49 protein-coding genes, 8 tRNA genes and 1 pseudogene are annotated in these 45,280 nt (G+C 39.0%); 42 read left to right on the forward strand and 16 right to left on the reverse strand.

From position 1 onward, the window contains the following. The first annotated feature begins 147 nt into the window (after positions 1-147). The 9 genes and pseudogenes from Q8N22_03165 (at position 148) to Q8N22_03205 (ending at position 4,241) form a co-directional block, all read left to right on the forward strand. A complete protein-coding gene (locus tag Q8N22_03165) occupies positions 148-465 on the forward strand; it encodes a nucleotide pyrophosphohydrolase (protein MDP3052924.1) in 318 nt (105 codons plus the stop codon). Between the two features lie 5 nt (positions 466-470). Beyond that, on the forward strand, positions 471-986 hold the full coding sequence (locus Q8N22_03170) for a GatB/YqeY domain-containing protein (protein ID MDP3052925.1): 516 nt from the start codon (positions 471-473) through the stop codon (positions 984-986). A gap of 111 nt (positions 987-1,097) precedes the next feature. Beyond that, positions 1,098-1,298: pseudogene (locus Q8N22_03175) on the forward strand (GIY-YIG nuclease family protein). Between the two features lie 76 nt (positions 1,299-1,374). Next, positions 1,375-1,461: transfer RNA gene (locus Q8N22_03180), tRNA-Ser, on the forward strand. An 86-nt stretch (positions 1,462-1,547) separates the two neighbouring features. Then, positions 1,548-1,787, forward strand: coding sequence for a GIY-YIG nuclease family protein (locus Q8N22_03185; GenBank protein ID MDP3052926.1), 240 nt, complete (start codon positions 1,548-1,550; stop codon positions 1,785-1,787). Between the two features lie 104 nt (positions 1,788-1,891). Further along, the gene (locus tag Q8N22_03190) at positions 1,892-2,674 is read left to right on the forward strand and encodes a hypothetical protein (GenBank protein MDP3052927.1); all 783 of its coding nucleotides are present in this window, start codon (positions 1,892-1,894) and stop codon (positions 2,672-2,674) included. Between the two features lie 175 nt (positions 2,675-2,849). Beyond that, on the forward strand, positions 2,850-3,068 hold the full coding sequence (locus tag Q8N22_03195) for a ferredoxin (protein ID MDP3052928.1): 219 nt from the start codon (positions 2,850-2,852) through the stop codon (positions 3,066-3,068). A gap of 22 nt (positions 3,069-3,090) precedes the next feature. After that, a complete protein-coding gene (locus tag Q8N22_03200) occupies positions 3,091-3,609 on the forward strand; it encodes a hypothetical protein (GenBank protein MDP3052929.1) in 519 nt (172 codons plus the stop codon). Positions 3,610-3,716: 107 nt separating this feature from the next. Next, positions 3,717-4,241 (forward strand): hypothetical protein, encoded by a 525-nt coding sequence (locus Q8N22_03205; GenBank protein ID MDP3052930.1) that lies wholly within the window; start codon positions 3,717-3,719, stop codon positions 4,239-4,241. 24 nt (positions 4,242-4,265) lie between these two features. On the opposite strand, the gene Q8N22_03210 is transcribed toward Q8N22_03205, so the two are convergent. Further along, the gene (locus Q8N22_03210; GenBank protein ID MDP3052931.1) at positions 4,266-4,991 is read right to left on the reverse strand and encodes a ComF family protein; all 726 of its coding nucleotides are present in this window, start codon (positions 4,989-4,991) and stop codon (positions 4,266-4,268) included. A gap of 38 nt (positions 4,992-5,029) precedes the next feature. On the opposite strand from Q8N22_03210, the gene pilM reads away from it, so the two are divergent. The 13 genes from pilM to Q8N22_03275 all read left to right on the forward strand — a co-directional run bounded on the left by pilM (position 5,030) and on the right by Q8N22_03275 (position 15,542). Continuing rightward, positions 5,030-6,094, forward strand: a complete 1,065-nt coding sequence (gene pilM / locus Q8N22_03215) for a type IV pilus assembly protein PilM (GenBank protein ID MDP3052932.1) — start codon at positions 5,030-5,032, stop codon at positions 6,092-6,094. Positions 6,095-6,100: 6 nt separating this feature from the next. After that, positions 6,101-6,646, forward strand: coding sequence for a hypothetical protein (locus tag Q8N22_03220; GenBank protein MDP3052933.1), 546 nt, complete (start codon positions 6,101-6,103; stop codon positions 6,644-6,646). Between the two features lie 9 nt (positions 6,647-6,655). Beyond that, a complete protein-coding gene (locus tag Q8N22_03225) occupies positions 6,656-7,231 on the forward strand; it encodes a hypothetical protein (GenBank protein MDP3052934.1) in 576 nt (191 codons plus the stop codon). Positions 7,232-7,268: 37 nt separating this feature from the next. Then, a complete protein-coding gene (locus tag Q8N22_03230; protein MDP3052935.1) occupies positions 7,269-7,559 on the forward strand; it encodes a hypothetical protein in 291 nt (96 codons plus the stop codon). A 3-nt stretch (positions 7,560-7,562) separates the two neighbouring features. Then, positions 7,563-9,296 carry a GspE/PulE family protein gene (locus tag Q8N22_03235; protein ID MDP3052936.1) on the forward strand — a complete coding sequence of 578 codons (1,734 nt, stop codon included), beginning with the start codon at positions 7,563-7,565 and terminating at the stop codon, positions 9,294-9,296. A gap of 59 nt (positions 9,297-9,355) precedes the next feature. Further along, on the forward strand, positions 9,356-10,429 hold the full coding sequence (locus tag Q8N22_03240) for a PilT/PilU family type 4a pilus ATPase (GenBank protein MDP3052937.1): 1,074 nt from the start codon (positions 9,356-9,358) through the stop codon (positions 10,427-10,429). A gap of 51 nt (positions 10,430-10,480) precedes the next feature. Further along, positions 10,481-11,686, forward strand: a complete 1,206-nt coding sequence (locus Q8N22_03245; protein MDP3052938.1) for a type II secretion system F family protein — start codon at positions 10,481-10,483, stop codon at positions 11,684-11,686. Between the two features lie 34 nt (positions 11,687-11,720). Then, the gene (locus tag Q8N22_03250; GenBank protein ID MDP3052939.1) at positions 11,721-12,200 is read left to right on the forward strand and encodes a type II secretion system protein; all 480 of its coding nucleotides are present in this window, start codon (positions 11,721-11,723) and stop codon (positions 12,198-12,200) included. 61 nt (positions 12,201-12,261) lie between these two features. Beyond that, the gene (locus Q8N22_03255) at positions 12,262-13,191 is read left to right on the forward strand and encodes a prepilin peptidase (protein MDP3052940.1); all 930 of its coding nucleotides are present in this window, start codon (positions 12,262-12,264) and stop codon (positions 13,189-13,191) included. A 6-nt stretch (positions 13,192-13,197) separates the two neighbouring features. Then, the gene (locus Q8N22_03260) at positions 13,198-13,707 is read left to right on the forward strand and encodes a prepilin-type N-terminal cleavage/methylation domain-containing protein (GenBank protein MDP3052941.1); all 510 of its coding nucleotides are present in this window, start codon (positions 13,198-13,200) and stop codon (positions 13,705-13,707) included. Then, complete coding sequence (locus Q8N22_03265; GenBank protein ID MDP3052942.1) at positions 13,704-14,174, forward strand: hypothetical protein; 471 nt, start codon at positions 13,704-13,706, stop codon at positions 14,172-14,174. The genes Q8N22_03260 and Q8N22_03265 overlap by 4 nt, the downstream gene beginning before the upstream one ends. A 26-nt stretch (positions 14,175-14,200) precedes the next feature. After that, positions 14,201-14,767: a prepilin-type N-terminal cleavage/methylation domain-containing protein gene (locus Q8N22_03270; GenBank protein ID MDP3052943.1), complete on the forward strand. Its 567-nt coding sequence runs from the start codon at positions 14,201-14,203 to the stop codon at positions 14,765-14,767. 88 nt (positions 14,768-14,855) lie between these two features. Next, the gene (locus Q8N22_03275; GenBank protein ID MDP3052944.1) at positions 14,856-15,542 is read left to right on the forward strand and encodes an SUMF1/EgtB/PvdO family nonheme iron enzyme; all 687 of its coding nucleotides are present in this window, start codon (positions 14,856-14,858) and stop codon (positions 15,540-15,542) included. A 31-nt stretch (positions 15,543-15,573) separates the two neighbouring features. Here Q8N22_03275 and Q8N22_03280 read toward each other — a convergent pair whose 3' ends face one another. Both Q8N22_03280 and Q8N22_03285 read right to left on the reverse strand, forming a co-directional pair. Continuing rightward, positions 15,574-16,419, reverse strand: coding sequence for a UDP-3-O-acyl-N-acetylglucosamine deacetylase (locus Q8N22_03280; GenBank protein ID MDP3052945.1), 846 nt, complete (start codon positions 16,417-16,419; stop codon positions 15,574-15,576). Between the two features lie 13 nt (positions 16,420-16,432). After that, complete coding sequence (locus Q8N22_03285; protein MDP3052946.1) at positions 16,433-17,596, reverse strand: hypothetical protein; 1,164 nt, start codon at positions 17,594-17,596, stop codon at positions 16,433-16,435. Positions 17,597-17,910: 314 nt separating this feature from the next. Here Q8N22_03285 and Q8N22_03290 point away from each other — a divergent pair, with 314 nt between their 5' ends. The 6 genes from Q8N22_03290 (at position 17,911) to Q8N22_03315 (ending at position 22,725) form a co-directional block, all read left to right on the forward strand. Continuing rightward, the gene (locus Q8N22_03290; protein ID MDP3052947.1) at positions 17,911-18,315 is read left to right on the forward strand and encodes a PEGA domain-containing protein; all 405 of its coding nucleotides are present in this window, start codon (positions 17,911-17,913) and stop codon (positions 18,313-18,315) included. A gap of 150 nt (positions 18,316-18,465) precedes the next feature. Then, positions 18,466-19,299, forward strand: a complete 834-nt coding sequence (locus Q8N22_03295; protein MDP3052948.1) for a hypothetical protein — start codon at positions 18,466-18,468, stop codon at positions 19,297-19,299. 59 nt (positions 19,300-19,358) lie between these two features. Continuing rightward, on the forward strand, positions 19,359-19,610 hold the full coding sequence (locus tag Q8N22_03300; GenBank protein ID MDP3052949.1) for a hypothetical protein: 252 nt from the start codon (positions 19,359-19,361) through the stop codon (positions 19,608-19,610). 58 nt (positions 19,611-19,668) lie between these two features. Next, positions 19,669-19,872 carry a hypothetical protein gene (locus Q8N22_03305; GenBank protein MDP3052950.1) on the forward strand — a complete coding sequence of 68 codons (204 nt, stop codon included), beginning with the start codon at positions 19,669-19,671 and terminating at the stop codon, positions 19,870-19,872. Between the two features lie 7 nt (positions 19,873-19,879). Continuing rightward, positions 19,880-21,136, forward strand: a complete 1,257-nt coding sequence (locus Q8N22_03310; GenBank protein MDP3052951.1) for a hypothetical protein — start codon at positions 19,880-19,882, stop codon at positions 21,134-21,136. Continuing rightward, positions 21,133-22,725, forward strand: a complete 1,593-nt coding sequence (locus Q8N22_03315; protein ID MDP3052952.1) for a nitrilase-related carbon-nitrogen hydrolase — start codon at positions 21,133-21,135, stop codon at positions 22,723-22,725. The genes Q8N22_03310 and Q8N22_03315 overlap by 4 nt, the downstream gene beginning before the upstream one ends. Before the next feature lie 9 nt (positions 22,726-22,734). Here the strand turns inward: Q8N22_03315 and Q8N22_03320 are convergent, their stop codons facing one another. Genes Q8N22_03320 through Q8N22_03340 form a run of 5 tightly spaced genes read right to left on the reverse strand, consistent with a single transcriptional unit; the run spans position 22,735 to position 28,168 of the window. Then, the gene (locus tag Q8N22_03320; GenBank protein MDP3052953.1) at positions 22,735-23,778 is read right to left on the reverse strand and encodes a polyprenyl synthetase family protein; all 1,044 of its coding nucleotides are present in this window, start codon (positions 23,776-23,778) and stop codon (positions 22,735-22,737) included. A gap of 4 nt (positions 23,779-23,782) precedes the next feature. Then, positions 23,783-24,691 carry a UbiA family prenyltransferase gene (locus Q8N22_03325; protein ID MDP3052954.1) on the reverse strand — a complete coding sequence of 303 codons (909 nt, stop codon included), beginning with the start codon at positions 24,689-24,691 and terminating at the stop codon, positions 23,783-23,785. A 34-nt stretch (positions 24,692-24,725) separates the two neighbouring features. Next, a complete protein-coding gene (locus tag Q8N22_03330) occupies positions 24,726-25,877 on the reverse strand; it encodes a glycosyltransferase (GenBank protein MDP3052955.1) in 1,152 nt (383 codons plus the stop codon). Between the two features lie 3 nt (positions 25,878-25,880). Next, the gene (locus tag Q8N22_03335; protein ID MDP3052956.1) at positions 25,881-27,413 is read right to left on the reverse strand and encodes an aromatic amino acid ammonia-lyase; all 1,533 of its coding nucleotides are present in this window, start codon (positions 27,411-27,413) and stop codon (positions 25,881-25,883) included. Next, positions 27,410-28,168, reverse strand: a complete 759-nt coding sequence (locus tag Q8N22_03340) for a hypothetical protein (GenBank protein ID MDP3052957.1) — start codon at positions 28,166-28,168, stop codon at positions 27,410-27,412. Before Q8N22_03340 ends, Q8N22_03335 begins: the two co-directional genes overlap by 4 nt. A 216-nt stretch (positions 28,169-28,384) precedes the next feature. On the opposite strand from Q8N22_03340, the gene Q8N22_03345 reads away from it, so the two are divergent. From Q8N22_03345 to Q8N22_03370, 6 genes are all read left to right on the forward strand, one after another. Continuing rightward, positions 28,385-28,705, forward strand: coding sequence for a hypothetical protein (locus Q8N22_03345; GenBank protein MDP3052958.1), 321 nt, complete (start codon positions 28,385-28,387; stop codon positions 28,703-28,705). 177 nt (positions 28,706-28,882) lie between these two features. Next, on the forward strand, positions 28,883-29,323 hold the full coding sequence (locus Q8N22_03350; protein MDP3052959.1) for a glycine zipper domain-containing protein: 441 nt from the start codon (positions 28,883-28,885) through the stop codon (positions 29,321-29,323). A gap of 75 nt (positions 29,324-29,398) precedes the next feature. Further along, entirely contained in the window at positions 29,399-31,537 is a 2,139-nt protein-coding gene (gene ligA / locus Q8N22_03355) for an NAD-dependent DNA ligase LigA (GenBank protein ID MDP3052960.1), read from the forward strand. 6 nt (positions 31,538-31,543) lie between these two features. Continuing rightward, positions 31,544-31,861 carry an Asp-tRNA(Asn)/Glu-tRNA(Gln) amidotransferase subunit GatC gene (gene gatC / locus Q8N22_03360; protein MDP3052961.1) on the forward strand — a complete coding sequence of 106 codons (318 nt, stop codon included), beginning with the start codon at positions 31,544-31,546 and terminating at the stop codon, positions 31,859-31,861. A 4-nt stretch (positions 31,862-31,865) separates the two neighbouring features. Beyond that, complete coding sequence (gene gatA / locus Q8N22_03365) at positions 31,866-33,365, forward strand: Asp-tRNA(Asn)/Glu-tRNA(Gln) amidotransferase subunit GatA (protein MDP3052962.1); 1,500 nt, start codon at positions 31,866-31,868, stop codon at positions 33,363-33,365. A 12-nt stretch (positions 33,366-33,377) separates the two neighbouring features. Beyond that, positions 33,378-33,905 carry a hypothetical protein gene (locus tag Q8N22_03370; protein MDP3052963.1) on the forward strand — a complete coding sequence of 176 codons (528 nt, stop codon included), beginning with the start codon at positions 33,378-33,380 and terminating at the stop codon, positions 33,903-33,905. 198 nt (positions 33,906-34,103) lie between these two features. On the opposite strand, the gene Q8N22_03375 is transcribed toward Q8N22_03370, so the two are convergent. The 4 genes from Q8N22_03375 to Q8N22_03390 all read right to left on the reverse strand — a co-directional run bounded on the left by Q8N22_03375 (position 34,104) and on the right by Q8N22_03390 (position 35,035). Next, positions 34,104-34,181: transfer RNA gene (locus Q8N22_03375), tRNA-Asp, on the reverse strand. A 21-nt stretch (positions 34,182-34,202) separates the two neighbouring features. Further along, the gene (locus Q8N22_03380) at positions 34,203-34,871 is read right to left on the reverse strand and encodes an LAGLIDADG family homing endonuclease (GenBank protein MDP3052964.1); all 669 of its coding nucleotides are present in this window, start codon (positions 34,869-34,871) and stop codon (positions 34,203-34,205) included. A gap of 9 nt (positions 34,872-34,880) precedes the next feature. After that, positions 34,881-34,954: transfer RNA gene (locus Q8N22_03385), tRNA-Met, on the reverse strand. 9 nt (positions 34,955-34,963) lie between these two features. Beyond that, positions 34,964-35,035: transfer RNA gene (locus tag Q8N22_03390), tRNA-Met, on the reverse strand. Positions 35,036-35,062: 27 nt separating this feature from the next. Here Q8N22_03390 and Q8N22_03395 point away from each other — a divergent pair. Both Q8N22_03395 and Q8N22_03400 read left to right on the forward strand, forming a co-directional pair. Beyond that, complete coding sequence (locus Q8N22_03395) at positions 35,063-36,220, forward strand: hypothetical protein (protein ID MDP3052965.1); 1,158 nt, start codon at positions 35,063-35,065, stop codon at positions 36,218-36,220. A 23-nt stretch (positions 36,221-36,243) separates the two neighbouring features. Continuing rightward, positions 36,244-37,296 carry an AIR synthase family protein gene (locus tag Q8N22_03400; protein ID MDP3052966.1) on the forward strand — a complete coding sequence of 351 codons (1,053 nt, stop codon included), beginning with the start codon at positions 36,244-36,246 and terminating at the stop codon, positions 37,294-37,296. Between the two features lie 8 nt (positions 37,297-37,304). Here the strand turns inward: Q8N22_03400 and recG are convergent, their stop codons facing one another. Both recG and Q8N22_03410 read right to left on the reverse strand, forming a co-directional pair. Continuing rightward, positions 37,305-39,452 carry an ATP-dependent DNA helicase RecG gene (gene recG / locus Q8N22_03405; protein MDP3052967.1) on the reverse strand — a complete coding sequence of 716 codons (2,148 nt, stop codon included), beginning with the start codon at positions 39,450-39,452 and terminating at the stop codon, positions 37,305-37,307. A 5-nt stretch (positions 39,453-39,457) separates the two neighbouring features. Continuing rightward, positions 39,458-39,530, reverse strand: a tRNA-Lys gene (locus Q8N22_03410). A 130-nt stretch (positions 39,531-39,660) separates the two neighbouring features. Here Q8N22_03410 and Q8N22_03415 point away from each other — a divergent pair. Further along, positions 39,661-40,629 carry a D-glycerate dehydrogenase gene (locus Q8N22_03415; GenBank protein MDP3052968.1) on the forward strand — a complete coding sequence of 323 codons (969 nt, stop codon included), beginning with the start codon at positions 39,661-39,663 and terminating at the stop codon, positions 40,627-40,629. Between the two features lie 61 nt (positions 40,630-40,690). Here the strand turns inward: Q8N22_03415 and Q8N22_03420 are convergent, their stop codons facing one another. Both Q8N22_03420 and Q8N22_03425 read right to left on the reverse strand, forming a co-directional pair. Then, positions 40,691-41,110, reverse strand: a complete 420-nt coding sequence (locus Q8N22_03420) for a hypothetical protein (GenBank protein MDP3052969.1) — start codon at positions 41,108-41,110, stop codon at positions 40,691-40,693. A 40-nt stretch (positions 41,111-41,150) separates the two neighbouring features. After that, positions 41,151-41,222: transfer RNA gene (locus Q8N22_03425), tRNA-Arg, on the reverse strand. A gap of 102 nt (positions 41,223-41,324) precedes the next feature. Here Q8N22_03425 and Q8N22_03430 point away from each other — a divergent pair. The 5 genes from Q8N22_03430 (at position 41,325) to Q8N22_03450 (ending at position 45,013) form a co-directional block, all read left to right on the forward strand. Further along, positions 41,325-42,812, forward strand: coding sequence for an HDIG domain-containing protein (locus Q8N22_03430; protein ID MDP3052970.1), 1,488 nt, complete (start codon positions 41,325-41,327; stop codon positions 42,810-42,812). Between the two features lie 170 nt (positions 42,813-42,982). Beyond that, a tRNA-Pro gene (locus Q8N22_03435) sits at positions 42,983-43,056 on the forward strand. Between the two features lie 70 nt (positions 43,057-43,126). After that, entirely contained in the window at positions 43,127-43,744 is a 618-nt protein-coding gene (locus Q8N22_03440) for a hypothetical protein (GenBank protein MDP3052971.1), read from the forward strand. Between the two features lie 78 nt (positions 43,745-43,822). Then, a complete protein-coding gene (locus tag Q8N22_03445; protein ID MDP3052972.1) occupies positions 43,823-44,791 on the forward strand; it encodes a DUF5671 domain-containing protein in 969 nt (322 codons plus the stop codon). Positions 44,792-44,942: 151 nt separating this feature from the next. Continuing rightward, positions 44,943-45,013 (forward strand) — tRNA-Ala (locus Q8N22_03450). Positions 45,014-45,280 lie beyond the last annotated feature (267 nt).

Raw genomic sequence — 45,280 nt, forward strand, 5'->3', positions numbered from 1 at the left:
TTCGTGAAGATGATATATGGAGAGCATTAGGCATGCTTTAATTTTGGTAATCTAACAAGCAGACGCTATTTCGCCTTGTAATGCCTGCCAAGCCCTTAATTCCTGTATAATTTGGTTCCAACTGGTTCGCACGAAGTCCACACTTTAATGAAAAAATATCAAAAAGAATTAGATAAATGGTTTAAGGAAAACGATTGGAAATATTGGTCGCCGTTGTCAATTTTGGCGCGGCTTTACGAAGAATGCGGCGAGTTCGCTCGTTTAGTGAATCATCTTTACGGCGAAAAACTCAAAAAAAGCAATGAGAAGGGACAGGAACTTGAAGAAGAAATCGGAGATATAATTTACACGCTGATTTGCTTCGCTAATTCAAACAAAATAGATTTAGATAAAGCCATAAGAAAAAGTTTAGATAAAGTTATAAAAAGAGACAAAAATAGATTTAATAATATTAAGAAAAAATAAATGATATGTCCCTGAAAACAAAAATTGAAGAAAATTTTATAAATGCTCTTAGAAATCAGGAAGAGCTGGCGCTTTCCACTTTGCGGCTTATTAAAGCCGCTATTTCAAACAAGGAGAAAGAAAAAAGATACAAAATTACCAAAACCGAAAAGGATATTAAAGAAAAAGATTTAGTTGAAAAAAGCAATTTAACCGATGAAGAAATAGTTGATTTGATTTTTTCCGAAATTAAAAAAAGGAAAGAAGCCATTATTTTATACCGGCAAGGCAAAAGAGAGGAATTAGCCAAAAAAGAAGAAAACGAAATTGAAATTTTAAAAAAATATCTGCCGGAGCAGATTTCCGAACAAGAAATTGAAAATCTTGCCAAAGAAGCGATAAAAAATACCGGCGCGAAAGCCATATCCGACATTGGCAAAGTGATGAAAGAATTGATGCCGAAATTAAAAGGCAAAGCTGAACCACAAATTATAACCGCCATTATCAAAAAACTTATTGAATCTTCGGATAGGAACGGCTAGTATTTATCTAAACTCAATAATATAAAAAGGAGGCGTGCCAGAGCGGTTGAAGGCGCGGCTCTCTGCGCCCTAGGCGCACCCGCCTTGGGCGGGGAAATGCGGAATAAAGTTATGTATTACGTATATCTGATATATAGTAAAAAATTAAATAAGTTTTATACTGGTTCAACCGATGATTTGAAAAAGCGAATCAAAGACCATAACGCAGGAACAACACCCTTTACGTCAAGAGGTATTCCGTGGAAACTTGTTTATTGCGAAGCTTTTATTGAGAAATTAGATGCATTGCGAGAAGAAAGGTTTCTAAAATCAGGCAAAGGAAGAGAAAGGAGAAATTTTCTGCTCGCGACTTTTTTAGGCAAAATCAAAATTGATATATTTAAATTGAGGAGGGTTGGCAGAGTGGTCGAATGCGCCGCACTCGAAATGCGGTTGGGGAGAAATCCCCTCACAGGTTCAAATCCTGTACCCTCCGCCTTCGCTCGCCGAAGCGAGCTACGGCGGACAAAGTCCGCCAGTAGATCGCGAAGGAGAGCTTTGCCCACTATAAAGGGATTTATTATGAGTTATACAGTTTACATATTGAATTGTTCCGACGGTCATCCATATGTTGGCTGTACCGATAATTTAGAAGAACGATTAGAAAGACATAATAAAGGTTATGTTCCTGCGACTAAAAACAGATTACCAGTTGAGTTAATGACTTCTGTTAATTTTCAGGATAAATACAAAGCTTTTAAATTTGAAAAATACTTAAAATCCGGCTCGGGCAGAGCATTTACAAACAAACATTTGATATAATTATTTAGTCAGACGCCCATCTAATTAATATGAAAGTTATTATAGCAAAAATTGCCAAAACCTTGGGCGTTTCAATCGAGGAGTTAATAAAATAATCATAAGATATGGAAATAAAAGAAGCTAAAAAAATTTATGATGAGTATTCTTCCGCGTGGGAAAATTCAATTAAGGCTGGCTATACTATTGTTGCGCCGCAGTCTTATTTAAAAACTTCTAAAGAAGATATTAAAAAAGCATTAAAAATTATATGGGTGCACACTAAGAAGACTAAAAACCTTAGTGATGATAAATTGAATATATTAAAGATTGGTTATAGTAATCTTGCTACATTCATTAACGATACTGATGCCGAAAAAGTGTCGGAATTTCAAAAATGGTTAGACGAATTTAGAATAGATCCGAACAATGAACATATTCGTGAAATGCTTGCGGATAAAAATCAATCCATTGAGAAATTAGAAAATTTTATTGAGATTCAAAAGAAAGTAAATCAGGAGATGCTTAAATTAAACGAGGAATTTACAAATTATATCAATAACTATGGTGAATTTACGGCCAAGCTTATTGCATATGCCGATGTAGAAGGAAAGGCATGTTGGGCACGATTCAGAATGCCCAACAACGATCCTTGCTGGCTCAGTGTTGCACAAGGCGGCATCGTTGTTAAAAAATCCATTATTGGCCTATTTGGAGCTGAACTATATAAAGAAACTAATGTATATTATGTAGGGAACACAGCAAAAGCTCTTTCAGAAAGATACTCCGATAATTTAACTCCTACCAATATGAGAAATCCGGTCCTAAAGGCGTTTAGCAATACAATTTTACACTGTTCAGACTTACCAGAAGTCGTACATATACTTAATAGTGCTTTTCCAAAAACTTGAAATCGTCCTTTCCGCTCCGGTTCCCGCCTTCACTCAAGAGTTTCGGTCGGGCAGGCAAGGCGAGGCGGGCGGAAGGGGGGTGTGGGAGGAATTCCGCCCGCCGAGCCCAGTCAGTTCAGTTCGGATATTTTCAAACAGACACCGCGTAAATTTGTTATAATTATAAAATCAATTTATGAAAATTATTCAAGAAAGAAAAAAATGCATCGGGTGTGGCGCTTGCGCGGTCGTTTGCTCGAATTACTGGGAAATGGCCGAAGACGGACTCGCTAAACTAAAAGGCGGAAAAACCGATTCCAAAACCGGTAATGACGAACTGGAAATAAAAACCGCCGACTGCAATCAAGAGGCGGCTGATGCCTGTCCGGTTCAGATTATTAAGATTAAAAAATAGGGAATAGAAATTAAACAGAATTATGAGAAAGATTTTAACAATTGTAGGCACGATGGCCGGATTACTGACGGCTCGGCTGACTTTAGCGGTTTGCCCGGTTTGCACTATTGCGATTGCCGGCGGAATCGGCTTGTCCAGATGGCTGGGCGTTGACGATGCCGTTTCCGGAGTTTGGGTCGGGGGATTGATTATCTCCGGCATTATCTTGTTTTTAAATTGGCTGGATAAAAAAGAAATTCATTTTAAATTTCGTCGGCTTGTTGTTGCTGTTTTATTTTATTTTGTAGTTGTTCTTCCTCTTTATTGGGCAGGGATTATGGGACATCCTTACAATAAATTTTGCGGCATGGATAAATTGCTTTTAGGCATTATCGGCGGCAGTGCGGCTTTTTTAATCGGAAATTGGTTTTCTAATTTCTTAAAAAAGAAAAATCAAGGGAAAGCGCTTTTTCCTTTTCAGAAAGCAGTTCTGCCGATTTCATTTTTAATCATTTTGAGTGCTATTTTTTTCTATCTCATTAAATGCAGAGTTATTCGTTAAATTAATATGCCAGCATTTCGATCCCAAGGCATCGCCAGACAATAAATTAAGTTTACTATTGTAATTCCACGATCGTGGAATTACAATAGTAAATAGAAAAAATTAACATGGACAAACAACAGGAGATAGAAAACCTTTTAAAAAAAGTTGAAGAAAGCAAGCAGGGCAAATTAGATCTTTCTTTAGATGAAGATTTGAGCATCGCCATTATGAATTTGCTTTCCATTGAAGAGCATTTCTTTTTTACCGGCGCCAAAACCGGTAAGCCCGAATATTTTGATTTGCTTAACAAAACCAGGGAAATGCGCAAGGAATTATTAAAGAAAATCGTGAAAGATTACGAAGGCGAGGCCTATTGCATTCAAAAGCATTTATTAGCGGCTTCAATGCGGCTGATAGAAGTGGGAACGAAACATTTAAGCCAGGGCAATAAAAAGGAAGCCGAAGATTTATTCCATAAGGCCTATGATTTATATTCTTTGTTCTGGGGGATTAATTTGAAACTGGTTGATGTTTCCGAAATTAAAAAAATTGACGACAATCAGCTGAATGTTCACGACCAGAAAAAAACCGGCTTAATGGGAAAACTCGGGGAACTGGTCAAAAAAGTGATTGATTGCTGCATTGAGTAATCAATCCACCTTAGGAGAGAAGGGTTAGGTTTTAGCCACAACCAAGCCGATAATTTTTCTGGCGCCGGATTTTTTGATTACCGAAGCCGCTTCTCTCATTGTGGCGCCGGTAGTAAAAACATCATCAAGAAGAATAATATTTTTACCGGATACTAATTCCGGTTTTGCCACTTCAAAACAGCCGAGAACATTGATTTCTCTTTTATCTTTGTCTTTCAATTCCACCTGCGAAGCGGTGTTTTTTATTCTTTTTAGAATATTTTTAGCTACCGGCAAGCCGGTATTTTTTGATAAACAATCGGCAATTAAATTGGCTTGGTTGAATCCCCGTTGTCTTTCTTTTCGCCAATGAAGGGGAACGGGGATTATTAAAAAATCTTTTATCTCTAATCCGCCAGCTGTCAGATTATTTAAATACTTACTTAAAATTTCTCCCAAAGGGATTGCCGCTTGTTTTATTTTTTGGTATTTCAATAAAGTGATAAGCGGGTCTAAAATTTCATCGCCGTAAAATCCGGCCGCGGCTAGAATAAATTGGGATTCTTGGTGGCAGGTTTTTTTATTTTCCGGCAACCGCCTGGAACAAACCGGGCAAAAAGCCGCGCTATTGATTTTAATTTTTTGGAAACAAGAGAAGCATATAAAAGATTTACTTTCTTTAATATCCATTCTTTTCCGACAAACAAAACAAATCGGCGGAAAAATCAAATCCAAAACAAAATTTCCCAACTTCGTTATCTTGTTTTTCATTTGTATGTCAATATTTATGATATAATCAATATTATAGTATGTTATTTTTCAAACCAAAAAGTTTTTTAGGCGTTGATATCGGAACGACTTCCATCAAAATGGTGGAGATAGCCAATTCGGATAAAAAGCCGACACTCCGAAATTACGGCTGGCTGGAAACTTACGGATATTTGGAAAGATTAAATGACGCCATTCAGACAAGTTCCCTGAAAATTTTGGAAAAAGACGCGTCCAAACTTGTCCAATTTTTAATTTCGCAAATAAAACCCAAAACCAACAATGTAGTCGCTTCATTGCCGTCTTTCGCCGCTTTTATCACGCTTTTGGAATTGCCGATAATGCCGGCTGAAGATACCGCCAAGGCGGTTGTTTTCCAGGCCCGGCAATATATTCCATTGCCGGTTTCAGAAATAACTCTTGACTGGCTGAAAGTCGGCGAAAGAGAGGACAATGAAGGAGTCAAGAAACAGCAGATTCTTTTAACCTCGGTACCCAACGAACGCATCAGATCTTATCAATCAATTTTTAAAGCAGTTGGTTTGAAACTTGTCGCTTTGGAAATAGAAAGTTTCAGTTTGGCCCGGGCCTTGGTCAATAATGATCCCACGCCGACAATTTTAGTTGATATCGGCGGCCGGTCCACTAATATCGCGGTAATTGATAAAGGATTTTGGAAATACAACGGCCGCACCGATTTCGCCGGCAGCTCTTTAACCCAGGCCATTGCCTCAAGCGTCAACATCGATGTCCGAAGGGCCGAGGAATTAAAGAAAAGAGTCGGTCTTTTGGGCGCCGGAGGCGAGTATGAGTTATCAACTTTAATGTTTCCTTATTTAGATGTTATAATAGATGAGGTAAGGCGGGTTAGGGAATCTTACGAAAAAGAATGCCAGACAAAAATTGAAAGAATAATTTTGGCTGGCGGAGGAGCGAATCTACAAGGCATTGAAAATCGTTTTACCGAAAGGTTGGGGTTACCAACTATGAAAGGAGCGCCTTTCAATAAAATAAGTTATCCGCCGCAATTGGAAGCGACCGCCAACGACCTGGGTCCGTCTTTGTCCGTGGCTATCGGATTGGGAATCAGAGAATTTATTAAATAAAATAATATGCCCCAATACAACACAAGTGTCGCCGAAAAATTTCTTGAGCCCGAAAAAATAGCCGTTGGCTGGCCGTGGCGGTTGCTTCTTTTTTCAATTGTTCTTTTGGTTTTGTTTTTATTTATTTATTTCGGGATACTCTGGGGATATCAGCCGTATTTGAATTCCCAAAAACAGTCGCTTGATAAAAAAATAAATCAGATAGGAGGGACTATCAGTGAAACCGACCGGACAAATTTTGTTAATTTTTATTCGCAGTTAGTCAATCTTCAAAGTCTTTTGGGTAGCCATGTTAAAGGGTCAAATATTTATAATTTTTTGGAAGCGAATACTAACGATGGAGTTTATTACGATGGCGCTGAATTGTCGGTGGCGGACCATTTAATACGCTTAGACGGAGTGGCTAAAACATATGATAATTTATTCCAGCAATTGTCCGTTTTTGAACAGGCCCCGAATGTAAGCAGGGTGATTTTAGGACAAGCTCAGGCCGCGGATAAAGGAATCCGTTTTTCGTTTCAAATAATTTTCAAACCGGAATTATTAAAATAATAAGTAATTATGAAAGCTTCCACTAAAAGAATTTTAAGCATTATGGCATCGGTTATATTACTGATCGCCGTTGCGGTTGTTTATGTTGAATTTATAAATCCGGCTTATTCCAATATTCAAGAGTTGCGCGGTGAAATCCAAGCCCGGGAAAATTTATTAAGCCAACAGACGCAAGCCGTAAACCAAATTCAAAATCTTATCGGTCAGCTTCAGAACCAAAACATATCCCAATTTCAGGAACAAATTTCTTTAGTTTTGCCGATTAGCGAAAGCGTCCCGCAGGCCTTAAATCAATATCAGGCCATTGCTCAAGCCAGTGGTTTAAGCAATCAGTCCATCGGCGTTGACTATTTGGCTATTAAACCGTCGGCCTCCAATAGCGGTTTAGCGAAGGGCATCGGAACTGACAGGTTTAAATTGAAGCTTTTGGGTTCCTATGAGGCAATGAAAATATTTTTCCAGGCGATTGAAACTAATGTCCGACTGACGGATTTAGTAAGTTTTAAGATAAGCCGCACCGCCCAGTTGGGACAAAATCTGTTTCTTAACGAGATTGTGGTCGACAGCTATTATCAAACAAAATAATTAATTACAGTAATTACAGTAATTACGGTAAAAAAATATGGCAATAATTGTTGAAGAACCAAAACCGCCCAAAAATTGGGGAGCTATTATAAGCTTTATTATTATTCTCGCCGTTATTTTTGGCGGCGTCTATTTCATTTTTTTTCAAAAACCGATTCTTATAGAATTGGTCACTTCAAGCTCCGCTCAGCAAACCGAAATGCTTTCCAAGTTGACTTTCAATCCGTCCGATATTCAAAACAACGAAATTTTCAGAAGTCTTCGCCAGTACGCCGCTCCAGCGACAGCCGGTCAATTAGGCCGACCTAATCCTTTTTTACCTTTTTAAAAAATGGATGATCAAATTCTTTTTCAGGAATTAATCAAGGAAAATTTATTACCTAAAGAAGAAAGCGAAAAAATTCTTCGCGACGCTCAACTGTCTAAAAAATCGGCGGAGGATTTGCTTTATGAACATCACTCGGTTGACGAAACGGAAATCGCCAAAGTAAAAAGCCGGCTTATCGGCGTTCCTTATAAAAAATTCAATCTTACGGAAATCAGCGATGAGTTATTAAATATTATTCCAGAAAATATTTCGCGGACCTATAAAGTTTTCCCTCTTGAGAAAACCAAAGACATGCTGGTGGTGGGCATGTTGCGGCCAGACGATACCAAAGCCCAAGAGGCATTAAAATTCATCGCCAAACAGCAGAGAATCAGTTTAGGCGTTTATTTGATTACGCCTTCGGATTTGGAATATATCTGGCGGCGTTATGCTCCTTACGGAAGTGAAGTCCAGACCGCAGTCAGATCTCTAAATCTTCGGGCCGAAGAAACTTCCGGTCAGAAAATTATCGGGCTGGAAGAAAATGTTTCGGTTTCCGAAGAGGCGCCGATTATCAAAATTGTCGCTTCAACATTAAAAGAAGCAATAAATATGAAAGCGTCTGATGTTCATATTGAACCACAGCGGTCGCGCTTGAGAATTCGTTTTCGGATTGACGGAATCCTGAAAGAAGTAAGTTCTCTGCCTCTTCAGCTTCATCAGCCGATTGTTTCCCGCGTAAAGGTTTTATCCAATCTTAAAATTGACGAGAATCGGATTCCTCAGGACGGCCGTTTTCGTTCAGTTGTTTACGGTAAAGAGATTGATTATCGGGTCGCGACTTTTCCGACTCCCACTGGAGAAAAAGTGGCGATTCGTATTCTTGATTCTTCAGTCGGTCTGAAAGGACTGGGAGAATTGGGCTTAATAGGCAATGATCTGGAAATCGTCCGGGAGGGGATTAAAAAACCTTACGGCATGATTTTAATCACCGGCCCGACGGGCTCCGGCAAAACCACCACTCTATACGCCGTTCTTCAGGAATTAAACAAAGAAGACGTCAACATCGTCAGCTTGGAAGATCCGGTTGAATATTTTGTTGATGGTTTAAACCAGTCGCAGGTTCGCCCGGAAATCGGTTATGATTTCGCTTCCGGTCTCCGCCAAATTGTCCGGCAAGATCCAGATGTCATTATGGTTGGAGAAATTCGGGACCGGGAAACATCAAGTTTAGCGGTCCAGGCGGCTCTTACCGGGCACATTGTTCTTTCTACTTTGCACACTAATGACGCCATCGGTGTTATTCCTAGATTGATTGATCTTAAAGTAGAGCCATTTCTTCTACCTTCTTCTCTTAATTTAATGCTGGCCCAGAGATTGATTTCCCGGGTTTGTCCTGATTGTCGGAAAGCCGAGAAAGCGTCCGCTGATGTACAGGTTATCATTAAAAAAGAATTGGGATCTTTGCCGGAAAAAGTTAAATCAAATTTAAAATTCAAGGAGCCGTATGAAATTTATCACGGGCAAGGTTGCAAGAATTGCCAAAACAGAGGCCTTAATGGCCGGGTGGCTATTTTTGAAGTTTTCCGGATGACTCCGGAATTAGCCGACATCATCGGCGCCGGTTTCACCGAAAGAAATCTTCTGGAGGAATCCCGGAGGCAAAACATGATTACGATTCGTCAGGATGGAATTATTAAGGCATTGGAAGGGCTGGTAACTATTGAAGAAGTTTTGAGAGAAACGATAGAAGTATGATATAATAAATTCAAAAATCAACAATTACTGTAATTACGTAATTACTGTAATTTTTACTTATGGATAATTTTAAAGAAAAACTTAATGAATTACTTTTAACCGCCGCCCGGCAGAGCGCTTCGGATTTGCACATTGGCGCGGGCCGGCGGCCGATGCTGAGAATTGACGGCGTTTTGATTCCATTACAGAAAGAGCCGATTCTTACCCCCGAAATGACTGAAGGCCTTGTTCTCTCTCTTCTTACCGAAGAGCAAAAGCAGGTTTTTTTAAGAGAGCGGCAAGTGGACTTTTCTTACAGTTTTGAAGATAAGGCGCGGTTCCGGGTTAATGTTTATTTTCAGAGAGGTTTTATGGCGGCGGCTTTGCGGTTGATTCCGGCTCAAATCAAAACAATTGAGGAATTAAAATTACCGCCGATTCTTCACGATTTTGCCAAATTAAGGCAGGGTTTTATTTTAATAGTTGGTCCGGCCGGCCATGGTAAATCAACTACTTTGGCGTCTGTTCTTAATGAAATCAATAATCAACGGACAGACCATATTATTACCATTGAAGATCCTATTGAATATCTTTTCGTTCAGGACAGAGCAATTATTTCTCAGCGGGAAGTTGGTTCTGATATCGCCACTTTCCATAAAGGACTTCGCTCAATTTTGCGTCAGGACCCCGATGTCGTCATGATCGGGGAAATGAGAGACCCGGAAACAATAGCCACGGCGATGACCGCTTCGGAAACCGGGCACTTGGTTTTTTCGACACTACACACCAACTCCGCTTCTCAAACCATAGACCGTATCATTGACAGTTTTCCGGCTGACCAACAAGGTCAGATAACTTCACAATTAGCGGCTACCTTGGTCGGCATTGTTTCTGAACGGCTAATCCCAAGAATTGACGGCGGCCGGGTTCCGGTTTGCGAAATAATGTTGGTCAACGCGGCAATCCGTAATTTAATAAGAGAAAAAAAGGTTTTTCAGATTGATTTGGTGATTGAAACTTCGCTTCAGGAAGGAATGCTTTCGCTTAATCGCGCCTTGGTCAATTTAGTGAAGAAAAAGGAAATTTCTCTGGAAAACGCCGAAACTTATTCTTTGAATCCGGCTGAGTTAAGAATTCTTCTTGAAAGAACTTAAGAATTTCCGTAATTACTGCAATTCCGTAATTACTGTAATTACAAAAATTTTATGAAATACTCTTATCAAGCTAGAGATAAAGGCGGGGAATTGCAGGTAGGAACCGTGGACGCCGCGAGCCGGGAAGCGGCTCTTAACGTTCTTTCCGGCCATGACCTTTATATTTTAAGTTTGGAAACTTTTAAAGAATCAAAATGGGTTGACCGCATTTTGCAATTTTTCCGGCGGGTGAAAAGAAAAGACCTGATGGTTTTCAGTCGTCAGTTTGCCACTCTGCTTTCGGCGAAAATTTCTCTTTCAAGCGGCTTAAAAACTTTATATAATCAGACTCGAAATCTTGCTTTAAAGGAAACTATTGGTGAATTGAGTTCCGACATTGATGCCGGCCTTTCTCTTTCCCAGGCATTGGAGCGGCATCCACAAGTTTTCTCGGAGTTTTATATAAACATGGTCCGTTCGGCGGAAGTTACCGGCCGCATTGAATCGGTAATGGATTTTTTGGCTGATTATCTGGAAAAAGAGGTAGCGTTGGTTTCCCGGGTGCGCAATGCCCTTATTTATCCGGTTATAGTTGTTATTCTTTTTGTAGTGGTGGCCGGCTTAATGATCACGCTGGTTTTGCCCCAACTTGCTCCCATATTTAAAGAATCCGGAGTAAGTTTGCCATTTTTCACTATGGCTTTAGTGAACATCGGCAATTTTATGGTTCAATGGTGGTGGGCCGTAGTTATAATTTTATTGGTTTTTGTCTTTTTGTTGTTTGATTATTTCAGGACGCCGGAAGGAAGAATCGTTTATGACGAATTGTCAGTTAAGCTGCCGGTTTTAGGGAGTCTTTCCAAAAAGGTTATCGTCGCCCGCTTCGCGGAAGCGACCAGTGTTTTGATAAAAGGCGGCATTCCCATAACCCAGGCAATTGAAATCGCCAGCCATACGATTGATAACGTGGTTTATAAAGACATTCTTCATATTGCCGCGGAAAAAATCAGAGCCGGCGAGCTGATGTCCGAGGCTTTGGAAAAATCAGGGGCTTTCCCGGCTTTGGTTTGCCAGTTGCTATCCGTGGGCGAAGCAACCGGCCGGCTTGAGGAATTGTTGTCAAGGATCTCAAATTACTATACGCGGGAGGTTGATGATTTGGTGGCAAATCTGGTAGAATTAATTCAGCCGGCTTTGATTATTGTTATCGGTATTTTTGTCGGTATTCTATTTGCTTCCATTCTATTGCCAATTTATAATATGGCGCAGATGTTTTAAAATAATAAGGTCGAAAAAATAAATAAATAAATAAATGACACTCAAAACTCAAAACTCAAAACTCAAAACTAATAAAGGGTTTACCTTGATTGAGCTTTTAATCGTGGTCGCTATCATTGGGTTGTTGGCTTCAGTGGTTCTGGTCGGTTTGGGGGGATTCCGGGCTCGGGGACGGGATGCTCGTCGGATTGCCGATATCAGACAATCCCAGAACGCTTTAGAACTTTTTTACACCAAAAACAACAAATATCCCACGGTTTCCGGAGTAAATAGCTGGGACAGCTTAAAAACTTCTTTGATTGGCGGCGGCATTGGGGTTTCTACTATTCCGAATGACCCCTTGCATGCTTCTGACAGCAATAAAACATACGAATATGGCGTTTCAAGCGACCTCCAAAATTATGTTTTAAAATCGTCTTTGGAAGATTCCAATAATCCCGCTCTTACTGATGACGTTGACGGCACAATTTACGGACTAAGCTGTGACGACCCGGCCTATTGCGTTCAGTTTTAAAGATAAAAGTTGTAATTGGGTAATTTAGTAATTACTGCAATTACCTAATTACTTAATTACAATGAATCTTTTTTTCTATATCATTTTATTTATTTTCGGCTTAGCCATAGGCAGTTTTTTGAATGTGGTCGCTTTGCGATATTTGCCGGGCCAAAAATTATTAAGCTTGAAAACAATCGGCGGCCTCGCTGAGCGAGGCCAAAGCCCCGCTAAGCGGGGCGGCCGTTCCGCCTGCCCTCATTGCCGTAAAACTCTTCATTGGTATGAGTTGATTCCGATTGTCAGTTTTTTTATTCAAGCCGGAAAATGCCGCTCTTGCGGCCATAAACTTTCCTGGCAATATCCCATAGTGGAATTATTGAGCGGTTTGTTTTTTGTCGCTCTTCCGTTTTTCTTTCTGGGCGGAGTTCAGTTTTCGGTTTTTAACTACTATCTTATCGGATTTTGGGCGGTCTGGATTTTGGCCTTGCTGGTTTTGCTTTTAATATCCCTGATTGATTTCCGAAATTTTTTTGTGCCCGACGAATTGATTTTGGTTTTAATATTTTTAGGATTTATTTCGATTTTTTTGGTTTCCCGGAGTCCCGGCTTAGGCATTAAATTAATCAATCACTCATTTCTTCTTCAATACGCGCTGGTTTTCAGCTTCAGCTGGCTGGGTAATATTTGGGTTAATCATTTATTCGCGGCTTTGGCGGCCGGTATATTTTTCGGAATATTGTTTTATTTTTGGAAAGGAAAAATTCTGGGCGGAGGTGACGTCAAACTTGGATTTGCCTTGGGCTTGCTTCTGGGCTGGCCGGATATATTGATGGCGCTTATAATCGCTTTTATTTTAGGGGGGCTTGCCGGTCTTATTTTGATGATTACCCGCAAAAAAACAATGAAGGATTTTCTGCCTTTGGCGCCGTTTTTGGCCATTGGCGTTGCCCTAACGGTATTTTTCGGATACCAAATCATTAATGGTTATTTTTCGTTAATCGGGCTTTAATAAATTATGGACAATAAAGGATTCACTATTATAGAAATGCTGGTGGTTATTTCTATTATGGTTCTTTTGACTTCGCTTTTGATTCTTTACAGCCGGACAGGCGAGAATCAGATAATTTTATTTCGCGACCAGGCAAGGTTAATTGCGGCTTTAAATCGGGCGAAATCTTTAAGCGCCCAGCTGTTCAGCGCTCCCGAACCGCCCTGTAGTTTCGGGGTGCATTTTTCCCAGGCGGAAAATAATTTTTTAATCTTCCGCGATTTAGCGGCTGATTGCCAAAATTCCGACAATATTTATACCGGCGCCGGAGAGCTTTTTGAAAAATACCAGTTATCGCCCCAGGTTAAATTTGGCGATTTAACATTAACTAATATCGTTTTTATCCCACCTGATCCCAAAACTTTAATAGATAACGACCCCGATAAAATTGAGGCGACCATAACTTTACAAAATTTAAATGGAAATGCTTCCTTAAAGGTCAAGGTTAATAATGCCGGTCAAATTACCACTCAATGAAAAAAGGGCAGCTTTTAATTGAATCGGGAGTCGCAATTAGTATTTTAGTCGTTGGTTTGTTGGGGATTTTTGGATTGCTTTCACGTTCGCTTAGTTTAAATAATGTCGTTTCCAGCCAATACATAGCTTCTAATTTAGGGATTGAAGGAATTGAAGTGGTGAAAAATTTAATTGACGGCAATGTCGTTCAATTAAAGCCCTGGAACCAAGGAATTAACACCGGCTCTTATGAAGTGGCTTTTGACAGTTTAGCCCTGAATTCTAATCAGGACAGGTTTTTATTGCTTGATTCAATCGGCAATACTTATAATTACCAAATCGGCCAGCCAACGCCTTATAAACGGACCATCCAAATCACCAATATCGGCTCAGACGAAATAAAAGTCAATTCCGTAGTTAATTGGCAAATCCGAGGCGGTTCTTATTCGGTTAATCTTGAGGATCACTTCTTTAATTGGAGACAATAAAAATCATGTAACATGGAACATAAAACATGAAACACAAACTAAATATAAAACATAAAATACGCAAAACACGGGAGACGCTCCATGCTCCATGCTCCATGCTCCATGGGAAGGGATTCACTATAGTTGAGCTTTTAGTAGCCATGAGTTTGTTCACTATTTTCATAGTGATTGCCAGCGGCAGTTTTGTCCGCGCTTTAAGAACTCAAAGAGCCATTGTTTCTTTGATTGCCGCCAACGACAACGCCAGTTTGTCTATTGAACAGATAGCAAGAGAAATTCGCACCGGCACCGGCTTTTCTTTATCCGCTAACGATTTAAATTTTATTAACGCTTATAATATAAACGTAACCTATCGGTTGAATACTCAGACAAATGCCATTGAAAGAGGCGAAGAGGGAACTAATTTCAAACCCATAACCGCCACCAATGTTAAAATAAACAGCTTAAATTTTCATCTGCTTGGCCAGTTGGCCGGCGACGGCTATCCGCCGAGGATTACTGTCAGTTTAAGCGTCAGTCCCAATATCCCCACTATTCAAAATATCAGCACCAGTTTCCAAACCACAGTCAGCGCCCGGAATTTGGATACTTAAAATTGACAAAATAATTAATTTGTTAGATGCTAATATTAGCATAAAGTATTTGATTGAACATTAAAAATTTAAAAAGGGGGAGGAGAAAATGGACGAAAAACTTTTAAAGAATCTTGGTTTTGTTTTTACGGAAGATGGCCGAGTAAGATTGGGAACTGAAAAACCCCTGCCTTGCAGATTAGAGGGTTATAGGAAGAATGAAACCCCTATAAGAGAATTTGATATAGAACCTTTTTGGATATCTAAATTTTGTGCAACCAATTTAGAATATGAGAAATATGACCCTAAGCATCGCCGGCCAATAACATCACGCAACGACAAACATCCCGTAACCGAAATAACGTATATGAACGCTATTTCTTATGCGGGTTGGCTTTCCAAACAAACTGGCGTAAATTTTGATCTTCCAACAGAACAGCAATGGGTTTTTGCTGCCGCGCCTTTTGGTTATGAATATCCTTGGGGTATGAGCTACTCAAGAAATCAAGCGCATGTTTTTACCCCGGATTTAGAGGGAACATTAGAAGCTGATGACGCACGTTTTGGGACCAATTGGCTTGGCCTTTACCACATTGGAGGTAATATCCAGGAATTTGTTTTAGGCACTGCTTATGCCCCAGGCACCAATGGGGCTCTCGTTGATGGTATGTATTGTATTATCAAAGGAGGCGATTGGTCTCATTGTCCCCGTTCCGCCGGTATCCACAGAAGGGGCATTGTTGACGTAGCTGGAAGAGGACCGACTCTTGGTTTTAGATTGGTAGCAAATCTATAAACTTATATCCTCGCCGCGCTAAATATAATATTTAGACGGCGAGGTTTTTTAATTCATCTATAATTTTATAAGTGAATTTGTGGCCGGGCTTATAGAGAAAAATTTCCCCTTTGATTCTTTTTCTCAAAAGACATATGTCGCCTAAAAAATCAATGATTTTATGTCTAGCCGGTTCATCCTCGGTTGCCAAATTCGTAATGAATTTATATTTATCGTAAACGATAAGAGGAGAATTAGCGGGATTATCCGGAAGAAGTGGATAAAGTTTTCTTATCCTTTCCCATTTGTCGCCGGCATCATCAAGCGGCGTTCTGATAAAACTTCTGGCCCAAGATATTTTTTCTAAAAAATCGTCCAGTTCAAAAATGAATTCAAAAGAAGAAGAGCTCAAAGGCTCGGGAAATTCCACCATAGCTTTTATCGAAAAAGCATTTTTCTTAGACGGAGTAAATATGGCGTACCTGCTATCATCGGGAACAGAAATTTTTATTTCTTTGTCTATAATTAAATATTCTCTTGATTCGCCCAAAGAAACCAAACCGGCTTTTTTTATTTCTTGCGCATATTCTTTGCAAGAAAAGTCAAAAAAAGGAATACCATCTTCGTTAATTTCTATGATTAGATTATCTATCCCCATTCCCCAGATAGCTCCCAAAAGATGCTCAACGCTTTTTATAATTTTCCCATTTTTTATTAAATTAGTGGTATGAGACGAACCCCTGTCAACAAACTGAATGTCGGCTGGAATAAATTCGTCAGCAATTTTAAAAACTATACCTTCGTTTCCTTTCGCGGGCAACAATTTTGCCGAACATTTTTTGTTTGATATTATAGACAAACCTTCAAAATTTAACGGCTTTGCTATAGTTTTTTGCATATTAATACTTATTTTAATATTTATTTTTCGGAAAAGCTATTACGCAAGAAGTTATTGGTCTTCCATTTTCTCCATTCCATTCCGGTTTTAGCTTTTTTAAATTTAAATAGTGCAGGTTGCCAAAAACACGCAACTTCCCTTTTTGCTTTAGACATATTTTTGAGGATTGTCCGCCATCACAATTAATAGCCCATTTCACATTGTGATTTTTACGGTAAATATAATTAGCCAAATCGGGTATGCTTATTCCTTGCTGTCCTATAATTCGAGGCCTGGCATCTATAAGTAAAAAGTGAATAAGGTTGCCGGTTTTAAAAATACAAGATCTCGCTTTTTGCTGTTCAATATTGGAATAATACGGATTGTTATCATCTGCTCTTCTGGTTATAACTATTTTTTCTGTCATTATGTTTTGATATAATTTTTTTATAGATTTTGGTATTTGTATCCCTGAAGTTACCGCGAAATCGGTATTTTTCGGCGATAATCCATCTACAATCCAATCGGTAATTCTTAATCCAACTTTTAATTTTTTTACCATTTCATTTGGCGTTTGCAGAATAAAAATTCCATCAAATAATTTGGTTTTTTGATTTGTTATCTTTTTTATGTAAAGAATTCTATCTTTCTTTAAAAAAGCTATATCTATAATTATATTTTTATACCCTTTTGACAGTTTTATCCATTCTTGTTTTTTGTTTGGAATAATGCCCAAATCGCTTTTTATAAGGCCTTGATTTGATATTCCATAGACAACGCTCATTTTTTTATCGCTAAACGCTTGTTTTTCATGACTACCGATCCATAAAATTTTTATGTTCCCAAAATAAAGACAACCGCTTGCTTTTATTTTTCGCGGTTCTATTTTTCCATCTTTTTCTATAATAGCTGTTTTAGTATAAGTGGGTAGATTAAGCAAACAATTGTTTTCTATGTGAAGATTATAGGTAAAATCTATTGGCGATTTTTCTGCTTTAAAATCAACATTATAGGTAAATCCGGCGTTAATCAAAATTCCGTTATTTATCTTTTTTAAATAATCTTTCGGATATTTTGGGCTAAGAGTGCTTAATATATGTAATTTAATTTTATTTTCTTCAAGCTCAACTTCGTAGAAATTTATAAAAGTTTTAATTCTCGATGGATTTGATTCTATATAAAAACTGCCTTTGTTCAAAAAGGCGCCGTCAAAAATTTTTATACGACAACTTTTTTCTTTTCTAAGTTTCGCAAATAGAAGATGTTTGTTCAACGCTATTTTTTAGATAAAAATATTTTATTTATTGGATATCTTAACGTAAAAAGCGCTTCCTTTGTTTTCGCCTTTACTTTCAGCCTAGATTATTTTACCGAGTTTTGAGAAAAAACACAAAATTTGACAGATTTCTAATTTTAAGATATACTTTATATCAGGAAAATCAGTATAGTTGTTTAACAATTTTTAAAATGGAGGTAAGGATGAAAAAGACAGGAAAGTTGTTATGCCTGATTATGGCGTTATGTTTTGTGTTTGTAGCGTCAGGTTGCGCCACCATAACCAGAGGCCGGTATCAAAAAATTCCCGTGGTTTCTAACCCTAGCGGAGCGAAAGTCATTGTTAACGGCAAAGAACTGACGTCTCCCTGTACGTTGGTATTGAAAAGAAAGCAACGTCTGTATAAAGTCAGTATAAAAAAAGAGGGTTACGAGCCGGTAGAAATAGTATTGCAAAGAACAGTGCCTGGTTGGGGTGTGTTCTGGGGATGGGGGAATATTGAGCCCGTTGGTATTATAGTTGACTGGTGCACAGGCGCTGCTTACAAACTTATGCCCACAGAATTGAAAGTAAATTTAGTTCAGAAGAAATTAGGTTTAAACGACTTAAAAGACAAAAACATCTCGATTGTCTCAAATTAGCCGGCGGATAGAGTTAATAATTAACTGAGATTAATGACTCTGTCCATTTAAGGCCCCGGATATCACATCGGGGCCTTTTTATTTTCCTATGAAAGTTATCCACAGTTTAGTTATGTTTACCATTTCGCCATTATGATATAATTAAATCAAATGAATAATTCTAATTTAATTAAATTAATAACCATACTATTGGTAGTTACTGTTTTTACCTTTCATGTCAATGAAGCGAAGGCTTGGGTATTTGTTGTTATCTGGATTATTAGGGCCGTTACTGGTGAAGTTGGGACGGGTAATGCCAACTTTTGGGGTATACTTACCGCCATCCTTACTGGGGGAATTGCGCCTCTTGTTGGCGAAATGATGTGTTTAAGCGGCCAAGATAGTATATGGTTTACCGATTGCGCAGAAAACGCCTATGTAGGTCCTACTGCAGATTCATCATCGGGACAGCCAGTATTAAATAATCAATCTTTCACCACCACCTGTAATTCTGCGAGTTTGACTTATGACGTTTCTAACGCTTATCAGTACGGCATTTATCGGGCTACCGCCGGGGCGACAGAAAGTACTTTAGTAAATTCCGGTAGCGCTCAAGGTATTTCTAATATTACCTATACTGACTCCAATCTTACTCCACAAACTAGTTATGAATATATTCTGGATTTAACTGATAGCGCTGGCACGGAATTCCAATATCCGCCTCAAATTGCCTATACTCAATGCCTGCCCGAGTGCACTTTCAGCGCCGACAAAAGCCAAGTGGTTTTCCCGGAGACGGCTACTCTTTCATGGGCTTGCAGCTATGCCGATTCCTGTAGTATTTCACCCACTGTCGGCTCGGTCAATGCCCAATCGGGCACAGCCACGGTTTCTCCCGCTTCAATAACCGATTATATCCTGACTTGTCAGAATGGCGATGGTTCGATTTCTTTCTCTTCTTCAATTGACGTCGTCAATCCCAGTATAAAAGAAGTAAAACCTTAATAATAAAAGTCGAATTATTAAGTCATCAGTTATTAGTTATAAGTCATTAGTTAAATTATATGGACAGATTCAAACTTTATAAAAAATGGTTTTGGATTGGATTAGCCGTCGGATTTATAAACCCCATTTTGGGCTTGGTTTATGGCATCGCTCTTGTCGTTGAAAAAGACCACCGCAAAGAGGGAATAATAATTATAATTTGGACTATTGTCTGGACGATAAGCACTTACTATGGCATCATTTGGCTGGCAAATAACGGTTATCTGCCGACTTTCCAGTTAAAATCTCCCGGCACATTGCTTCTCCCCTAAAAGTAATAAATAAAATTTAACAAGGTCGAATATTATAAACCTAAAAATGTTAAAATCTATGAAAAATAAAAAAATTCTGAAATCATTGTTATTTTTAGGAATTGGATTATTAGTTTCCGTATCTTTTGTGGCTTTGCAAAAAGTGAAGGCCGTGATAGTCAAAGGATTGGAAGACGGTAAAAGTATCAGAGTTAGTAGTGATAATTCTTCTTGCGAAATCCAGAAAGATTCCCATTTTAGCGGTTGCAACACCGTGATATAATTCAGGGATGGATTATAATCCTTTATCCCTAAAAGAAGTATTAAGTTTTGTCTGGGATAATCCCTATTCGGATTTTTACCGGAAAAAATACGAAGCCGCCGGTTTCAAAAAGAAGGATGTCTTGAATCCAAAAAATTTCAAACATCTTCCTTTTCTGACCCGGCAGGAATTAGAAGCCGTACCGCCGCAGGAACGGCTTTTTGTTAATGCCGATGAAGTCCAATTTGTGGCTTATACTTCCGGTACCAGCAGTCAAAACCCGCTGATTACTTATTTCGCTAAAGTGGATAATTATTATTTTGACCCCACTCTTGGCTTAGGGGTTAAAAGATTATTAATCACTTATCCGCCTTTAAACAAAAATTTCGGCCACACTTTTGTCCAGCAATGCGTTCAAGCTAAAAATAAATCAGTTCCTATTTTTGCCGATTATCAGAATTTAGCCAATAGCGCCGTTATCGCCGCGAAACTTAAAGCCGATGCTATTTATGCCACCCCGACTATCGCCTCAATGCTGTTGGAATTTTTACAGAAATATTATGACCCGAAAGAAATTAAATTATTGGCGTTAAGTTCGGAAACTCTGACTTCAATACGGAGGAAGCAGCTTGAATCGGCTTACCCCAATGCTCAAATCGCCAATTTATACGCTTCATCGGAAATCGGCCAGTTTATTTTATATCCCTGTAAGAAAATTATCACTTCAAAAAAAGATTTATTTCATGTTCTTCGGCCGCCTATGCTGGAGACAGAAATTATTAACGGAGAGTTGATTATTACTTATGCCAATAATAAAGCCCTGCCGCTGATCCGTTACCAGACAGGCGATTTTTTTGAAATTGTCAGTGATAATTGCGAGTGCGGTCTTAAAGGTCCTGTTTTGGCCTGGCTAGGCAGAGAAGATGTTGATAAAATCAGGGTAAGCGGGGTTGAAATAAAGGTCAATGACGTTGAAAAAGTATTTGCACCTTTAGTTGGTATTATCGGCAATAATTATCAGATCCATTTTTATGAGAATCAAAAAGGGGCAGTTGAAATAATTATTGAAGTCAAAAAATCTTCAATCAGCGGGTTGGTTAACCCTGATTCAATTGCTGTAAAAATAATTGACCATTTAATGAATAATTGGCAACTGTCGCCAACCGCCTACTTGAAAGAAGCTGTCAATAAAGGATTATTCTTGGTTCCTAAAATAAAATTCGTGGAAGAATTATCTTTTCTAACGTCTAAAACCCGAAGATTAATTAATCATATGAAAGAATGAAATCCAGGCTAAATTTATTTTTTGAAAAATATTGGTTTTTTTTGCCGTTTTTTTCGGCGCTTTTGCTGATTCTTTCTTTTCATCCTTTTGATTTCTGGTTTTTAGGTTTTGTGGCTCTTGTGCCTCTTTTTTATTTCCTTAATTTTTCCGAGAAAATTTCGTTATCCAAAATTTTTTGGGGCGGCTTTATTGTTGGAGTGATTTTCTCTTCGTTTCTTTCTTTTTTTACGCTTTTTCACTTCCATTGGCTGCCGGAAACATATCTTTTCGTCTGGTTGGTGCGTTTATCGCCCCTCCTGATTTCTCTTATTAGCGGTGTTATAGTTGGCTTGGTGCTTTTGGGATATAAAAGGCTGGCTTCAAATAAAATAATTGATATTTTTGTCCTTGCTTCGCTCTCGGTTCTTATTGAGATAATCCATTATAAAATATTCTCGGGGTTTGATAATGGTTTATTGGCTTACACCGCTCATAATCTAACTTATTTAATTAGATTATCTTCTCTTGTGGGTATTTTTGGGATATCTTTTATTATCACCCTCGTTAACGTTTTTATCGTTTTTTTCATCTTGCGGCCTGATTATAGAAAGAAAATCGCTTATCTATTTTTCGCCGGCTTAACGATTTTCTTTTTGATAAGTTTTTCAAATAATCATTATTTAGACGGAGGCAGTAATGATTATCATTCGGCGAAATTCGCCATTATCCAAAACTCCGACAAAAAAAATATTTTTGGTTTTTTCTCTTCCAAAAACAATCATTTCTATTTCCCCGGCGCGGAGCGTTTGATAGCCCAAGTGATGCCTTCGGAACCGAATTTCTTAATTTATCCGTTCAGTCCTTTTAACGGCCATTTGGCGATTGATAAGACAGAAATTAAAGACGAAGGCCTTAAAAAAACCATTGCCGGGGAAGCCAAAGATTTTGGAGAATGGGTGGCTAAACAAATAGATTCTAAAACGATTTTTGTTAATTGGGTTAACGTGGTAAGAGATGACAATCTTTATCCAGAAATAATTTTTTTAAAAGGCAAAGATTTTATCGCTAATTATCAAAAAAGAGAACTTTTTCCCGCGATGGATTATACGCCGGAAGTTTTTAAAAAAATCGGTCTTTTTGTCACCTCGGTTGACGCCTCGCCGGCTTCTACCGGAAATAGCCCCGTTGTTGAGATAGGAGATGTGAAATTCGGACCCTTGGTTTGTTCTGAAATTTTCAAATCGGAACTTGGGCGCAAATCTGCTTTTCAATCGAACATTTTTCTTTCTATTGGTTCGGAGGCGATGTTTGTCGGCAAGACCCCCGGCGAATGGAGTTTGATTGTTTCCCAATTTATAGCGGCGGCGAATAACAGGCCATTAGTAAGAGCGAATATTTTTGGGGCATCGGCTTTTATCAATGAAAAAGGCAAGGTGATAGAAAAGATGGATTTTGAGAAAACCGGAGTTTTGATTAAAGATATGAAATATAAAAAATCTCCGAAAAACACTTTATACAGTTATTTCGGAGATTGGCCGTTTATTCTTTTGATTTTATTATTTTTGTCGTCAATAACGATTCCTAAACTATTTAAGCTTAAGAAACGATAATCAACTCCCTTAATTATCGTTAATGAGCCCCTGGGAATACCCCAGGAGTAATTTCTTGTATTGAGGAGGTATTTTTACAGAGGCAAGGCGGTTCTGCGCTATGTTTACGCAAGTTGATATTTCTTTTTTTGCGTATGACAGGGATCCGGTTTCTGATATAAGCCGTCGCATTTTTAATAAATCCCTTTTATTCACCTTATTTTTGGAAAATATTTTTTTTATAGTCAGTTTCCCTTTTCGGTCTGCGCAGTGATAGGCGCGCCAGATAAGGATTGTTTTTTTAGCTTCTTGTAAATCCGAAAGAGTTGATTTGCCGATTTTTTCCTCTTCTCCGAATAACCCGATAATATCATCTTTTATCTGAAATGCCCTCCCCAAATATAGGCCATATTCAAAAAGTTTTTTGATGTCATTTGTTTTTGCCCCGGCCAGTGTTGCTCCTATTGCGAGGGGAGAAGCGAAGGTATAATTACCGGTTTTCAAATCGTATATTCTGTAGATATCCGGCTTGGTTATTTTGTCTATATTTTTTATTCCCGCCAACAGCTCAATAAATTCGCCGCCGGTGGTGCGCAGAGCGGTCTCAATAAATATTTTGAGAGCCTCTTCTTTGCGTTTCCTGTCCTCTTTAACGGCTAAAAATGATTGTATCGCCATGGCGTATAGAGTGTCCCCAATGACAATGGCTAAATCCTGACCGTTGAATTTGATATTTTTGTATTTTTTAAGATAATTATTCAGCATTGTATGCATGGCTGGTTTGCCTCGGCGCAGGTCGGATTTATCTATAATATCGTCGTGGACAAGCAAGAAGTCATGCAGGAGTTCTATGGATATGGCGCTGCGGTATAATCCGGGCGCGGTTTTTTTAGAAAAACTTAGATAGCCTATCAGGAAAAAAATGGGGCGGATGCGCTTGCCTTTTCTGGATATAAAGTCTTTGATATGCCTGGATAGAACCGGAGAGATTTTTTTAAGCGAGTAAAGCTTATCTACACTGCGAACATAATCGGCAAGTTCAACTTTAATTCTGCTTTTTAACTTCAGAAACATAAACCTATATTAGATTATTAAATATTTTGGCGATAAGCGGTATTATAAAATATGAAGTTACTACAAACCCCCAAATATTGTAAATCACCATCGTTTTCAAATAAAATTTCAGGAGAAAATCATGGTCTTTAATAAAGAGACTGAAAATAAAAATACTTAATGGCACCACTACTACTAAGCCGTAAATTGGCCTTGCGCCGAAAGACAGGGTAAATCCCACAATGATCATAGCCGCTACGCATACCAGCAACGATTTTTGTTTTCCGAGAATGGTTGCGGAAGTTTTTTCACCGGACGCTCTATCGCTTTCAATATCAACAATTTTTGCATAAAATTCTGTAGCCCCGAAATAAAGAAAGGCAATAATTATCCACAGAAAATTAGGCCAGTTATCCGCTACAAAGATGTAGCCGCTTAATAACGGTACGACATACACCACGGCTCCCAACAGAGTATCCAGCAGCAGTAGATTTTTTACACGAAACGCATAGGCAGAGTATAAAAAAGTGCCTATAAACAAGAAGGCGACCATAGCTGAAATTTTCAGATTAAAAGACACTATACTTATTACAATAAAGAAGATGGCAGTGGCTGTCAGACCGATAAAAACCGGCCATTTATCATAATCCTCGGCGATCATCCAAGATTTCTTTTTTCTCGGATTCTCGGCATCGGCCTTGCGATCATAGTAACTATTTACGCTGTTCGCGGCGATATTCAATGCTATCAGAAACCAAAAAAAATATAGAACGAACCCGGCTATAAAATGGCTAGTGTAAAATTGAGACGGATTTTCAATATTTGATAACGCGAGAGCGGTTCCCAAAATAAATACTCCGCCCGTATAAAGCCAGATACTCGGACGGCTTAGGATGATTACTCGTTTTGCCGCAGAATATATCTTTTTCAACATAATATAGAGCATTGTATAGCTTGGTTTATTTTTGTTAAGTTAACTTAACAACCCGATCCTTCCAAGTAATTGATTTTTTGAAAAAAGAACAAAAGCCAGCGATTATAAATACAATTATAACATAAAAACCCAAAATTGGAGAGAAAACGGCAATATAAACCGGCTGGCGGTTTAAAAGCAGGTAAAGCCCGAAAATAAAAACAAATATGGCATAGCTTGAAAAACCGCCTTCCGGAAAACCAGTGAGAATTTTTATTACTCCGTCAATGCTGAAAGCCACCAGAATGAAAGTTGTGGCAAAAGAAGAAAAATTTACAAGACGGAAATCCATACTTCTTATAATGCCTTTCAATGATTCCTTGAAATTATCGTATAAAAATACCGATATACCAGAACTATTCTCATCAACTACTGCAACTTTTTTCTTTAAATTAATCGCTATTTTTATGAAAGCCTGGATTTCAGGAACATAATTTTTTACCTTTTCATACCCGCCGATTTCATCATAAGTGTTTTTATAAAGTAAAATATTTTCTCCCCAGGAGACAGGGGATTGTTCCACCTCCAACAGCGAGCTAAACCAAAAAGAAAAACGGAAAATAAAATTTAAAAATAAGAAAGGCCAGTCCCGCCATTTCCTAATAATTAAGCGGGAAAAACGGAATAATATTTCCGCTTCGGACGCTAAAAGGTGATTCACGGAATTTTTAAGACTTTCCGGTTTAAGTCTTACATCGGCATCAACTATTAACATCAGCTTTCCCTTGGTCAGTTTTACTGCTTCATTAACGGCCCACGGTTTGCCAAGCCATTCTTTCGGCGGAGTTGGGACATCAAAAATTTTTATGGAGATTTTAGAAGAAAATTTCTTAATGGTTTCCAGGACAAAGTTTTTGGTGTTATCCGTTGAAGAATCATTGGCAATGATGATTTCAAGATTTTCGTAATTTAAAGCCGCCAAGGAATTTATGCAAGAAACTACATTTTTTTCTTCGTTCCGCATAGGAACAATGATTGAGACAAATGGGTATTCCTTGACCGGAGTTTTTGGTTTTTTTAATTTACGTGAGGACCTTAGAAAGAATGAAATAAACAATAAGCTTTCAAAAATTATTAAAAAAACATTACTATAACTGATAAAAGAAAATATTATAATTAATAAAGGAGTGGCCCAAAAAATAAACATAATTTAAAAAAACATTGATTTCGTTAAATTCCCGCTTTTTATCAAAGAAATAATTTTTTCTATATCGGCCGATAGCGGCTTGTCTTTATGTAGAAAAGGAACGACTTTCCGGATTTTCTGATATATTTTTTTAGATTCCTTGCTTGCTTTTTTGATTCCCCGCAATTCAATTGCCTGCATTCCGGCTAAAAGTAAAATCGCCGTTAATTTTTCAAGGTTTTCATAAGATTCTTTGAGATCAAAAGCCGCGTGAGTGCCCAAACTATTGACATCCTGATTATCTCCTTCGGTGGGGAGCATGACTGCCTGGTTTGATAAAGACAATTTTCGGTTTTGGACGGCAAGCGAAGCCGCCAGAACCTGAATCGGCTTGAAGCCGCTGTACTCATCGGGATTTTCAATCAGATTCGCCGGCAATCCTTTGTTTTTTCGCGGATGAATCAAATTGGCGATAATCGCGTGGATCCAGGATGATGCCTGGGCGATGTCAATTTTTAAAATATCACAGGCCTCGGTGATATAATAGCCCATAAAATTGGCGTTATTATAAATCTTTGCGGGGTTTGTTCTTACAATAGGGTTGTCATTGACCGAATTCATTTCTTCTTCTATCCAATTAATCGCTTGTTTGATGTTTTCGTAAAACGGTCCGAATCCCTGCGGAATGGAACGAAGAGAATAATAATCCTGAAGATCTTTTTTATTGAGCAATTTGCTTCCTTGCCAAAAATTAACGAAAAATTCATCAACTATAATTTGGCCGGAATGTTTTTTGGCTTTATGAACGAACGGATCATATGCGTCAGTAATAACCGAAAGCGACTCTAAAGCCACGGCTAAAGCTGAAAGTAATACCGGAAATAATTTAGCAATATCAGAAACGGTCAGGGCGGCAATCGCCGTCATAAAAGAAGTGCCGTTGATCAACCCAAGTCCTTCTTTAGCTTCCAACTGAAGCGGTTTTAAGCCGAATTTTTTCATTGAAATTTTCGCTTCTATTTTTTTCCCATCCAAAAAGCATAGCCCGCTTCCGGTTAAAGCCGAGGCTATCGCCGCTAAAGGAATAAGATCGCCGCTGGCTCCGATTGAACCGTAACGCCTGACGACAGGAACGATATTTTTATTCAGAAAATCAACAAGTGATTTTATAACTATGGGCCGCACGCCCGACATTCCCTTACTTAACATTTGAGCTCTCAATAACATTGCCGACCGGACAATATCTGCCGGTGTTTCTTCGCCTAGACCGCAGTTGTGCGATTGAATAAGATTATTCTGCCGTTCTTTCAAGGAGTTAAGAAAAGTTTTTGTCTCTCGGCCGATATTTTTTTCAACCCGGTGGAGATCGCCGCCGAATTGGGTGGTAATGCCATAAATTGGGATGCGCTTTTTTAAAAAATTTTCCAAAACAGCCCTGTTTTTAGCCACGATTTTATAAACGTCAGGCTCAACGGAAACCAGGGACGATTTTCTTGCCACTGCCTCAATGTCTTTTAATTTTAACCACTTATCGGCCCCGATAAATATTTTTTTCATAAATTCTTTAAAAGATTATTAAGTTCGGTGAATAATTTATTTGATTGGCTGCCGGTATCATTTATTTTTTGCATAGATACCTGAAGTTGTTGGGATAATTGGTCGATTTCATTATTATCTTGAGAATTTAAGATTTTTCCCAAAATATCAGAAAGCTCTAAAGCGGATTGAGCAAAAGTTTTTCCAGCTTCAATTGTCTCGTCGGTTTTTAATTTTATCGCGGCGTCGGTGGTTTGGCTGTTGGCCAAAGTCCAATTATCAAGTGAATTTTTGAGATTAGAGGCGTCAGTTGCAAGAACGGCGTTTTGCGAAACACCCAGGGAAATTAAAGATAATAAGGCATTTGTATCTCCATTTTGGTATTTTTCCTGAAGCGCGGCTAATGTTTTTTGGATTTCACTCATGGCCGCGGGAATTTTGTTCAGATTATTGATTGAATCCTGATAAAAATTTATGTAGTTTTGGCTGATAACCGCTGGCTTGACGGTGACGGATTGCGGGGGGATTGGAGACGTTTTTTGCGGTGTCGTTGGTTGCTTGGAAGGAGACGCTATTTCTGCCGGTTGGATTTGTGAAAAGGAGGTATCAATTCCCCCGGAAGGAATTTGGTAATTAAGCGTTTCCAAAGTCGGATTTGGCTTATTGGTTTTGCTGCCGATTTCTTTTGGTTGATTATTATGATAGAGAAAATAACCCAATCCCGCGAAAAGTCCGATTAAAACGACTATGGCTAGAGAAATTAAAATAATTTTCATAATTGATTCAAATTTATAGTATACTTTTAATTACGAAACTCCAATTTTACCGATAACAGGCAAAAAGATTTTTCTGAAATCTAAACGGAAGCGCAGCCCAGCACATAACGCATTATGTGCTGGGCGTGAGCGGATTGAAGAAAATTTTTTCGCCTGTTACTATACAGTTTAGTTTCGTAATTCACAGTAGTAGACTACTATAGTATAATATCAATTATGGGAAAAAATAAGGGACAGGTGATGTTGATGACGGTTTTAGTAATTGGCGGCTTGCTTTTAGGCGCTTCTTCAATCGCCGGGCTTTTGATGGTCTATCAGATCCGTCAGTCAAGCGATGTCATCAACTCCACTAAAGCCATTTTTGCGGCCGATACCGGAATTGAATGGGAGCTTTACAGAATACTTAAGGACTCAAATTATCCAAAGCCGATAATGACTAATCAAGCTGATTTTTCCACAACGGTTTACGGCACCAGTACTATAAAATCAGTCGGCACTTCCGGGAATTCTTCCCGGGCTTTCCAGGCCGGCCTTTAGTTTAAAATAAAGAATGCGGCGAAGGCGGTATTAATTTAAATACCGTCTTTTTTGTTATGCTATTTTTTAAATAAAATGCTATAATTTTATGGCTCATTGATAATCAAACTATTGGGGAATAAAAGGACAAAAAGGCAAATTTGGAACTGTATTAATCCTTGAAAGGAGGTTTTGAGTATGAAAACGAAAACGTTATTCTTGTTATTCTTAGCTATGGCGTTAGTCATTGCCGGTTGTGCCTCTATGGGTCCGAAAACAAAGACCGGAGCGGTTATCGGAGGCGTGATTGGCGCAGTGGCAGGAGGAGTCATCGGCCATCAAAGCGGACATGGCTTAGGAGGGGCCGGTATTGGCGCAGTAGTAGGCGCGCTTGGCGGTGGTTTGTTCGGTAACGCAATAGACCAGAAGGATAAAGAGGCTACGGCAGTTAATCCTAGCCATATCCCTCTTACCAAGATTGCCGAGATGGCTTCCCAAGCTACACCTGATGCCGTGATAATCAGCGAGATTGATAGAACCCGATCCGTGTATAATCTTAACTCAGAGATAATCACTTACTTAAAACAGAATAAAGTAAGCGATAAAGTCATTGACCACATGATGGCTACAGCCAAATAGTTTAATTTTACCTTTTATCCCCACCACAAGGCGGTATTTAATATTAAATATTAAGTACCGCCTTTTTTTATTTTTATGTTAAAATTAAAAAGTATGGATAAAAAAGATGTCAAAGAACGCATTGAACAACTTAAAAAAACGATTAATTATCACCGCTATCTTTATCATGTTTTGGACAAACAGGAAATTTCCGATGCGGCTTTGGATTCTTTGAAAAAAGAACTTTTTGATTTGGAACAGCAATATCCCGATTTAATCACTCCGGATTCGCCCACTCAAAGAATAGAAGGGAAACCTCTTAAAGAATTTAAAAAAGTTCGGCATGAAACGCCGATGCTTTCTTTTAATGACGCTTTCTCAGAACAGGATATGAAAGATTGGCTAGAGCGGCTAGAAAATTATTTGGGAGCAAAAATCAGCGTAAATCAGCGTAAATCAGCGTTATTTTATTGCGAACTGAAAATTGACGGCTTAGCTATTGAATTAATTTATGAAAACGGGATTTTTATCCAAGGCGCTACCCGCGGCGATGGTCTTGTCGGCGAAGATGTAACTCAAAATCTGAAAACCATTGAAGCTATACCGCTGAAATTATCTCCCTACTGGAGATCCGCCGCAGGTGGAGAAATTAAAAATAAAGAATTAAAAATTCCTCCATATTTAGTTGTAAGAGGGGAGGTTTTTATCACAAAAAAAGAATTTGAGAAAACAAACAAAGAGCAACTCAAAAAAGGATTAGCCGAATTCGCCAACCCCCGGAATATGGCCGCCGGCTCAATCCGCCAACTGGATTCTAAAATTACTGCCGGCCGCCACCTTGATTCCTATATTTATGATATTGTCACCGATTTGGGTCCCGCCTTCGCCGATGCTTCGGCGGGTAAACTCCAAACCCACGAAGAGAAACATCAAATCTTAAAATCGCTGGGTTTCAAAACTAATCCCGACACTAAACCCGTGAATAGTTTGGAGGAAATTTTTTCTTTCAGGGAACATTGGGGCGAAAAAGAAAATCGCGATCGATTATCTTTTGAAATTGACGGGATTGTCGTTATTGTTAATGACAATAAAATTTTTGAAACAGCTGGAGTTATCGGGAAAGCGCCTCGGGCCGCTATCGCTTACAAATTTTCTCCCAAAGAAGCTGAGACAATTATTGAAGGCATTAAAGTGCAGATTGGCAGAACCGGCGTTTTAACTCCAGTGGCTATTTTAAAACCGGTTGAGGTTGGGGGGACTACTATTTCTCATTCCACTCTTCATAATTTTGACGAAATTGAAAGATTGGGAGTGAAAATCGGCGATACGGTAATTATTAGCCGAGCCGGAGATGTTATCCCTAAAGTCATTAAAGTTTTAAAAGAATTGAGAACCGGCAAAGAAAAAGAAATCAAAATTCCGGCTTATTGCCCGGCTGATGGTTCTAAAATTATTAAAGACGGCGTGGTTTATCGTTGCAGCAATCCAAGATGCGGCGGCCGTAATCAAAGATCTTTGAAACATTTTGTTTCCAGAGCCGCTTTTAATATTCAAGGTTTGGGACCAAAAATAATCAATAGATTTTTAGACGAAGGTTTAATCAGCGATGCCGCGGACATTTTCCAGTTAAAAGAAGGCGATATCTCGGTTTTGGAACGTTTCGGCGAAAAATCCGCTGAAAACATAATCTACGAGACTAAGTCTCATAGGATTATCAGTTTGCCGAGATTTATTTATGCCCTGGGAATTTTACACGTGGGCGAAGAAACAGCTTTGCTTTTGGCAAAAAAAATATCAAGTATCAAACCTCAGACATCAAAACCGACTCAAATATCAAGCATTTTAAAAAATATTTCCCTGGAGAAACTTCAGGAAATTTCGGATGTCGGGCCGAAAGTAGCTCAAAGTATTTTTGATTGGTTTCGTAATGAAAAAAATATAAAATTTTTGGCGAAGCTGGAAGAAGTCGGCGTAAATATTGAAGCGCTAAAGTTAGAACCAAAAAGTTACAAACTCAAAGACAAAAGTTTCGTCTTAACCGGCACTTTGGAAACGATGTCCCGCGAACAAGCCAAGGGGAAAATTCGTTTGCTTGGCGGAGAAATCTCCGAATCAGTCAGTAAAAACACCGATTATCTGGTCGCCGGCGCCGAACCCGGCTCTAAACTGGAAAAAGCCAAGAAACTGGGAGTAAAAATTATTGAAGAAAAAGAATTACTGGAAATGTTAAAATAACCATATATGTCTGATTTTGATAAAAAAACTTTGGAATATCTGGCGGAACTGGGACGGATAGAATTGGCCGAATCCGAAAAATCAAAACTCCTTAAGGATTTACAGGAAATCCTTAATTATTTTCAGGAATTGGAAAAAGTAGACACTACCGATGTTGAGCCGATGTCCGGCGGCACGTTTCAGGAAAATATTTTTAGAACCGATGAAACAAAAGAAGGAAAAAATGAAAAACTGGCTGAATTATTCCCTGAAAAAGAAAATGATTTCTTAAAAATTCCGCCGGTATTTTCCGCCGAAGGCGGATCCGCCTCGGGCGGAGAATAAGAATATGGATTTTAAAAATCTCACAATTAAAAATTTTCACGAGGGGCTGATAAAAAAAGAATTTTCCGCCGTGGAAATCACTGAATTTTTTTTTGATTACATCAAAGAAAAAGATGAAAAGATTAAAGCTTATTTAAGTTTGGGAAAAGAAAACGCCTTAAACCAGGCAAAACAAGCGGATTTATCTTTGAGCGAAGGAAAAAATCCCGGAGTTTTAGCCGGCGTTCCCTTGGCGATTAAAGATAATATTTTGATTGAAGGCCGGCCATGTACCGCGGCTTCAAAAATTTTGGAAAATTATCAAGCCGCTTACGACGCCACTGTTATCAAAAAATTAAAAACAGCCGGTTCGGTTTTTCTCGGCAAAACCAATCTTGATGAATTCGCTATGGGCTCTTCAACTGAAAACTCGGCTTTCCAAATAACTCGCAATCCCGCTGATTTGGAAAAAGTGCCCGGCGGTTCTTCCGGCGGCTCGGCCGCTGCCGTGGCTTCGGGTATGGCTATTGCCGCTTTGGGCTCTGATACAGGTGGTTCTATCCGCCAACCGGCCAGTTTCTGCGGGGTGGTGGGTTTAAAACCAACTTATGGCGCGGTTTCGCGATATGGGCTAATTGCCATGGCTTCCAGTTTGGACCAGATCGGGCCCATCACCAAAACTGTGGAAGACGCGGAAATTTTATTTGACGCCATCAAAGGAAAAGACCCAATGGATTCAACTTCGGTTGAGTTTAAACTCAAAACTCAAAACTCAAAACTCAAAACCTTAACCATTGGTTTGCCGGAAGAATATTTTATTAAAGGGTTGGACAAAAAAACTACCAAAGCCATTGACGGAGTAATCAAAAATTTAGAAGGCCAAGGTTTTAAATTCAAAAAAATCAGTTTGCCTCACACTAAATACGCTCTTTCCTGTTATTACATTATTATGCCGGCTGAGGCCAGCACGAATTTGGCAAGATATGACGGCATCAGATATTCGCGATTAAATAATATCAGCATAAATCAGCGTGGTAATCAGCATAAATCAGCGTTGAATAATATTTATTTCAACCAGCGGAGCGGGGGATTCGGGAAAGAAGTTAAACGAAGAATCATTTTAGGGACTTTTGTTTTGTCCAGCGGCTATTATGATTCCTATTATCTCAAAGCCCAGAAAGTCAGAAGATTGATAAAAGAAGATTTTGACAAAGCATTTGAAGAAGTTGATGTTATTTTAACGCCGGTTTCGCCGACTCCGGCTTTTAAAATCGGCGAGAAAACCGATAATCCTTTAGAAATGTATCTTTCCGACATTTTCACCATTCCTGTCAACCTTGCCGGTTTGCCGGCAATTTCTATCCCAGCGCGGATAAACGCGGATAAATGCGGATTAAATATCAGCATAAATCAGCGTGGTAATCAGCATAAATCAGCGCTACCTATAGGATTTCAGCTTATCGGCAAACATTTCCGAGAAACGGATATTCTGGAAATAGGAAAATTATACGAAAAAAGTTTATAATTCTTAATAAGAATGGATACCATTATCAACTATCTTCTTAATTTCAGAAATTCAACAATTGATTTTTTCATGCCTTATTTCGGATGGATTAAATTTATTTCTCTGATAATTTCCGGTCTTTTGCTTTGGGGAATTATTTATTGCGTAAAAAAGTTGTCTTTTTTTAATTCAAAAATTGAGCAGTATATGGATATTTTGAGAATAGGGGATTTGTCAAAACACCGGTCAATAAGGGGCTGGCAGCAAATCCAAAAAAGACTGCAGGCAGGCGACGAAGAAAATTTTAAACTGGCCATTACCGAAGCCGATAGAATTCTTGATGAACTGCTGAAAATCAGCGGCTATCAAGGTAAAAATATGGATGAGCGTTTAGGACAAATCACCCAAGCCCAGCTTTTCAACATCAGCGATGCTTGGTCAGCCCATAAAATCAAACAAAGGATTCTTAAAGAAGAAGATTTCCACATCAACAAACAAGAAGCCGAATTGATTATCAATATCTACAAAAAATCTTTCCAGGAATTAGAGTTGATTGACTGAGGGTTAATAGGACTTCCGCAATTGCCTTTCAGAACCAGAATAATTTTGCTCCAGCGGCAAAATTTTCTTTTCCCTCGGCGCTGAAATTCGTCTGCGGCGAAACCAAGCTTTCAGCGCCTGCGGGATATTCTTCAAGGCAACGGCGGAAGTCCAGAGTGGTGGTTTGAAAAATTTGCGCGGTGGACGGGATTGATAAGCTGGCGGGCCGGACGGGATTTGAACCCGTGATTTTCTCCGTGACAGGGAGACGACCACTCCAGGCTGGTCCGCCGGCCCATTAATTTATTAGTTTTTAGTTTAAGCTAATTTGAAATATTTTTCAAATATCTTCTTTTTGCGCGAAAGATATAAGTTGTTTTCAACATCCTTATACAAAAATTTATATAAGGATAAACTATCGTTTACAGAAAAACACAATCTATATCCTTTGTTATAGTAAAAAGTTCCGCCAGAAATATCGCTGAGTTTTTTAAGTTTGGCATGCAATGCTTTAAGAAAATTTTTGCTACCGGACGTAAAACCAGATAAAATCGTGGTTGTATTTTTATTATTTCTATCCGCCCTGATGTATTTAGCAATAGTCGCATTGCCGTCTCCGTCAAAATATCCTCTTGTAAAATGAGAAAAATATTTATCAGGAACAAAAGGTAATTTTATAGTTTTGCTTTTGTTTGGCGTTAAACCAATTTGCGATAAATCATTAAATATTGATTTGCTTCCGATTTGTAGCCGATAAATAGTATTCCATTTGACGTTTCTTTTTCTTGCGGTAATCTTATGATTTGAGCCAAGTAATCTTTTAATCTTTCCCAATATATCTTTATCGGTAATTTGAAATTCAATAAAATGCGCGCCTCTTTTATTTTTTATCATATTTCCATCCGCGGCAAAAAATCCTAAAACATAAGCCATTTCCGGCGTCCAATTTTTAAAGAAATCTTCGTTTTTTGTTTTTAAAATCGGCATTACGAAGTGTAGCAGGGGTGGGGATCGAACCCACGACCTTAGCGTTATGAATGCTATGCTCTAACCAACTGAGCTACCCTGCCGCAAAACTGTTGCGGGGGCGGGAGTTGAACCCGCTTCTGGAGATTATGAGCCTCCCGAGGTAACCGTTCCTCTACCCCGCGGAAATATGATAATATATAATTAAAAAAATGTCTACCAAAAAAAGAATTTTAACGATTAATGAAACGGAAACGCCGGCGATTATTTCGCGGCTTCGGGATAAAACGGATTTTAAAAGTTTGCGGATAAAACAACTTTTGGCTTTGACTGATTTAACCAGAACCGAAAATTCTCCTATAAAATTCTTAATTGACGCCATTATTAAGATGCGCCGGTTTGTTGATTTTGACATCATTAATGTTCCCGAAATTGTCAGCGCCAGAAATAATTTTGATTTATTAAATACTCCGCCGGACCACCCCAGCCGTCGGGAAACTGATACTTATTATGCGGAAAAAGATTGGGTTTTACGCACTCACACCACGGTAATGTGGCCTTATTATTTTTTCAAAGAAAACATGGAAAAATTGGAAACTGAAGGCGAAATCGGCGCTTTGTGTTACGGCAAGGTTTACCGCAAAGATGAAATCGACCGTTCCCATTACCCGGTTTTTCATCAGATAGACGGTTTGTATATTTGCCGGAAAGATAAAAAAATAATCGGCATTCCGGAATTAACCGAAGTCCTGGTTGATATCGCCAAAAATATTTACGGGGACGACGTTGAATACCAGATTTCCGAAGATATTTTTCCTTTCACAAATCCCAGTATTCAGGTGGCGATTAAGGGCAAAGGGAACGGCCAATGGCTTGAGGTTCTGGGCGCCGGCGTTGTTCACACGCAGGTTTTGAAAAATTTGGGCATTGACCCCGAAGTTTACAACGGCTGGGCCTTCGGTTTCGGTTTGGAGAGATTAGCAATGATAAAAATGGAAATTTCCGATATCCGGATTTTCTGGTCAATTGACAAAAGAATTACCAGCCAATTCAAAGATTTAAACAGCATCTTTCACGAAATCAGCAAATATCCGATGACTTATCGCGACATTTCTTTTGTGGTTGGTAAAAATACCAGTTTAAATAATTATTACGAAATTATCCGGGGTTGCGCCGGCGATTTAGTTGAGGAAGTTTCTTTGCTGGATAAATATGAAAATAAAGAAAAATTCGGCGAAAACAAAATCAGCTACACTTTTCACATCGTATATCGTTCCAATGAAAGGACACTGACCAATAATGAAGTGGATAAAATTCACCGGCAAATTATAGACCGCACTAAACAGGAATTAAATGCAGTCGTGCGCTAAAATTTGAAAGAAGAAAATATCTTATGGTTTCAAAAAAAATTAAATTGCCCAAACTCGGAAAAATTCCTCCCGAATTTTTTAACAAATTTATCTACCCTAAGTTAGGTCATCGTGATTTATCGGTTATCGTGAAACCTCAGCACGGAGTTGATTTCGGAGTAGTTGATTTAGGCGCTAAAGTTTTGGTTTTGTCCACCGACCCATTTTATATCGCCAAAGAATTGGGTATAGAAAAAGCCGCTTGGTTCGCCGTCCATATCATTGCCAGCGATGTTGCGGTTAGCGGAATAAAACCAAGATATCTTTCCGTTGACCTTAATCTGCCGCCGGAAATAACAGAAAATGAACTTGTCCGGTTATGGAATACCGTGGACAGCGAATGCAAAAAACTCGGCATTAATGTTGTCACCGGCCATACTGCCAGATATGCCGGCTGTAATTATCCGATGGTCGGTGGGGCAACGATATTCGGCATTGATAAAAAAGAAAAACTGATAATACCAAAGTCAAAGCCCGGCGATGTCATTATAGTTTCTAAAGGTCCTGCTATTGAAACTACCGGTTTGATGTCTGCTTATTTCCCAAAATTTTTGGAAGAAAAATACGGCAAAAGTTTTGTTAAAAAAGCCCAGGATATTTATTATCAGATGTCTACGGTAGAAGATGCGTTAGTGACGGCTTCGGTTGGTGGAGTAACCGCCATGCACGATGCCACTGAATGCGGTGTTTTGGGCGGTCTCTACGAAATGGCGATTCACAGCAAAGTAGGAATGAATATTTATTTAGATAAAATGATTTTACAAGATGAGGTAAAAAAAACTTGTGAATGTTTTGGTATAGATCCATATAGAGCAATAAGCGAGGGCACCTTGTTGGCGACCGCGAACAAAAATAAAGCCCTAAAAATTATTAATGCATTAAAAAATAAAGGTATTCCCGCAAGTATCGCCGGAGAGGTAACGCCTAAAAAAGATGGAATTTACGTCTTTGAAAAAAATAAAAAATATAAGTTAGAGCACCCCAGAATAGATCCTTTTTGGGGTAAATTTGAAGAATATCTTAAGAAATCGAATTAAAATTTTATCTACTCCAAATGCACTTCTTTGGAAAATTTCTTTAGTTTTTCTTTAAGCAGGGGATAGGCGATTAATTTCGGGTCTTTTTGAAGAATTTCCAAAGCCGCTTTGCGGCTGTTTTTGACCAACTCGGGATTTTGAATGGCTTTCATCGCCAAGTCCGGCACGCCGGTTTGGTTTTTGCCGAGAAATTCTCCGGGTCCCCGGATTTCCAAATCTTTTTCCGCCAATTCCAAGCCGTTTTTGGCTTCAACTATAGATTGTAGTCTTTGCTGGGTGGTTTTTGCCGAAGAATCGGTGAATAGAAAACAAAATGATTGATAAACTCCCCGGCCGACCCGGCCGCGAAACTGATAAAGCTGGGCCAAGCCGAAACGCTCGGCGCCTTCAATCATCATTATGACGGCGTTGGGAATATCCACTCCGACTTCAACCACGGAAGTGGAAACCAAAATATCAGTTTCTCCATCTTTAAATTTATTCATTATTAATTCTTTGTCCTTTGATTTTATTTTTCCGTGAAGCATCGCCACTCTCAAATCCGGGAAAATTTTATTTTTCAATTTTTCATATTCTTCCTTAACCGCTTTTGTTTCCAAAAGCAACGCTGATTTATACTGATTTAGCTGATTTATGCGGATATTATTATTAGCATCTATCTGTGTGTCTGCATCTATACGCGGACATATAACAAAAACTTGTCTTCCTTTTTTTACCTGTCCACGGATAAAAGCATACGCCTTATCGCGATTGGTCGGCGCCACTACTTTGGTGACAATTGCCTTTCTGTTTTTCGGCAATTCCGTGATTGTTGATAAATCCAAATCGCCGAAAATACTTAAAGATAAGGTGCGCGGAATAGGGGTGGCGGACATAGAGAGAAAATGGGGAATTAATTTATTCTTTTTTAAGAGTTTCGCCCGTTGAGAAACCCCGAAGCGATGCTGTTCGTCAATAACCACGAAAACCAAATCATTAAAAACAACACCTTTCTGAATTAAAGCGTGAGTGCCGATAATGATTTTGATTTTTCCCAAAGCGATTTTTTCCAAAAGCTCGCTTTTTTTAATTTCGGTTTCCAAACCGTCTCCGTAAAAAACTTTTGTTTGCGCTGAAGTGATAAGAGCCAATCCTTTTTCAAAATCAGGAAAAAATTTAATGAAAGTTTGATAATGCTGATGAGCCAAAATTTCTGTCGGAGCCATAAAAACACTTTGATGATTTTCTTCCGCTGAAGCTAAAGCGGCCAAAGCGGCGACAATGGTTTTACCCGAGCCGACATCACCCTGAAGCAGGCGGTTCATCGGGTGGTTTTTCTCCAAATCCTGAACAATTTCCCAGAGAGATTGTTTTTGGGAAAGCGTTAATTCAAAAGGCAAATGATTAATAATTTCCTTCAGCCATTCAATGTCTATTTTTAGAGGAACGGCCTTTTTCTGATTGAGTTTCAAGCGCTGTAAAATATTGGAAAGCTGGAGAAAAAAAAGATCTTCAAAGGCAAAACGTTTTTTTGCTTCCCGCGCCTCTTTCAAATTTTCAGGAAAATGGATTTTTTGAATCGCGGAATTTATTTCCGGCAGATTATTTTTTTTGAGCACCGAAGCCGGTAAAAATTCGGGAATTTTTTCCAAATTTTCAAGAATGGGTTTTATTAAATAACGGATTCCTTTTGAAGTCAGACCCTTGGTTTCCGGATAAATAGGCACCAGGCGGCCGGTGTGTTTTGTTTCTTCCTCCTCGTTTTCCTCGTTTAGAATTTCATAAATCGGATTGGAAAGATAAAGTTTATTTTTTGAAAGAGAAATTTTTCCGGCAAAATTAGCCAATCTTCCTTCTCGGAGAATATCTTTCAAATAGGGCTGATTAAACCAAATCGCCCGGATACTGCCGGTCTTATCGCTGATTAACGCCTCAACTAAAACCATTCTTCTCTGCCAAGTGCGATGCAAAGAAATTTCAGTGATTATTCCTTGAACGGTTGCCTGCTGTCCGGCTTTAAGCTCGGCAATTTTGTAAATCTGGGAAAAATCTTCATAGCGGAAGGGGAAATGCAAAAGTAAATCACCAACTGTTTCAATTTTAAAATTTTTAAAGCGTTCCAAAAATTTTGGTCCGATGCCGTAAATTTCGGAAAGAGAAGTCTTGAGATTTAGCATAAGAGTCCGCCCACCAGGAATCGAACCTGGAACCGTCTCCTTAAGAGGGAGCTGCTCTGCCAATTAAGCTATGGGCGGTATTCAAATTATACATTCACCAATCCTCAATTTCCACCTCTAAATTTTCATTATTTTTTTTACTATTGTAATTCCACGATCGTGGAATTACAATAGTAACTAAAATTTTTGAATTTGCTATAATTAAAATATGAAAATCTATATCACTCGCAAGATTCCGGAAGCCGGGATTAAAAAATTACAAGATAAAGGATACGAAGTGACTATTAATTCCGAAGACCGGGTTTTGGCTAAAGAAGAATTAACAGCGGCTCTCCAAGGAAAAAATTACGATGCCGTGCTGTGTCTTTTGACTGACAAAATTGATGATGAGGTTTTAGCCGCGGCCGGTCCCCAAGTGAAAATTTTCGCTAATTATGCGGTCGGTGTTGATAATATTGACCTTCCAGCGGCCAAGAAGCGGGGGATAATAGTTTCTAATACGCCTGGCGTTTTGACCGAAAGTGTAGCTGAATTGACAATCGGTCTGATTTTTGCCATTACCAAAAGAATCGTTGAGGCCGATGAATTCACCCGGAGAGGGAAATTCGTGGGCTGGGCGCCTATGCTTTTTTTGGGCACAGACCTTAAAGATAAAACTTTGGGAATAATAGGACTGGGCCGGATTGGCGGCGAAGTGGCGCGCCGGATGCATGACGGATTTGGCATGAATATTATTTATTTTGATGCCAAACGCAACGAAGAATTGGAAAAAATTTATCATATTGAATACGCCGATTTGGAAACTCTGCTTAAAATTTCGGATGTTGTTTCGGTTCATGTTCCTTTACTTCCGGCTACCCGTCATTTAATTGACGCTCAAAAATTGGCGATGATGAAACCAAGCGCTTATCTTATTAACACTTCCCGCGGCCCGATTATTGATGAAATCGCTCTTGAGGAAGCCCTCAAGAATAAAGTCATCCGGGGAGCGGCCATAGATGTTTATGAAAATGAGCCGGCTCTAACTCCGGGCTTAGCTGAGCTGGATAATATCGTTTTAACCCCGCACATTGCCTCGGCTTCTTTGGAAACGCGAAGCAAGATGGCGGAAATGGCGGCTGACAATATTATCGCTGTTTTGGAAAATAAAACTCCGCCAAATCCAGTTAAGATATAAATTACAAATATTTATTTACTCAAAATAAAAAAGAGGGAGTTATTTAACTCCCTCTTTATCTTTAAAGTTGGTGGCGCGTTTCGCCTTTTAGAAGCAAATCAAAATCGGAAATAAAAACTTCGGTTTCAGGCTGGTCTTTGATAAGTCGCGTGTCAATGCCGATATAGAAAGTTGACCATAATTTTCTGGCTAATGCCTGAAACGGTTCAAAATATTCTTTTCCGTAAACTTCGAAAATCCACTCTTTTTCTTTGTCGCTGGCACCGCGGGCATAGTTGTTAAACCAGATAACGCCGACAAATAATCTTCTTCGCGATTCCGAATTGTCTTGATGCGGCATCAATAAGCCGATTGACTCACTTTTAGCTAAACTGGACTCAGTGCAAGATTTGCCAATACAAGATGCCAAAACATAACCTTTCCGAACCAGCCATCGGCCAACCCAAACTGAAATTACTTCCCCGGATTTTCTTCGTTTCATGCCTACCTCCTTATTTTAAAATTTTTTAAAGTGCGGCTAGTGCCCTCGGGAGGATTCGAACCTCCACTAACAGGTCCGAAGCCTGTCGTGATATCCGTTTCACTACGAGGGCGAAAATTGGCCTTTTTTAATTTTTTAATTATAAATAATTTTTAAATATTTGGCAAGATTAAGTTTTTAAATTTTATCTCTATTTTCGTGATATAATTTATTCATGGAATTCCCCAAAGAAGTTTTAGAATTAACGGAAAAATTAAAAAAATCCGGTTATCAGGTTTTTCTGGTGGGCGGCTGTGTCCGTAATTTTCTATTAGAGAAAAAATCCAAGGACTGGGATATTACCACTAACGCCAACCCCGAAGAAATCCAGAAAATTTTTGCGGATTTTGGCGGCGCTTCGGCTGATAAACCTGCCACCGTTTATGAAAATACTTTCGGAACGGTCGGCGTAAAAACGGAATCCGAAGACCCGACGCTCAAAATTATCGAGGTGACCACTTTTCGTCTGGAAGGAAAATATACCGACAAAAGGCATCCTGATGAAATAAAATTCGCCAAAACCATTGAAGAGGATTTATCCCGTCGTGATTTTACCGTAAATGCTCTGGCGCTTGAAATGCCGGCAGAAAAATTTCCAAAAATCATTGACCCTTACGGCGGCCAAAAAGATTTAAAAAATAAAATTATCCGCACGGTAGGGGAGCCCGAAGAACGTTTTAGCGAAGATGCTCTGCGTTTGATGCGGGCGGTTCGTTTTGCCACGGAATTGAATTTTACGATTGAAGATAAAACAGCGGCGGCCATTAAAAAAGAATCCAAACTTTTGGCCGTTATCGCCAAAGAAAGAATCCGCGATGAACTGGAAAAAATAATAATGTCCGAGCGCGCGGCTGAAGGCATAAAAAAATTGGCGGAATTGGGTTTGCTCAGCCATATCATTCCGGAATTAACCGAAGGAATCGGCGTCGGACAGAACAAACACCATATATATGAAGTTTTTGACCATGGCGTCCGCGCCTTGGATTACGCCGCTAAAAATAATTGTTCGTTGATTATCCGGCTAGCTACCTTGCTTCACGATGTTGGTAAGCCGCGAACCAAAAGAGGGGAAGGAGAAGATTCCACTTTTTATAATCATGAAATTGTCGGCGCCAAAATGACTTTTCAAATCCTCAGCCGGCTTCATTTCCCGAAAGAAATTATTGAAAAAACAACTCATTTAGTCCGCTATCATCTCTTCTACTATAATGTAGGCGAAGTTACCGAAGCCGGAGTGCGCCGGTTTTTGCACCGGGTGAAACCGGAGAATATAGACGACCTGATAAAAGTCCGCGAAGCCGACCGCATCGGCTCCGGCGTTCCCAAGGCCGTTCCTTATAAACTTCGCCATCTGCTTTTTATGGTGGAAAAAGTAAAACAAGATCCGCTTTCGCCGAAAATGCTGGCGGTTGACGGAAAAGACGTGATGGAAATCGCCAAAATTGAGCCCGGCCCGAAAGTCGGGCAGATTTTAAGCATTTTGCTTGATGAAATTCTGGAAGATCCGAAGAAAAATGAAAAGAAATATCTGGAAAACCGGATTGAAGAACTGATAAAATTAAAAGACCAGGAATTAAAAAAAATGTCCGAAGGCGCTAAAGAAAAAAAGGAAGAATTTGAGGGCGGGCTTGAATCAGAAATGAAAAAGAAATATTATGTTTAAACACCTTTAACGCCATGGCCATAAAACCGATTTGCAATAAGTGTAAAAAAGAATTAAAGAAATTCGGCGCAATTTTGTTCAGCCCGCCGGATAAAGAAAGCAAAGTTAAAAAATTCCATATTTGCGAAAATTGCTATAGATCAATCGTGAAGAAAATGAGTTAGCGATATCGGGGAGTAGTATACCGGTAGTACATACGCTTCGGGTGCGTAGAGATCGGGTTCGATTCCCGGCTCCCCGACCAGATTAAAATTATCCAGTAGCTGAAAATCTGAAGGTTCTTTAACAAGGTACATAAAAAAGGAGGTGTCAAAATGAGCGATGCTTTTAGCGATATTGCTCAAGACCAAAGAAGGGCGGAAGCAATTAACGAGTATCTCAGAGTACTGGTGGCGTATCTGAATAAGAAATTGCCGGTTAGAGAGGTGAAAAAGAAAGCGAAAATCGTCAGCGGCGGATCTTCCGGATATTTCAGCGGCCCGGTTGATTTTATTTCCGGGTTAAGCGAAACCTTACGCAACCTGAAGAACGGCGATAAAGAAACATGGGCTAAATTGCTGTTTAGATTTTGGGAGAGTTGTTATTTTTTTGAGCTTTACGGCCTTTCACCGTGGAATGGGAAAACCTTGATTCGCGTTGATTATGGTATGCATTTTGTCAATGTTAAAAGTCATCCTGCCGGCTGGATCGCGGAAGAAGTGATAAATAAAATAATCAGCGAGAAGGATTGGTTGACTTATGACGGCGACGATTATCTGATTGTTCTAGGCGAACCACGCGAAGCATTTTGGGTTGGCAATTCGACTTTTTTTGGGTGTAGCGATGGGCGCTACGGAAGTTTGACAAAGCCCAGAGAAAGAAAACGATGGACCGGCAACGGAACTATGCGACAAAGAGCTGAATTCTGCGGCCAAAAAATTAGGAAGAGGTGAGAAGAATCGCTATTTGTTTTATCCCCGTGCGAAATACGCACGGGGATTTTTTATTGCCTAAAATGCTACAATAACGATATGGTAGAAAACCCAACCCAAACAAAAGTATCTCCAAAACATGTTTTTCTTCATCTGTTCGCCATTATTATGCTTTATGTAAGCACGGCAAATTTTCTCACGCTTATTTTCCAATACATAAACATTTTACTGCCGGACAAGCTTTCCCAAATCGGATATCAAGCATCTTATCATTCCGATTTAATAAGATTCGCGATTTCTTCCGTTATAATTGTTTTTCCGGCCTTAATTTTAATTTCCTGGCTTTTGAACAAAAATTATAAAAAAGAACCGGCGGTGCGGGAAATGAAAAGCAGAAAATGGCTTATTTATTTCACTCTTTTTCTGGCGGGCCTTGTTATCGTTGGCGATTTTATAAGCATCATCTGGAATTTTATGGGAGGCGAAATTACATTCCGATTTATTTTGAAATCTCTCTCGGTCCTTTTTGTGAGCGGTTTGATTTTCGGATATTACCTCTGGGATATCAGAAGGGAATTCCCGGCAAAAAATGCTAAATTAAAATATTTTGTCTGGTCTCTTTCCGCGCTTGTTGCGATTGTTGTCATTGCGGGATTTTTTATAATTGGCTCACCGCAACAAGAAAGAATAAGGCGTTTTGACCAACAGCGGGTTTATGATTTGCAAAGCGTTCAAAACGAAATCGTTAATTATTGGGTTAACAAAAGAATTCTTCCGCAAAATCTTTCTATTTTAGAAGATCCAATCACCGGCTACAAAGTGCCGACTGACCCGCAAACTGACAGCCAGTATGAATACATTCTTAAAGGGGACGAAACAAGTTTTTCCGCTTTTGCCAATACATTTGAATTGTGCGCTATTTTTGGCTTGCCAAGCGATTCCCAAAATTTAGGAGCAGCGCCAACAAAGCCGGTAGGCGGCGGTTATAGCCAAAACTGGGACCATATCGCCGGAAGAGTTTGTTTTGAAAGAAAAATTGACCCGCAATTATATCCGCCTCAAAAATAATAATTCATAAATTTAATTTAAGCCCTTTTTACCGCAATAAGTTCTTCCCTAGGTCCAATCGATTGGACTTAGGGAAGTTGATATTAAACAGCCTATATTAATAAAATCAGGGCTGTTTTTTTATTATTTATTTGTTAAACTTAGTGAAAATGGGCCTATAGTAAAGTGGCATTACGCGGCATTCGCATTGCTGAGGCGCGAGTTCGATTCTCGCTAGGTCCACAAAATCGTCCTTTAGTTCAATTTTTTCTATCTTGATATAAATTAATCCTTTTGGACGAAAACAGGTTAGATCCGAGATTTGGGGAGCTATAACGATGTCAGCATTTATCAAGGTTTCCTAGGGTTCGGATAAGCTTATTTGACCCAAATAGAAATAGAGGTTATGCTATTAGTTCTTCACGCAAGCAAAGTGCTATAATTATTTGAGAATACAATGTTCCGTAAAACCCAATACAATTTAGCGAAACTTTTTAATTTCCCTATTAA

This window comes from bacterium (genome assembly GCA_030693325.1).
Taxonomy (GTDB): Bacteria; Patescibacteriota; Minisyncoccia; order UBA6257; family MFKM01; genus MFKM01.

What these genes read in the sequence shown, in the direction of transcription:
- Q8N22_03165 (MDP3052924.1), top strand. Translation starts at nt 148, where the DNA reads ATGAAAAAATATCAAAAAGAATTAGATAAATGGTTTAAGGAAAACGAT.
- Q8N22_03170 (MDP3052925.1), top strand. Translation starts at nt 471, where the DNA reads ATGTCCCTGAAAACAAAAATTGAAGAAAATTTTATAAATGCTCTTAGA.
- Q8N22_03185 (MDP3052926.1), top strand. Translation starts at nt 1,548, where the DNA reads ATGAGTTATACAGTTTACATATTGAATTGTTCCGACGGTCATCCATAT.
- Q8N22_03190 (MDP3052927.1), top strand. Translation starts at nt 1,892, where the DNA reads ATGGAAATAAAAGAAGCTAAAAAAATTTATGATGAGTATTCTTCCGCG.
- Q8N22_03195 (MDP3052928.1), top strand. Translation starts at nt 2,850, where the DNA reads ATGAAAATTATTCAAGAAAGAAAAAAATGCATCGGGTGTGGCGCTTGC.
- Q8N22_03200 (MDP3052929.1), top strand. Translation starts at nt 3,091, where the DNA reads ATGAGAAAGATTTTAACAATTGTAGGCACGATGGCCGGATTACTGACG.
- Q8N22_03205 (MDP3052930.1), top strand. Translation starts at nt 3,717, where the DNA reads ATGGACAAACAACAGGAGATAGAAAACCTTTTAAAAAAAGTTGAAGAA.
- Q8N22_03210 (MDP3052931.1), bottom strand. Translation starts at nt 4,991, where the DNA reads ATGAAAAACAAGATAACGAAGTTGGGAAATTTTGTTTTGGATTTGATT.
- pilM (MDP3052932.1), top strand. Translation starts at nt 5,030, where the DNA reads ATGTTATTTTTCAAACCAAAAAGTTTTTTAGGCGTTGATATCGGAACG.
- Q8N22_03220 (MDP3052933.1), top strand. Translation starts at nt 6,101, where the DNA reads ATGCCCCAATACAACACAAGTGTCGCCGAAAAATTTCTTGAGCCCGAA.
- Q8N22_03225 (MDP3052934.1), top strand. Translation starts at nt 6,656, where the DNA reads ATGAAAGCTTCCACTAAAAGAATTTTAAGCATTATGGCATCGGTTATA.
- Q8N22_03230 (MDP3052935.1), top strand. Translation starts at nt 7,269, where the DNA reads ATGGCAATAATTGTTGAAGAACCAAAACCGCCCAAAAATTGGGGAGCT.
- Q8N22_03235 (MDP3052936.1), top strand. Translation starts at nt 7,563, where the DNA reads ATGGATGATCAAATTCTTTTTCAGGAATTAATCAAGGAAAATTTATTA.
- Q8N22_03240 (MDP3052937.1), top strand. Translation starts at nt 9,356, where the DNA reads ATGGATAATTTTAAAGAAAAACTTAATGAATTACTTTTAACCGCCGCC.
- Q8N22_03245 (MDP3052938.1), top strand. Translation starts at nt 10,481, where the DNA reads ATGAAATACTCTTATCAAGCTAGAGATAAAGGCGGGGAATTGCAGGTA.
- Q8N22_03250 (MDP3052939.1), top strand. Translation starts at nt 11,721, where the DNA reads ATGACACTCAAAACTCAAAACTCAAAACTCAAAACTAATAAAGGGTTT.
- Q8N22_03255 (MDP3052940.1), top strand. Translation starts at nt 12,262, where the DNA reads ATGAATCTTTTTTTCTATATCATTTTATTTATTTTCGGCTTAGCCATA.
- Q8N22_03260 (MDP3052941.1), top strand. Translation starts at nt 13,198, where the DNA reads ATGGACAATAAAGGATTCACTATTATAGAAATGCTGGTGGTTATTTCT.
- Q8N22_03265 (MDP3052942.1), top strand. Translation starts at nt 13,704, where the DNA reads ATGAAAAAAGGGCAGCTTTTAATTGAATCGGGAGTCGCAATTAGTATT.
- Q8N22_03270 (MDP3052943.1), top strand. Translation starts at nt 14,201, where the DNA reads ATGAAACACAAACTAAATATAAAACATAAAATACGCAAAACACGGGAG.
- Q8N22_03275 (MDP3052944.1), top strand. Translation starts at nt 14,856, where the DNA reads ATGGACGAAAAACTTTTAAAGAATCTTGGTTTTGTTTTTACGGAAGAT.
- Q8N22_03280 (MDP3052945.1), bottom strand. Translation starts at nt 16,419, where the DNA reads ATGCAAAAAACTATAGCAAAGCCGTTAAATTTTGAAGGTTTGTCTATA.
- Q8N22_03290 (MDP3052947.1), top strand. Translation starts at nt 17,911, where the DNA reads ATGGCGTTATGTTTTGTGTTTGTAGCGTCAGGTTGCGCCACCATAACC.
- Q8N22_03295 (MDP3052948.1), top strand. Translation starts at nt 18,466, where the DNA reads ATGAATAATTCTAATTTAATTAAATTAATAACCATACTATTGGTAGTT.
- Q8N22_03300 (MDP3052949.1), top strand. Translation starts at nt 19,359, where the DNA reads ATGGACAGATTCAAACTTTATAAAAAATGGTTTTGGATTGGATTAGCC.
- Q8N22_03305 (MDP3052950.1), top strand. Translation starts at nt 19,669, where the DNA reads ATGAAAAATAAAAAAATTCTGAAATCATTGTTATTTTTAGGAATTGGA.
- Q8N22_03310 (MDP3052951.1), top strand. Translation starts at nt 19,880, where the DNA reads ATGGATTATAATCCTTTATCCCTAAAAGAAGTATTAAGTTTTGTCTGG.
- Q8N22_03315 (MDP3052952.1), top strand. Translation starts at nt 21,133, where the DNA reads ATGAAATCCAGGCTAAATTTATTTTTTGAAAAATATTGGTTTTTTTTG.
- Q8N22_03320 (MDP3052953.1), bottom strand. Translation starts at nt 23,778, where the DNA reads ATGTTTCTGAAGTTAAAAAGCAGAATTAAAGTTGAACTTGCCGATTAT.
- Q8N22_03325 (MDP3052954.1), bottom strand. Translation starts at nt 24,691, where the DNA reads ATGTTGAAAAAGATATATTCTGCGGCAAAACGAGTAATCATCCTAAGC.
- Q8N22_03330 (MDP3052955.1), bottom strand. Translation starts at nt 25,877, where the DNA reads ATGTTTATTTTTTGGGCCACTCCTTTATTAATTATAATATTTTCTTTT.
- Q8N22_03335 (MDP3052956.1), bottom strand. Translation starts at nt 27,413, where the DNA reads ATGAAAAAAATATTTATCGGGGCCGATAAGTGGTTAAAATTAAAAGAC.
- Q8N22_03340 (MDP3052957.1), bottom strand. Translation starts at nt 28,168, where the DNA reads ATGAAAATTATTTTAATTTCTCTAGCCATAGTCGTTTTAATCGGACTT.
- Q8N22_03345 (MDP3052958.1), top strand. Translation starts at nt 28,385, where the DNA reads ATGGGAAAAAATAAGGGACAGGTGATGTTGATGACGGTTTTAGTAATT.
- Q8N22_03350 (MDP3052959.1), top strand. Translation starts at nt 28,883, where the DNA reads ATGAAAACGAAAACGTTATTCTTGTTATTCTTAGCTATGGCGTTAGTC.
- ligA (MDP3052960.1), top strand. Translation starts at nt 29,399, where the DNA reads ATGTTAAAATTAAAAAGTATGGATAAAAAAGATGTCAAAGAACGCATT.
- gatC (MDP3052961.1), top strand. Translation starts at nt 31,544, where the DNA reads ATGTCTGATTTTGATAAAAAAACTTTGGAATATCTGGCGGAACTGGGA.
- gatA (MDP3052962.1), top strand. Translation starts at nt 31,866, where the DNA reads ATGGATTTTAAAAATCTCACAATTAAAAATTTTCACGAGGGGCTGATA.
- Q8N22_03370 (MDP3052963.1), top strand. Translation starts at nt 33,378, where the DNA reads ATGGATACCATTATCAACTATCTTCTTAATTTCAGAAATTCAACAATT.
- Q8N22_03380 (MDP3052964.1), bottom strand. Translation starts at nt 34,871, where the DNA reads ATGCCGATTTTAAAAACAAAAAACGAAGATTTCTTTAAAAATTGGACG.
- Q8N22_03395 (MDP3052965.1), top strand. Translation starts at nt 35,063, where the DNA reads ATGTCTACCAAAAAAAGAATTTTAACGATTAATGAAACGGAAACGCCG.
- Q8N22_03400 (MDP3052966.1), top strand. Translation starts at nt 36,244, where the DNA reads ATGGTTTCAAAAAAAATTAAATTGCCCAAACTCGGAAAAATTCCTCCC.
- recG (MDP3052967.1), bottom strand. Translation starts at nt 39,452, where the DNA reads ATGCTAAATCTCAAGACTTCTCTTTCCGAAATTTACGGCATCGGACCA.
- Q8N22_03415 (MDP3052968.1), top strand. Translation starts at nt 39,661, where the DNA reads ATGAAAATCTATATCACTCGCAAGATTCCGGAAGCCGGGATTAAAAAA.
- Q8N22_03420 (MDP3052969.1), bottom strand. Translation starts at nt 41,110, where the DNA reads ATGAAACGAAGAAAATCCGGGGAAGTAATTTCAGTTTGGGTTGGCCGA.
- Q8N22_03430 (MDP3052970.1), top strand. Translation starts at nt 41,325, where the DNA reads ATGGAATTCCCCAAAGAAGTTTTAGAATTAACGGAAAAATTAAAAAAA.
- Q8N22_03440 (MDP3052971.1), top strand. Translation starts at nt 43,127, where the DNA reads ATGAGCGATGCTTTTAGCGATATTGCTCAAGACCAAAGAAGGGCGGAA.
- Q8N22_03445 (MDP3052972.1), top strand. Translation starts at nt 43,823, where the DNA reads ATGGTAGAAAACCCAACCCAAACAAAAGTATCTCCAAAACATGTTTTT.